This is a genomic window from Pedobacter suwonensis (assembly GCF_900111825.1).
Taxonomy (GTDB): Bacteria; Bacteroidota; Bacteroidia; order Sphingobacteriales; family Sphingobacteriaceae; genus Pedobacter; species Pedobacter suwonensis.
In genome coordinates, this window is sequence record NZ_FOJM01000006.1 from 115,343 (window position 1) to 158,495 (window position 43,153).

At 38.4% G+C, this 43,153-nt stretch carries 42 protein-coding genes (1 of these 42 only partly in view); 17 read left to right on the forward strand and 25 right to left on the reverse strand.

Annotated elements, in window-relative coordinates; all coding sequences use genetic code 11:
* The 3 genes in view from gap to pfkA are tightly spaced (at most 6 nt apart) and all read right to left on the reverse strand, a layout consistent with a single transcriptional unit that may run on beyond the window.
* Nucleotides 1-781, reverse strand: the 5' portion of a protein-coding gene (gene gap / locus BM107_RS09280) for a type I glyceraldehyde-3-phosphate dehydrogenase (protein WP_090982552.1). 218 nt of this gene lie to the left of the window's left edge; the window shows 781 of its 999 coding nt (coding positions 1-781); its start codon is at nt 779-781; the stop codon falls past the left edge of the window.
* Between the two features lie 6 nt (nt 782-787).
* Entirely contained in the window at nt 788-1,630 is an 843-nt protein-coding gene (locus BM107_RS09285; protein ID WP_090982554.1) for a hypothetical protein, read from the reverse strand.
* Nucleotide 1,631: 1 nt separating this feature from the next.
* On the reverse strand, nt 1,632-2,618 hold the full coding sequence (pfkA, locus tag BM107_RS09290; RefSeq protein ID WP_090982556.1) for a 6-phosphofructokinase: 987 nt from the start codon (nt 2,616-2,618) through the stop codon (nt 1,632-1,634).
* A 111-nt stretch (nt 2,619-2,729) separates the two neighbouring features.
* Here pfkA and BM107_RS09295 point away from each other — a divergent pair, with 111 nt between their 5' ends.
* Complete coding sequence (locus tag BM107_RS09295) at nt 2,730-3,419, forward strand: NUDIX hydrolase (protein ID WP_090982558.1); 690 nt, start codon at nt 2,730-2,732, stop codon at nt 3,417-3,419.
* A 207-nt stretch (nt 3,420-3,626) separates the two neighbouring features.
* Here the strand turns inward: BM107_RS09295 and BM107_RS09300 are convergent, their stop codons facing one another.
* A complete protein-coding gene (locus BM107_RS09300) occupies nt 3,627-4,487 on the reverse strand; it encodes an N-acetylglucosamine kinase (protein ID WP_090982560.1) in 861 nt (286 codons plus the stop codon).
* A gap of 220 nt (nt 4,488-4,707) precedes the next feature.
* Here BM107_RS09300 and BM107_RS09305 point away from each other — a divergent pair, with 220 nt between their 5' ends.
* The 5 genes from BM107_RS09305 (at nt 4,708) to BM107_RS09325 (ending at nt 11,568) form a co-directional block, all read left to right on the forward strand.
* Nucleotides 4,708-5,733: a threonine aldolase family protein gene (locus BM107_RS09305; protein WP_090982562.1), complete on the forward strand. Its 1,026-nt coding sequence runs from the start codon at nt 4,708-4,710 to the stop codon at nt 5,731-5,733.
* A 63-nt stretch (nt 5,734-5,796) separates the two neighbouring features.
* Complete coding sequence (gene accC / locus BM107_RS09310) at nt 5,797-7,308, forward strand: acetyl-CoA carboxylase biotin carboxylase subunit (protein ID WP_090982874.1); 1,512 nt, start codon at nt 5,797-5,799, stop codon at nt 7,306-7,308.
* Nucleotides 7,309-7,563: 255 nt separating this feature from the next.
* A complete protein-coding gene (locus BM107_RS09315; RefSeq protein WP_090982564.1) occupies nt 7,564-8,148 on the forward strand; it encodes a riboflavin synthase in 585 nt (194 codons plus the stop codon).
* 144 nt (nt 8,149-8,292) lie between these two features.
* Nucleotides 8,293-10,935 carry a glycoside hydrolase family 78 protein gene (locus tag BM107_RS09320; RefSeq protein WP_090982566.1) on the forward strand — a complete coding sequence of 881 codons (2,643 nt, stop codon included), beginning with the start codon at nt 8,293-8,295 and terminating at the stop codon, nt 10,933-10,935.
* 171 nt (nt 10,936-11,106) lie between these two features.
* On the forward strand, nt 11,107-11,568 hold the full coding sequence (locus tag BM107_RS09325) for a DUF4268 domain-containing protein (RefSeq protein WP_090982568.1): 462 nt from the start codon (nt 11,107-11,109) through the stop codon (nt 11,566-11,568).
* Here BM107_RS09325 and BM107_RS09330 read toward each other — a convergent pair.
* A complete protein-coding gene (locus BM107_RS09330; RefSeq protein WP_090982570.1) occupies nt 11,565-12,719 on the reverse strand; it encodes a tetratricopeptide repeat protein in 1,155 nt (384 codons plus the stop codon). The genes BM107_RS09325 and BM107_RS09330 overlap by 4 nt on opposite strands.
* 129 nt (nt 12,720-12,848) lie before the next feature.
* Here BM107_RS09330 and BM107_RS09335 point away from each other — a divergent pair, with 129 nt between their 5' ends.
* The 4 genes from BM107_RS09335 to BM107_RS09350 all read left to right on the forward strand — a co-directional run bounded on the left by BM107_RS09335 (nt 12,849) and on the right by BM107_RS09350 (nt 15,113).
* Nucleotides 12,849-13,145, forward strand: a complete 297-nt coding sequence (locus BM107_RS09335) for a hypothetical protein (protein WP_090982571.1) — start codon at nt 12,849-12,851, stop codon at nt 13,143-13,145.
* A 12-nt stretch (nt 13,146-13,157) separates the two neighbouring features.
* Nucleotides 13,158-13,748 (forward strand): porin family protein, encoded by a 591-nt coding sequence (locus tag BM107_RS09340; RefSeq protein WP_090982573.1) that lies wholly within the window; start codon nt 13,158-13,160, stop codon nt 13,746-13,748.
* 187 nt (nt 13,749-13,935) lie between these two features.
* Entirely contained in the window at nt 13,936-14,355 is a 420-nt protein-coding gene (locus BM107_RS09345; RefSeq protein ID WP_090982575.1) for an organic hydroperoxide resistance protein, read from the forward strand.
* Nucleotides 14,356-14,678: 323 nt separating this feature from the next.
* The gene (locus tag BM107_RS09350) at nt 14,679-15,113 is read left to right on the forward strand and encodes a MarR family winged helix-turn-helix transcriptional regulator (RefSeq protein WP_090982577.1); all 435 of its coding nucleotides are present in this window, start codon (nt 14,679-14,681) and stop codon (nt 15,111-15,113) included.
* A gap of 6 nt (nt 15,114-15,119) precedes the next feature.
* Here the strand turns inward: BM107_RS09350 and BM107_RS09355 are convergent, their stop codons facing one another.
* The 5 genes from BM107_RS09355 to BM107_RS09375 all read right to left on the reverse strand — a co-directional run bounded on the left by BM107_RS09355 (nt 15,120) and on the right by BM107_RS09375 (nt 18,424).
* Nucleotides 15,120-16,043 carry a YihY/virulence factor BrkB family protein gene (locus BM107_RS09355; RefSeq protein ID WP_090982579.1) on the reverse strand — a complete coding sequence of 308 codons (924 nt, stop codon included), beginning with the start codon at nt 16,041-16,043 and terminating at the stop codon, nt 15,120-15,122.
* Between the two features lie 74 nt (nt 16,044-16,117).
* A complete protein-coding gene (locus tag BM107_RS09360) occupies nt 16,118-16,516 on the reverse strand; it encodes an META domain-containing protein (protein ID WP_090982581.1) in 399 nt (132 codons plus the stop codon).
* Nucleotides 16,517-16,576: 60 nt separating this feature from the next.
* Nucleotides 16,577-17,116, reverse strand: coding sequence for a GNAT family N-acetyltransferase (locus BM107_RS09365; protein ID WP_090982583.1), 540 nt, complete (start codon nt 17,114-17,116; stop codon nt 16,577-16,579).
* A gap of 176 nt (nt 17,117-17,292) precedes the next feature.
* Nucleotides 17,293-17,835 carry a DUF4199 domain-containing protein gene (locus BM107_RS09370; RefSeq protein ID WP_090982585.1) on the reverse strand — a complete coding sequence of 181 codons (543 nt, stop codon included), beginning with the start codon at nt 17,833-17,835 and terminating at the stop codon, nt 17,293-17,295.
* A 106-nt stretch (nt 17,836-17,941) separates the two neighbouring features.
* Nucleotides 17,942-18,424, reverse strand: a complete 483-nt coding sequence (locus BM107_RS09375; RefSeq protein WP_090982587.1) for a response regulator transcription factor — start codon at nt 18,422-18,424, stop codon at nt 17,942-17,944.
* Nucleotides 18,425-18,745: 321 nt separating this feature from the next.
* Here BM107_RS09375 and BM107_RS09380 point away from each other — a divergent pair, with 321 nt between their 5' ends.
* Together BM107_RS09380 and BM107_RS09385 are read left to right on the forward strand one after the other, a co-directional pair.
* A complete protein-coding gene (locus BM107_RS09380) occupies nt 18,746-19,537 on the forward strand; it encodes a hypothetical protein (protein WP_090982590.1) in 792 nt (263 codons plus the stop codon).
* Between the two features lie 29 nt (nt 19,538-19,566).
* Nucleotides 19,567-20,310 carry a hypothetical protein gene (locus BM107_RS09385; RefSeq protein ID WP_090982592.1) on the forward strand — a complete coding sequence of 248 codons (744 nt, stop codon included), beginning with the start codon at nt 19,567-19,569 and terminating at the stop codon, nt 20,308-20,310.
* Between the two features lie 15 nt (nt 20,311-20,325).
* Here BM107_RS09385 and BM107_RS09390 read toward each other — a convergent pair whose 3' ends face one another.
* From BM107_RS09390 to BM107_RS09415, 6 genes are all read right to left on the reverse strand, one after another.
* Complete coding sequence (locus tag BM107_RS09390) at nt 20,326-20,934, reverse strand: alpha-ketoglutarate-dependent dioxygenase AlkB family protein (RefSeq protein WP_090982594.1); 609 nt, start codon at nt 20,932-20,934, stop codon at nt 20,326-20,328.
* Complete coding sequence (locus tag BM107_RS09395; RefSeq protein WP_090982596.1) at nt 20,871-21,158, reverse strand: Ada metal-binding domain-containing protein; 288 nt, start codon at nt 21,156-21,158, stop codon at nt 20,871-20,873. The genes BM107_RS09390 and BM107_RS09395 overlap by 64 nt, the downstream gene beginning before the upstream one ends.
* Complete coding sequence (locus BM107_RS09400) at nt 21,155-22,003, reverse strand: bifunctional helix-turn-helix domain-containing protein/methylated-DNA--[protein]-cysteine S-methyltransferase (protein WP_090982598.1); 849 nt, start codon at nt 22,001-22,003, stop codon at nt 21,155-21,157. The genes BM107_RS09395 and BM107_RS09400 overlap by 4 nt, the downstream gene beginning before the upstream one ends.
* A gap of 89 nt (nt 22,004-22,092) precedes the next feature.
* Entirely contained in the window at nt 22,093-22,626 is a 534-nt protein-coding gene (locus BM107_RS09405) for a MepB family protein (RefSeq protein WP_090982600.1), read from the reverse strand.
* Nucleotides 22,627-22,652: 26 nt separating this feature from the next.
* A complete protein-coding gene (locus BM107_RS09410) occupies nt 22,653-22,991 on the reverse strand; it encodes an avidin-fold protein (protein WP_090982602.1) in 339 nt (112 codons plus the stop codon).
* Between the two features lie 98 nt (nt 22,992-23,089).
* Nucleotides 23,090-23,449, reverse strand: coding sequence for a hypothetical protein (locus BM107_RS09415; protein WP_090982604.1), 360 nt, complete (start codon nt 23,447-23,449; stop codon nt 23,090-23,092).
* A gap of 233 nt (nt 23,450-23,682) precedes the next feature.
* On the opposite strand from BM107_RS09415, the gene BM107_RS09420 reads away from it, so the two are divergent.
* Entirely contained in the window at nt 23,683-24,030 is a 348-nt protein-coding gene (locus tag BM107_RS09420; RefSeq protein ID WP_090982605.1) for a single-stranded DNA-binding protein, read from the forward strand.
* Between the two features lie 55 nt (nt 24,031-24,085).
* Here the strand turns inward: BM107_RS09420 and BM107_RS09425 are convergent, their stop codons facing one another.
* The 5 genes from BM107_RS09425 to BM107_RS09445 all read right to left on the reverse strand — a co-directional run bounded on the left by BM107_RS09425 (nt 24,086) and on the right by BM107_RS09445 (nt 31,295).
* Nucleotides 24,086-26,137 carry a TonB-dependent receptor gene (locus tag BM107_RS09425; RefSeq protein WP_090982607.1) on the reverse strand — a complete coding sequence of 684 codons (2,052 nt, stop codon included), beginning with the start codon at nt 26,135-26,137 and terminating at the stop codon, nt 24,086-24,088.
* Between the two features lie 79 nt (nt 26,138-26,216).
* Nucleotides 26,217-27,536 (reverse strand): PQQ-dependent sugar dehydrogenase, encoded by a 1,320-nt coding sequence (locus tag BM107_RS09430; RefSeq protein ID WP_090982609.1) that lies wholly within the window; start codon nt 27,534-27,536, stop codon nt 26,217-26,219.
* A 371-nt stretch (nt 27,537-27,907) separates the two neighbouring features.
* A complete protein-coding gene (locus BM107_RS09435; RefSeq protein ID WP_090982611.1) occupies nt 27,908-28,480 on the reverse strand; it encodes a hypothetical protein in 573 nt (190 codons plus the stop codon).
* A gap of 258 nt (nt 28,481-28,738) precedes the next feature.
* Nucleotides 28,739-30,091: an ankyrin repeat domain-containing protein gene (locus BM107_RS09440; RefSeq protein ID WP_090982613.1), complete on the reverse strand. Its 1,353-nt coding sequence runs from the start codon at nt 30,089-30,091 to the stop codon at nt 28,739-28,741.
* A gap of 1 nt (nt 30,092) precedes the next feature.
* Nucleotides 30,093-31,295 carry an ankyrin repeat domain-containing protein gene (locus BM107_RS09445; protein ID WP_090982615.1) on the reverse strand — a complete coding sequence of 401 codons (1,203 nt, stop codon included), beginning with the start codon at nt 31,293-31,295 and terminating at the stop codon, nt 30,093-30,095.
* Between the two features lie 564 nt (nt 31,296-31,859).
* Between BM107_RS09445 and BM107_RS09450 the strand changes: the two genes are divergently transcribed.
* Nucleotides 31,860-34,079 (forward strand): NADP-dependent isocitrate dehydrogenase, encoded by a 2,220-nt coding sequence (locus tag BM107_RS09450; protein WP_090982617.1) that lies wholly within the window; start codon nt 31,860-31,862, stop codon nt 34,077-34,079.
* A 437-nt stretch (nt 34,080-34,516) separates the two neighbouring features.
* Here the strand turns inward: BM107_RS09450 and BM107_RS09455 are convergent, their stop codons facing one another.
* Nucleotides 34,517-35,050, reverse strand: a complete 534-nt coding sequence (locus BM107_RS09455) for a hypothetical protein (RefSeq protein ID WP_090982619.1) — start codon at nt 35,048-35,050, stop codon at nt 34,517-34,519.
* A gap of 266 nt (nt 35,051-35,316) precedes the next feature.
* Between BM107_RS09455 and BM107_RS09460 the strand changes: the two genes are divergently transcribed.
* Nucleotides 35,317-35,721, forward strand: a complete 405-nt coding sequence (locus BM107_RS09460) for a hypothetical protein (protein WP_090982622.1) — start codon at nt 35,317-35,319, stop codon at nt 35,719-35,721.
* Nucleotides 35,722-35,812: 91 nt separating this feature from the next.
* Here BM107_RS09460 and BM107_RS09465 read toward each other — a convergent pair whose 3' ends face one another.
* A complete protein-coding gene (locus tag BM107_RS09465) occupies nt 35,813-37,639 on the reverse strand; it encodes a DNA polymerase III subunit gamma/tau (protein WP_090982624.1) in 1,827 nt (608 codons plus the stop codon).
* Nucleotides 37,640-37,775: 136 nt separating this feature from the next.
* Here BM107_RS09465 and BM107_RS09470 point away from each other — a divergent pair, with 136 nt between their 5' ends.
* The gene (locus BM107_RS09470; RefSeq protein WP_090982626.1) at nt 37,776-38,522 is read left to right on the forward strand and encodes a DUF3108 domain-containing protein; all 747 of its coding nucleotides are present in this window, start codon (nt 37,776-37,778) and stop codon (nt 38,520-38,522) included.
* A 459-nt stretch (nt 38,523-38,981) separates the two neighbouring features.
* On the opposite strand, the gene BM107_RS09475 is transcribed toward BM107_RS09470, so the two are convergent.
* Together BM107_RS09475 and BM107_RS09480 are read right to left on the reverse strand one after the other, a co-directional pair.
* Nucleotides 38,982-41,282 carry a TlpA family protein disulfide reductase gene (locus BM107_RS09475; RefSeq protein ID WP_090982629.1) on the reverse strand — a complete coding sequence of 767 codons (2,301 nt, stop codon included), beginning with the start codon at nt 41,280-41,282 and terminating at the stop codon, nt 38,982-38,984.
* A 76-nt stretch (nt 41,283-41,358) separates the two neighbouring features.
* Nucleotides 41,359-42,222 (reverse strand): AraC family transcriptional regulator, encoded by an 864-nt coding sequence (locus BM107_RS09480; RefSeq protein WP_090982631.1) that lies wholly within the window; start codon nt 42,220-42,222, stop codon nt 41,359-41,361.
* A 182-nt stretch (nt 42,223-42,404) separates the two neighbouring features.
* On the opposite strand from BM107_RS09480, the gene BM107_RS09485 reads away from it, so the two are divergent.
* Nucleotides 42,405-42,998 carry a hypothetical protein gene (locus BM107_RS09485; RefSeq protein ID WP_134203989.1) on the forward strand — a complete coding sequence of 198 codons (594 nt, stop codon included), beginning with the start codon at nt 42,405-42,407 and terminating at the stop codon, nt 42,996-42,998.
* The last annotated feature ends 155 nt before the right edge of the window (nt 42,999-43,153 follow it).

Genomic DNA, 43,153 nt, shown 5'->3' on the forward strand with positions numbered 1-43,153 from the left:
TCATAGCGGCTTTAATTTGCTCGTAAGTCGCTGGTTTTTCTAAACGCGCAGTTAAATCTACTACTGAAACATCAGCAACAGGAACGCGGAAAGACATACCTGTTAATTTACCTTTTAGCTCAGGTAATACCATGCCTACTGCTTTAGCAGCACCGGTAGAAGAAGGGATGATGTTAGAGAAACCACCACGTCCACCTCTCCAGTCTTTAGCAGAAGGACCATCAACTGTTTTTTGAGTTGCTGTTACCGCGTGGATCGTACTCATTAAACCTTCAACAATACCAAAGTTATCGTTTAAAACTTTAGCAATTGGCGCTAAACAGTTTGTAGTACAAGACGCGTTAGAAACAATCGTTTGATCTGCAGTTAATTTATCGTGGTTAACACCCATTACATAAGTAGGGATGTCGCTATCTTTAGCTGGAGCTGAGAAAACTACTTTTTTAGCACCTGCAGCAATGTGTTTTTCAGCGTCAACGCGGGTTAAGAATAAACCTGTTGATTCGATTACAACTTCAACACCTACAGCATCCCATTTTAAATCAGCAGGATTTCTTTCTGCAGTTACGCGGATGGTTTTACCGTTAACAACTAAGTTGCCGTCAACAACATCAATAGTACCATCAAATTTGCCATGTGTAGTATCATATTTTAACATGTATGCCATGTAATCAGGCTCGATCAAATCGTTAATCGCTACAATATCCAATCCTCTTTTTAATGCGGCTCTGAAAACCAGTCTGCCAATACGGCCAAAGCCGTTTATTCCAATTTTGCTCATTGTTTGTTAATTAATGTAATGTTTTAATAAATTTTGTATTGGTTCTTTAATGATGCTTTTAATGTTTAGGTCATACTTGCTGGCCGCCAACCTTAACCGGTCTTCGAGTTCGGCAGCTACCTTGCCTACAATATGCAGTTCACTATCTTTATGTTTCAGCCATGTAGGTAAAATATATATTTCGAAATATTTTTCAAATCCCTCATCAATCAATTTACAGATATACTCATGTTTACTGTTATGGGTAATAAAATCGAAAAACGAAGTCAGAAATATATTGGCCTGCGGCTTATTATAAATACGTTCTAATATCTGAGGACGATCCAGATTGTAGGTCAGTGTAAATTTTGCTTCAATATCCTTTGGCATTTTCTTGCTTAAAAATTCTTTCAGGAGTATTTTTCCGAAATAATTTGATGAGCCTTCATCTCCCAAGATATAGCCTAAGCCAAAATTGTTGTTCAGTGGCTTTTTTCCATCGAAATAGGCGCAATGTGCACCGCTGCCCAGCATACCAACAATACCCGGCTGATTATAACAGGCGGCTTTGGCTGCACCGAATAAATCATTTTCGACTACAATTTTGCTGTATCTGAAAAATGACGCCAGGGTTTTGGCCAGTACTTCTTTTCTATCTGATGATGATGCCCCGGCTGCAAAAAAATAGATCTTTTTGATATTTTCTGCATGGTTAACGAGGACAACCTTTTTATTTAGTATCTGTAAAATTGTTTTCGGATCAACAAAGCAGGGGTTTAAGCCTGTAGTATTGCAATGGGCTACTACCTGTCCATTTCGGGTTATTTTCCAAAATGCTGTTTTCGATCCGCTATAAACAACTGCTACCATATTATATTGAAAGTACCTCTGTCATTTCCATTAAATCGGGTTCGAGTTTAAAAGAATGAGCCGTTAACGCCTCTCTTATGCTGGTTAATTTTATCTCGTTTCCTTTTAAACCTACCATTTGCTCCGTTTCGCCTGCAATTAACGCATTTACTGCCGCAAAACCTAAACGACTGCCCAAAATTCTGTCGAAACTGCTAGGGCTTCCGCCTCTTTGAAGGTGGCCCAGAATGGTTACTTTGGTATCATAATGATCAAAGGTTTCTTTTACCTTTTTGGCAATATCGTAAGCGCCGCCCTGTTTATGGCCTTCAGCTACGATGACAATGCTCGATGATTTTTTTGTTGCCGCACCTACGGCCAGTTTATCAATTAATTCATGAACACTGGTTTCTCTTTCCGGCAATAATACCGCTTCGGCACCACTTGCAATTGAACTTCTTAGGGCAATACAGCCAGAATCACGGCCCATTACTTCTATAAAAAATAAACGGTCGTGTGCATCGGCAGTATCCCTGATTTTATCAATTGCTTCAATTACGGTATTAATAGCAGTATCATACCCCAACGTAAAGTCAGATCCTACTAAATCGTTATCAATTGTTCCAGGTATACCAATTACCTTAACCCCAAAAGTTTCTGAAAAACGTTTAGCTCCGGTAAATGTCCCGTCTCCACCAATAACCACCAGGCCATCAATGTCATTTTTCTTTAAGTTGTTGTAGGCAATTTGCTGGCCTTCGTCCGTTTTAAATTCTAAACAGCGCGCAGTTTTTAAAATCGTACCACCCAGGTGTAAAATATTACTTACAGAACGGGCATCCATTGGTTTTATGTTGTCGGTTATTAAACCCTGGTAACCTTGCATTACCCCAAACATGTTAATGCCGTGGTAAATTCCGGTACGAACAACAGCTCTGATTGCTGCATTCATCCCAGGGGCATCGCCTCCAGAAGTTAGTACAGCTATATTTTTTATATTTGGCTTCATCTTTATAATACGAATATAGTGTGTATTTTTTACACTAAGTAATTTATTTTATTTTTTTTACTTAATATTGAAAGTTATACCTTTATCTGCTTAAAATAACTAATTTTTACTTTGGAACAAATTTTACCTCATTTAGATTCCGTATTCTCGATAGATTGCGTTTTGTTCGGATTTGATGGTAAGGAATTAAAAATCCTGCTAATCGAAAGGAATGAAGAACCGTTTAAAGATTGGTGGGCATTGCCCGGTAATATTGTTGGTCCTGATGAAAGTTTAGATCAATCAGCCTCCAGGATTTTGTATGAACTTACCGGTTTGCGTGGTATTTATATGGAGCAGTATTATGCTTTTGGTGATCCGAACAGGCACCCGCAAGGGCGGGTAATCACTTTGGCCTACTATGCCTTGATCCGTTTGGGCGGAGACAAGGAATTACGCCCGATCAGCACTTATGCCAAGCGGGCCAATTGGCTGCCGATTACCGATCTGCCTAAATTGGCTTTTGATCACCAGAAAATTTACGATAAAGGATTAGAAAAAATAAAACGGCGGATCAAACACCAACCTATTGCGTTTGAACTCTTGCCAGAGAAATTCACCTTAACACAATTGCAGCACGTTTACGAACTGGTGCTGGGTAAAAAACTTGATAAAAGGAATTTTAGAAAGAAAATTGTAAGCTTTGGTGTGCTCAAAGAACTTGATGAAAAACAAAAAGGAGTTTCCTATCGTGCAGCTACCCTATATCGTTTTGATAAGCGTAAATATGCAAAACTTTTTGGCAAGGAGATTTCGTTCTAGCGGGTTAAGATTTGAGGGGTTAGATTTGAGAGGTTAGATTTGAGATGTGAGATTTGAGGTGGAAGGGTGCCAAAAGATAAAAACGAAAGCAGCATCGTCTGTTATAAATAGAAAAATCCCGGTTTGAATTTCAAACCGGGATTTTTTTGCTTGTATAATATGTTTTATACGGATCTGGACTAAGGACTCCAGACTTAGGACTAAAGACTAAGCCTTAGGTGCCAACTCTAAGTGATAATGTACCAGGTCGTCTATAGGCGAACGGATAATTTTGCCTACACCCATTTCGTAACGGTCGGCTACAATACTTAAAATATCGCGGAAACTATAACCTACAGAACCCACACAGTTTAATTTGTGGTCTTTATAGTTTGGATAGTGGATAACCAAAGCTTCAAAAAATGCGGTAAATGCATAATCGATCGTGCTGAAAGCATAATCTTCATAGTTATCTTTAAAATCGTATAAAAATTTACTAAAGCTTGCGCAGAAACGGTTCGGCAACGGCTTATTGTAAATATTATCGAAAATATCTTCGTTGGTCAAGGCATAATTATCATAAAAAGCTTCACGTAATCCTTTTGGCATATAACCTTTCATGTAATCGCTTAAAATGCGTTTACCAATATAAGAACCACTACCCTCATCGCCAAGGAAATAACCCAGAGAATCGATGTTCATGGTAATTTCAGTTCCATCGTAAAGGCATGAATTTGTACCTGTGCCTAAAATAGCGGCAAATCCTGGTTCATTTCCAAGCAATGCTCTGCAGGAAGCAAGTAAATCATGGCCCACAAAGATATTTGCATTGGTGAAAATCTGTTGCATGGCATCGGATACTATCTTAACATTTGCAGGTGTAGAACAACCGGCACCGTAGTAATAAACCGCTGTCAATTTTTCTCTTTCCAAGTGGTCTGGAAGAGTCTCATTCAAAGACTTTACAATGTACTCTCCTTTTGAAAAATATGGATTGTAACCTTCGGTGTTAAAGTAAATTTTTCTGCCGGCCTCGTTAATCAAACACCAATTTGTTTTGGTAGATCCGCCGTCTGCAATTACTATCATTTTTATTTATTTTTGGTTTTAGCACGATAAAAGTATAAAAAGTCTTATATTTTGTATCCTTTTTTTTAATAAATTTTTAACAATTTGTTGTTACTGAAAATTAAGTGTGTAAAAAATACACTATATAAGGCGTTTAATCGCCGAAAAACCTTAAAATTATACCAGAAAGGGCAGTGGTCTTTTTTTTAACGTCAACAATATTTTACAAGAAAATAGCCAGATGAACAAGCGATTTTTAGATTTTAGGAGTGATACGGTGACCAGGCCAACTGCCGGAATGTTGGATGCCATGATGAATGCAAAAGTAGGCGATGACGTTTTTGGTGAAGATGAAACGGTGCATGCTTTGGAGACGAAATTGGCTTCGATTTTTAATATGGAAGCCGGGCTTTTCTGCCCATCCGGAACGATGACCAACCAGATTGCCATCAAGTGTTTTACACAGCCTATGGACGAGGTCATTTGTGATCAGACTGCACATGTTTACCGCTATGAAATCGGAGGCATTGCTTTTCACTCTGGCGCATCGGTCAGGCTACTTCACGGTGAACGTGGAATCCTGACACCGGAGCTGATCGAGCCTGAAATTAATGAAGACAATATCCATTATCCTACATCCAGTTTGGTTGTTTTAGAAAATACAGTAAATAAAGGTGGAGGAAGTTGTTATACCTTATCGCAAATTGCACCCATTCATCACCTCTGTAACATAAAAGGATTAAAGCTACATTTGGATGGTGCCCGTGTTTTTAATGCACTCATGGCTACCGGCGATCAGGCCAGCGAATACGGTAAATATTTTGACGGGATTTCAGTTTGTTTATCTAAAGGACTCGGTGCACCAGTGGGTTCGGTATTGTTAGGTACTAAACAAATGATCCATAAAGCGCGAAAAATCAGAAAGGCTTTTGGTGGGGGCATGCGCCAGGCAGGTTTTTTAGCGGCAGCAGGTATTTATGCACTCGATCATCATATAACACGGTTAAAAGAGGATCATGCACATGCGCAGGCCTTGGCCAATGCACTGGCCGGCGCAAAATATGTAAAATCAGTAATGCCTGTTGAAACCAATATCGTTATTTTTGAAGTCGGAAAGGGATCGGCAGAGAAGGTTGTTCACCAATTAAAGGAAAAAGGGTTGTATTGCAATACCACCAGCGCCAGTACCATCCGTTTGGTAACTCACCTTGATCTGACTCCGGAAATGATTGATCAGGCAATTGAAATAATATTACATTTGTCTTAGATAGAGTCCTAAGTTGCAAGTATTCAGTCCTGAGTCAATATGTCTAATGAAATGCTAACCAAAATGCCCGAAAACTCCAAACTTCAAGCCCCAATCTCCAAACTTCTAATCGCTAACCGTGGCGAAATCGCTTTGCGGATTATGCGTTCGGCAAAGGAAATGGGAGTTAAAACAGTAGCTGTTTATTCTGAAGCAGACCGGAATGCGCTGCATGTGCGTTATGCCGATGAGGCCGTATGTATTGGCCCTGCGCCCTCTAACCAGAGTTATTTGGTGGGGGAAAAGATTATAGACGCCTGTAAGCTAACAGGCGCTGAGGCCATCCACCCGGGTTATGGGTTTTTATCAGAAAATGCCAGTTTTGCACAAATGGTTGCTGATGCCGGCCTTATTCTGGTTGGTCCTTCGCCACAGGCTATGGAAACCATGGGCAATAAATTAGCTGCAAAAGCCGCAGCATTAAAATATAATATCCCGATGGTTCCCGGAACGGAAGAGGCCGTTCAGGATGTAGATGAGGCAAAGCAACGGGCCATTGAAGTTGGTTTTCCGATCTTAATCAAAGCAGCTGCAGGAGGAGGTGGTAAGGGAATGCGCATTGTGGAGCGGGCTGAAGATTTTGAAGAACAGATGCAACTTGCCGTAAGCGAAGCTACTTCGGCATTTGGCGATGGCGCAGTTTTTATCGAACGTTATGTTACCTCTCCGAGGCATATTGAAATACAGGTTTTAGGCGATAGCCATGGTAATATCGTTCATTTATTTGAGCGTGAGTGTTCTATACAGCGCCGACACCAGAAGGTAGTAGAAGAAGCCCCCTCATCTGTGTTAACTGAAGAAATCAGGCAAAAAATGGGGCAATGTGCGGTAGATGTTGCGCGTTCTGTAAATTATACCGGAGCGGGTACAGTCGAATTTATTCTTGATGAAAACCTCGACTTCTTTTTCCTCGAAATGAATACCCGCTTGCAGGTAGAACATCCGGTAACCGAGCTGATTACAGGCATAGATCTGATAAAAGAGCAGATCAAAATTGCTTCAGGAGAAAAATTGAGTTTTAGTCAGGATGACTTAAAAATCAGCGGACACGCCATCGAACTGAGGGTTTATGCTGAAGATCCGGCCAATAATTTCCTTCCTGATATCGGAACTTTGCAAACTTATAATACACCCAAAGGTAACGGGGTAAGGGTAGATGATGGCTTTGAGCGGGGAATGGAAATCCCTATTTATTATGATCCGATGATTGCCAAACTGGTTACTTACGGCAAAGATAGAGGAGAAGCAATGGAGCGGATGATTAGGGCTATTGAAGAATATGATATTACCGGGATAGAGACTACTTTGGGTTTTGGTAAATTTGTAATGCAACACGAGGCTTTCAGAACAGGTAATTTTGACACACACTTTGTAGGTAAATACTTTAAAGCAGAAAGTTTAAAAAAGCAGGATGAAACAGAAGCACTGATTGCCGCTGTAATTGCTGCAAAACTGTTTGCTGAAAAAGAAGTGGGGTTAGGAGGTACAGCAATTAAAAATAGCTCCGATTGGAGGAAAAATAGATTAAAATATTAAATAGACGAATCGTCATTGCGAGAAGGCTTTTTCAGCCGACGAAGCAATCTTACACCTCTAGCTAGTAGCGAACGCATTAAGATTGCTTCGTACCTCGCAATGACGACCCTTGTTATTGTAATATGTCAATGGCAGTGAAGTGTAATGCAGTGGAGAAATTTATCCAGGTAGATCTCTCTCCCGAACGTTCGGGACTGCTCTTCAGTTGAGGACGAACAGTTGCGCGGGAATGACGGACTTTAAATAAATTATAAAATGTTCACAGGAATTATAGAAACACTTGGCGAGATTACTGCCATTAAAAACGATCATACCAATATCCACTTTACCATATCATCGGCAATTAGCCATGAACTGAAAATTGACCAGAGCGTAGCCCATAACGGGGTATGTTTAACCGTTGTGGCTTTACGTGATGGAACGCATACGGTTACCGCAATTGATGAAACCCTTAACAAAACCAATTTAGGTGGTTTGAAAGTGGGTAGTAAAGTGAACCTTGAGCGTTGTATGCAGATGAATGCCCGCTTAGATGGTCATATTGTGCAGGGCCACGTAGACCAGACTGCGGTTTGTATAAAACGCGAAGAACTTGATGGCAGCTGGGAGTACCGTTTTAAATATGATGCCGGCGCCGGAAATGTAACTGTAGAAAAAGGTTCAGCCTGTGTAAACGGGATCAGCTTAACTGTTGTAAATTCAGCTGATGACGAATTTTCAGTATTTATCATCCCTTATACTTTCGAACATACAAACTTACAGGAAGTTTATGTAGGCGATACGGTAAATTTGGAGTTTGATATTATCGGCAAGTATGTGGCCAGGTTGATGAATCGGTAAGTTATTTATTTTAATTTTTTAAAATTTGTTCAGTCAATTTATTGACGTTGTGCCGGCGTTTATTTTCATAACAGTGCAGGATGGTTAGTTTAAAAATATTGCTGATTATCGCATTGTTAAGATCGAAAATTAACGCTAACCAATATGAACAAAAACTTACTTGTACCCTTTACCAGTCTTATCTTATTGTTTTTATTTACAACGGATACCTTCAGTCAGAAAGTTTCGGTAAAAGATTTAACGGTAGAGCATTTAGTTAATCCTTTAAGTGTTGATCATCCGAAACCCAGATTCAGCTGGAAAATAATTTCGGACATCAAAAATACCAAACAGCGTAACTACGAAATCAAGCTGGGTACAACGGCCACTATTGGTAAAGTTTTATGGAAAGCAGGGGTAAGCAGTGACCAGTCTGTGCTGGTTGCCTATGACGGCCCAAAACTGTCATCGAAAACCAAATATTACTGGCAGGTTAGGGTAAAAGATAATCACGGAAACACATCCGCGTGGTCGCCGGTACAATATTTTCAAACCGGTTTAAAACCTGAAGATTGGCAGGCGAAATGGATTTCGGTAGCCGGAAAAGATACTTCGTTAGCGAGTCCATTGTTCAGAAAAGAAATTAACCTTAACAAACGGGTAAAATCTGCATTGGTTTATATTACCGCCAAAGGCTTATATGAGGCGAGTATTAACGGCAATCGGGTTGGTAATGCGTATTTTGCCCCAGGCTGGACCAGTTATAAAGATCATATTCAATATCAGGTTTATGATGTCAAACAATCGCTGAAGACAGGTGGCAATGTAATTGGTGTTTCGCTGGGCGATGGCTGGTACAAAGGGCGTATCGGATTTAATCATCAGAAGCAATTTTATGGCGACACCAGGGCTTTGTTAATGCAGCTGGAAGTAGAATTTGCTGATGGGAGCAAAGAAACCATCGTAACAGATAATACCTGGAAAACAAGTTACGGACCCATATTAGCCGCTAATATTTATGATGGTGAAACTTATGACGCCCGTTTGGAACGCCAAGGCTGGAATAATACAGGTTTTAAAGAAGACCTGAACTGGAAGCCGGTACAGGAATTAGCCTTTGGCCCTGAAAAACTGGTTGGAATGAGCGGACCACAGGTAACCAAACATGAAGAATTTAAAGCCTTAAAAATATTTAAAACACCCAAAGGTGAAACTGTTGTTGATTTTGGTCAGAATTTAGTAGGCTGGGTAACGCTGAAAGCGAAAGGCCCGGCGGGGACAAAAATCTCCATCAGCCATGCTGAAGTATTAACCAAAGAAGGTAATTTTTATACAACTAACCTGAGAACAGCAAGGCAACAGCATACTTATATCTTAAAGGGCGGAACTGAGCAGACATTCGAACCGCATTTTTCCTTTCAGGGCTTTAGGTATGTTAAAGTAGATGGATACCCCGGCGAACTGAGATTAGAAGACCTTACTGCAGTAGCCGTGTATTCAGACATGAAAACCACTGGAAAATTCAGCACATCTAATCCTTTGCTAAACCAGTTGCAGCACAATATTACCTGGGGGCAGAAAGGGAATTTTGTTGATGTGCCAACAGATTGTCCGCAGAGAGACGAACGTTTAGGCTGGACCGGCGATGCCCAGGCGTTTGCTTTAACTGCCGCATATAATATGGATGTATCGGGCTTTTTTACCAAATGGCTAAAAGATGTTGCTGCAGATCAGCTCCCCAATGGTAGTGTTCCTTTTGTGATACCAAATGTATTGACACAGAATGATGCAGGTTCTGCCGGATGGGCCGATGTAGCCACCATTGTTTCATGGGATATGTATGTATCATATGGCGACAAAGGAATACTGGAAACACAGTACAACAGCATGAAAAAATGGGTAGATTATATTTCTTCAGTAGCAAAAAATAACCTCTGGAATACGGGCTTCCACTTTGGCGATTGGTTATTTTACCGGCCTAATGATGATAACGACGGTCGTGCAGCTGTGACTGATAAGTATATGATTGCCCAAACATTTTATGCACATTCAACCCAGTTGCTGATTAATGCGGCAAAGGTATTAGGTAAAACGGAAGATGTAGTGAAGTACCAGGCACTTTTAGATCAGATTAAAGCGGCTTACCTCAAAGAAAATATGACACCAAGCGGCAAATTGGTTTCTGCTACGCAAACAGCATATGTTTTAGCGTTGCAATTCGATATGCTGCCCGAAAATTTACGCGCACAGGCTGCGCAAAGATTGGTGGATAATGTAAAAGATTACGGCAACCACCTCACCACGGGTTTTTTAGGCACCCCATACCTGTGCCATGTACTGAGCCGTTTTGGGCATGAAGACGTAGCTTATGACTTATTATTGCAGGAAAGTTATCCTTCCTGGTTATATCCGGTTAAAATGGGAGCTACCACCATCTGGGAACGTTGGGATGGTATTAAACCGGATGGCTCATTTCAAACCGCAGATATGAACTCTTTTAACCATTATGCTTATGGCGCCATTGGCGATTGGATGTATAAAAACATAGCAGGCATCAACCCGGTTGTTACAAGGCCTGGCTATAAAGACATTTTGATCGCGCCCAGACCTGGAGGTAAGTTAACCAGTGCTTCAGCAGCGCTGGAAACGGTGTATGGAACGATAAAATCTTCCTGGACTTTAACTGATGGAACCTTTAAACTGGACGTAACAGTTCCCGCCAATGCCTCCGCAACCGTTGTACTGCCTGGTGCCCTAAAAAAAGAAGAGATCGGCTCCGGGAGTTACCATTTTGAAAGTAAATATTAATCGCTAATATTGCAGCTTTGTAAGGAGACATCGTGAATATTTTTTTACAGGAAGTCGTCATTCCCAACTTGATTGGGAATCCTAATGCATTTGCTTTAAGATTCCCGTCTGCGCGGGAATGACGATTTAGATTAACGATGATAAGGCCTTTATCAGATGCTAAAAAAATAAATGTACAGTAAAGAAGAGTCGGCCCGTTTACGTCAACAGTTTTGGATCAGTTTTGGGCAATACATGAAGCCTGTGCCATCAGCGAGCGGTTCGACAGTAAACTGGACCAACTATAAAACCGGTGTGAAGAACATCTTCTTTAAGATGGATGTTGATGGCAAAAAAGCCTTCATCAGCATTCAGCTTTCTCATCCTGATCCCGATATCAGGCATCTTATTTTCGAACAGTTTGAAGAATTTAAACGTTTATTTACCAACACATTGAACGAAGAATGGGAATGGATTAAAGACGCAACCGATGATTTCGGTAAAACGGTATCTAAGATTTCCATCGGCATCGCTGGGGTGAGCATCTTTAATCAACAACATTGGCCAACCTTAATTTCCTTTTTTAAACCACGAATAATCGCCCTGGACGAATTTTGGGATAACGTAAAACCTGTTTTCGAAGATCTGGTTTAATTGGTCAGTTTGAGTTGTTCAATCCTGCTTTTTGAGAATTTAATCTCTTCTTTATCATCCGTTGGACTGGGCTTGCTTTTTATATAAAGATTATAGTATTTGAGTGCATTTTTGCCTTGTTTTAAACTGGTGTCATAGAATACGGCCAGGCGATAATACAATGTGGGAGTAGCTTTAAATTGCAACCCTTTTTTATAAGCCGTGCCTGCCAGCGCAAATTGTTTATTTTCTTCATAGACCAATCCCAATAAGGCATAATAACTGGAGGTATTGGGCGAGATGCCTGCATCGATGGTTTTCTGAGAATAAAGTGCTGACTGGTGATAATCTTTTAAAGCGCGGTAACTTAATGATGTGTAGTATAAGGTAGCTTCGTTCTCCATCTTCATCTCTTCCAGCTGTTTAAAAAGCGTTATCGCTTTTTGATACTTTTTGGTATAGTAGTAGGCTTTTGCGGTGTCCTTTATTACTCCTGCATCTGCATTATCTTTCAATAATTTCTCACCTGATGCGATCACCTCACCATATTTTTTCAGCTGGTTGGCAATAGGCAGTTTAGCTCTTTGAAGTACCAGGTTATCACTATCACCATTAATGGCAATATTGAGTACCTGATAAGCTTTTTCGTATTGCTGATAGCTGGTATGCATTTCAGCAAGGTCCGCGGCAACATCGCCTTCCAGTGGATTAATAAAGTTAGCTTTTAAAAGGTAGTTGAGTTTGAGCGAGTCATCTTGCGGAGAATTGTACAGATTGGCCAATAGTTTATATACATTGAAATTACTGCTGTCTATCTTTACAATTTCGCCATAATACAGTTTGGCTTTTTCGGTACTGCCTCTTTTAGTATTAATGTTACCAAGACTAAAAAGAATGGATAGGTTATGGGGCTGTAAGGTATTGGCCTTGCTATAAAATTTTTCTGCTTCTGCATTATTACCAGCCATTAAAAAACAATAACCCATTTGGCTTAGGATTTTAAAATCATTTACTTCATCTCCATAAGTATTTTTCAGGTACTGTGCTGCATCTGCATAGCGTTGGTTTTGATAAAGGTCGAAGAGCTTCTCCTTATCTACCGTTTTTGCATCCTGTGCATAACTTGTTAAAGCTAAAAGGAATAAGACCAATAGCGTAAATGGGTTTTTCATAACTGATGATTTTTAACTAAATTATTAGTTATTTTTATTAGTTCCAAATCGGCGGGTAAAAAACCGAGAAATAAAACAAAAACTATACAAAGGGGTTTATAAGGAATAGTTTAACTAAAATAAGAACCTATGAATACTTTAAAGAAGTTTGAATTAATGGAGAAGATTGTGCGTGAATTGGAAGATTTGCAAAATTCTAAGCAGGCACTTATTCAGAAAATTGCGAAGATTGAAGTAGATAATATTGAATTAGGCGATAGCCGTCTGGAAAAAGACTTGCCAGAAATTCATCAAAACTTAGCTGATAACTTAGAAACTATTTCGGGAATTTTAGATTATTTTGCAGGTAAAACCCAAAACTTTGGTGATAAAAATAATATTGATTCTTTAAAAGAACAGGAAGCCATTAACAATGCCACCGGCTAAATTTAATTGTATATGAAATTTTTATCATTAACTGTTGCCTTTTTACTGGTTGGCTTATTTGCCAGCGCACAGGTACTGCCATCGTTCCAGCTGGGTGTTAAAGCTGGTGCAAATTTTTCGAAATTTGATAGTGAAAACACTTTTAACAGCAACAACCGTACTGGTTTTTATGGCGGCCTTTGGGCCAGGGTAGGTGCTGCAGGCGTTTATTTTCAACCTGAGCTTTACCTGTCAGGAAAAAAAGCAGATTTGGTAAGTGATGCAACAGGAGAGGTAAACAAAGTGCGCTTTACCAGCTTAGATGTGCCTTTATTGGTAGGTACAAAGTTTGGTGCAGCTGGTGTAGGACTTCGTTTGAACACGGGACCAATGTTCTCGCTGATATTAGATGAAAACCAAAGCTTTGGTCAGGCGGCAGGAAATGTTTTCCGTGCCGACTTTAAAAATCAGGCCCTGGCCTGGCAATTTGGAGCAGGTTTAGATCTTAAAAAGCTGAGTTTTGATGCCCGTTATGAGTTGGGACTTTCTAAAATTAATAAGGCTGGTTATCCAGGTACTAAACTGAATTTATTTACAATCGGTTTTGGTTATAGAATTTTATAAAAAATCAATCTAAAAAATGGAAGGTGTTTATTTCTAATAAACACCTTTTTTATGCCTGATACTTTCGTCTTCGATCCCCAATAGAGCCCATATCAGTTTCATGGAATAATTTGCTTTTTTAAAATAGTTGTTTATATTTGTATCGTAAGCGATATAATCGTTTGCGATTAAAATCAAAAAAAATAATATGAAAACGTTATATGAAACAAGCGCTACGGTAACCGGCGGACGTAATGGAAAAATAACAAGTGAAAATGGAGTTCTGGAACTTGAAGTGAGAATGCCAAAAGAGCTGGGTGGTAATGGCGGGGAATATACCAATCCGGAACAGCTTTTTGCGGCGGGTTATGCCGCTTGCTTTGATAGTGCATTAAACTTAGTGATGCATCAGGATAAGGTTAAACCTGAAGAACCGTCTTCAGTAAAAGCAAGTGTATCGCTGCATCCTGATGAAAAAGGTGGCTTCAAATTAGGCGTTTTGTTACAAGTGCGGATTCCGGGAATAGAAACTACACAAGCGCAGCAATTGGTAGAAAAAGCACATGCGATATGCCCATACTCAAATGCAACGCGTGGTAATATTGATGTTAAACTGGAAGTGATTTAATTATTGACTCCAGCATGGAACAAGTGTTAGGTGGAGTGTCATTCCAACTACAGTGTTCCAAAGCAAATTTTTTAACCTGAGCTCGATTAATAATCTGTTCTGAAGATGTTTATGGGCGTTTTTATTTTCTGGTCGTCACCCTGAATTTATTTCAGGGTCTATCTCGTATAAAAGATGCTGAAATAAATTCAGCATGACGATATCGTCATTATAAACATTTAAAAATAGACTATTTATATTAAGCAAATAATCGAACTCAGGTTTTTAGGATGAGAGAAAATGATTTATTTAGCTGAAGATTTTATTGTTAAAGAAAATAAGTGATGGATATAGATGAGTCTTTAAAATTGGAAAACCAGTTGTGTTTTCCGCTTTATGCTGCCTCGAGGTTAGTAACAAAATGTTACCAGCCTGTGCTGGATACCCTAGGTATAACCTATCCCCAATACCTGGTTTTAATGGTATTGTGGGAAAATGATGCTGTTAACTTAAGCTTGCTTTCAGAAAAATTAATGCTGCAATCAAATACTTTAACCCCGTTGCTTAAGCGGATGCAGGAAACCGGTCTTGTAGCGCGTGTCAGATCTTTAAAGGATGAGAGAAGCATCGTTATATCGCTCACAGAAAAGGGAATAGCGTTGAAAGAAAAAGCACCAGCTTTACGCGCTCAACTTGGAGAGCAGCTGGGGATTAGCTCAGAAGAAAGTATTCAACTCAAAAGCCTGCTTGATAAACTGATTCAAAATCTGGTTGTATAATGGTACTTAATGTTCCTTTTTCAATCCGACCTCGGTTAGCTCATAGGCGAAAGACCCATTTTTTGGTACAATAGGGGTGGCGCGTCCAACACTTAATGCTTTTATAAATGAAGCCCCAAAATAGAATATCAGGGAAGAGTAGAATACAAAAAGCATAATAACAATAATCGATCCCGCCGACCCGTAAATATTACTGATGTTGCTTAGCGGCAATAAAATCCTTAAGATATACTTTCCGGCGGTGAACAGGCATCCGGTTAACAAGCCTCCTGAGATAGCCGCCCGCCAGGTAGGTCTACCATTGGTTAAATACCTGAAAAGGATAGTAAACCAGGTAGTTACGATAATTACAAAAACCAATTGATTAATAATTGAGGTTAAAATTAATCCAAAAGATGGCGCTCCATTTTTAAGAAAAGCACCTATGTAGGCCTGCACACTATCAGCCAACAGGCCTATAAAAAATAATATTCCGGCCAACAAAATAATGGTAACAGATATGGCTCTCGATTTAAGGGTATTAATAATTCCCTTTTTATCTTTCTGACCAATGTTCCAGATCTGTTCCAGGGAGTTTTTGATCACATTAAATAATGTAGTGGCTACAAAAAGAAAAAATATAAAACTAAACAAGGTAACATACCAGGCCTGATCAATCCCCCGGATATTTTTTAGGGTGTTTCGGATCTGTAATATGCTTTCATTGTCCAGAATATTCGCCAAACGTTCAAAAAGGTGTGTAGCCAGTAACCTCCTATCGGTAAACATGCCGAAAAGCCTGATCAGGATGATCAATATTGGGGGTAAAGCGAAATTGGTAAAAAATGCAGTCGCGCCGGCCAATCGCAAGGGATCATTCTGCTGAAATAAATTAAATGCTTTTCTTATGGTAGAGAAAAAAAACTTCAGATCTAGTATCATCAATGGCATTGCTCCTGCGTTAAACTCAAAAGGCCGAAAATAGTAAAAATACTTTATTCAGCCTTTTTATCATTGTAAAGATTCTAGTTGGTTTTGGTGAAAACCATTAGCGTTTTATCACCATTTAACAACTGTAGCTTATCATCAGTTATTTTGGCGTTATTCACCTGGTTAAGGGCATGTAAGTAAGCACGTTCAGCAGCGTCAGTTTCCTGGCAGAACATTTTTGTGCTAAAAACATTTTTAACATTTATTTTATGATCAGTAATTTCGCCTTGTCCGCCATAACTGTTGCAAAATGATTTTCCGCTAAATTTAAGGCTGTCTGCAAAGTTGAGTGTTGCCTTTGCGTTTGAAGGCAAAGTTAATCCTGGCAGCGAGATTAATTCCCATTTGGTATTGGTGAATTTTGCCGGATCTAATTTTTCTTTGCAAGAACTAAGTAATAAGATCAAAATGCCGCAGTAAATAAGGTTTTTCATAACAAAAAGTTTATATCATTTACTTTTTATCATCAAAAACTAAACCAATAAAAGGTAAAATCATCTTTTAATCAAGCCAAGCTGATTTTCAATTTTCATCCAGACGTGTTTTGTACCATCATAATCAAAAACAGATACGCGCTTTAAACCAACTTTTTCGAGCACATGGATAGATCCCAGGTTATTAATGTCTGCAATACCAATAATCTCATTCAATTTTAGTTCATTAAATCCATAGTCTATCACGGCCATTGCTGTTTCTGTGGCATAGCCCTTTCCCCAAAACCGTTTGCTGAACCGATATCCCAGATCGTAATAATTGATATGGTTGTTTGTAGTTTCTGTAATAAGTTTTAAGCCTGACCACCCTAGAAAATTACCCGATGTTTTTTCGATAACAGCCCATCTCCCAATGCCATTTTCTACATATTGTTTTCTGATAAACTCAATTTCGGCTATACTTTGCTCAATTAACGTTACGGGTTTATTACCGAGATACCGGTGAACGTCAGGGTCGCTGTTCAATTCAAACATACCTGCAGCATCGGCAGGCATGAGTACGCGTAAAATTAAACGTTCGGTTTCGGCAAAAATCTTCATACTGTAGATCTCAATTGATCAAAATTAACATAAAGTTATTTAAGTCTTAATATGATAAGATTTAATATGGAAGAGGGATGATGGAATAGATCTGCGTTAATTTGCTAAATCCGCGTGGTATATGTGTGTGATGGTCCCGCGGATGTAAAACGAAGAGGGCAGAAGGTAATGCTCGTCTAAACCGCCTGGGTTTTCACCGTGTTGATTGGCTTTTTTCTCAGTATTAATGCGGCCACCAGTGAAGTCAGCACCCCGACAGGCAATATTTCCATATAGGTAAAGAGTACAACCATAACCGGATTTTTATACATTTCCTGATTAAAAGCCAATTCTTTGCTCAATTTTGCTAATTCTAATGCCGATGCACCATTAGTTTTGGCTTCCCTTAATGCTTGAGCAACATATTTATCCATAAAATCAGGCATAAATAAATAATAATCAACCAGCCAAACAACAACGTATATAGTTGAAGCTATTAAACTGATCAGCGCACCTATTTTAAAGGCTTTGCCGAAAGTAATCAACCCGTCGTTGTACTTATCCCGGTAGTTTTTGATTCCAACAAAAATAAAAGAGAAGGCCAATAACATCGAAGCGTAACCGATGAGCATGCTGTGCTCCAGGTTAGGGTCATTATAACATCTCATCATCGAGAGTACCATTAACACCGATACAATTACGCCTGCAATTAATCCGAATACCGTTACATTTTTTTTCATGTTTCAATTATTATGGGTTTATGCCACAAAATTGGCCCAAATAGTTGTTTTCGCCTTCATACTTTAGGGTGATTTTCAAATCAACATAGTTTTTCATGCCAAAGTATTAATGGGATTGCGGGATAAGGCCGAGTTTTTTAGCTATTTCTATAGCCTGGGTTCGGCGTTTTACTTCTAATTTTGCGAAAAGCCGGGCATTATGTGTTTTAATGGTATTCAATGAAACAAACAGGCGCTCTGCTATTTCCTGATTGCTCAATCCCTCCGACATCAATTGTAAAACTTCCAGTTCTCTTTTACTGATATTTAGCCTGATTATTTCTTTTTCATTAATTAAAAATGTTTCCAATTTTTCAGACAAGACTTCTTTTTCGATCAGAATGGTTTTAGGTTTTGTTAATTTTAACGCCAGCCAAATGCCTAAGCCTGTAAAAATAACCGCAATAGCGCCTGCATAGATTTCAATGGCATGATTGATCACGATAAACCTAAGCTCCAACCATTTTAATAAACAGAGCATTATAGCCAAAAATAAACCATATAGTATGACGCTTTTATTTTTGGTTAGAAAATTTGTTGAGCCGCGCATTGGTTAATAATCGTTTATCTAAAGTAGGAAATTTAGTTTTAATTAGGCAGGTGAAAGTGTGTTAGATTAAAGAGGGGGATGGAAGAGGTGATCAGGACAATATATTAATCTGCAGTGTTTTACGAAATCGGTGGGATATTGCCAGCCATTTGCTCCTCAGATCATGTTGTTTTTTGATCCTAACGCCATTTCCTATTTAGCCGCTGGAAGGTCTGACAACAATTACAAGACTAAGCCAGTAGTTGACCAGGTAATTTTCTGGTGATTTTATAATAGAAAACAATAAAGGTTTTAAATTAGCAAAATATAAATAGCTAAACCATGAAAATTACGCTTTATGCACTCTTATTATCCGTTGTTTTGTTCAGTTGCGGAGGAAATTCTGAAAAAACCTTTAAAGCACGCGCATTTGCGGCAAGTGATGATTTTAATGTCTTCCCGAAATCAAAAACAGACATATTAACCATCGTAAAAACTGATTCCGGAAAACTAGCCACTGACGATCGTTTCAGCATCAAATCTAAAGATACAGCCATCATTATAGATGATGCGCCAAACGCTGAAGTAAAGAAATTTAAGGTTGCATCTTTTATCAATACGCAAAGAACAGCGGTATTGGTTCAGAGTGATAATGGAAAGGATAAAATGAATCCTTTTTATATCATTTATGTAAATGGCGGAAAAACAGAAGTGGTGAGCCTGGACAAGCCATCAAAAGGTGCTGAAGATAAAAAATATACAAAAGGCCTGGAAGAATTAACCAGAAGCAATTGGTTGGTGAACAACGATTTTTTTATCACCACCATTAATTCAAGGGTTTACCCGGTCAAGCGTCAAAAAGAGGATGAACGCATCCAGGGTAAATTCTTTATGTACTCGAGCGATAAAACAACGTTGGTGTTTTTAACTGCTAATTCTCTGTACCAGGTAAATACAGCAACTGGTGAAACTTTTAATCTGCCTTTGCCAGCAGCGTTGACAAACCAACCTGAAACCCTTGTTGGCAATATCCAGAGAGATTATACCTGGGTGAAAAATGCTAACGGAACATCTTTTTTAAAGAAAAATGCCGATGATGACCGTATTGTAGATATTAGTGAGTTTAAACGTTAAGATTTTTTCTTTTCCTCTAGGTATTCATAATGAATTTTTATGATAGATATAGAAAAGGTGAAACACATAGTGTTTATGCCGATATTGAAAAACTAGGAGAAGAAGCATTTTCTCCTGTTTTTTATACTGATGTGGAAAAGGTATTGATGGAGACGTTCCGAAGAGTTAAACTCAATCTTGATATTATTTACAAAGAACTTAGAAATATTAATTATGTTTTTTGGAAGGATGAGGAGGGAAATATACAGGCATTACTTCGTCCTTTGTCGGATGTGGATGAACAACTTGATATATTAGAGCGGAACATCGAATCGATAGGGAAATTACCAATGTCGGTAAAGATGTTTTATAAAACTGTTGGGTCATGCGATTTTAGCTGGAATTATCAGGATGATCCAAATATTTTATGGGAATTGGCAGATCCTATTCAGATTATATCCTTATCAGACTGTATTCTACAGGTAACTGATCAATACTGGTTTGAGGAAATGGAAGAATACATTCAGAATAAAGGTTTTGGCTTTGCTTTTTTGGAGCTTTCTGCTGATAATTTTCATAAAGATAATATGAGCGGTGGTGCTGCTTATGCTTTGCAGTTAAATTATGAGAGAAGTATTGATGGTAAATTTTTAAATGAACCTAATAATACAACTTTTATCAATTATCTAAGAATCTGTTTCGAGAGTTGTGGTTTTCCTAGCATATCTTATGAAGATAATAAGATATACCAGGAATTCTGTGATAAAGTAAAACCTCAATTGCTGAAAATATAAATCTGCTGAAATCACCTAAACCACCATTGTTCTAAAAGTGAGGTTTATTCTCGGCTTATATACCTTCTTGCTTGTCGGTAATCTGTGTAGCCATTTCGTCTGCGTTTCATCCTTCATCACCAGTAAACTTCCGTTTTCTAAAAACAGGGTTACCTTTTCTTTAGTGGTTTTGTGTTTAAATAGAAATCTTCGCTCTGCACCAAAACTTAGTGATGCAATGGCAGAATCTTTTGCCAGGGCCTTTTCGTCATCACTATGGTAAGCCATGCCTTCATCGCCGTTATGGTATAAATTAAGTAAGCAGGAGTTAAATGTTGTGCCGGCTTGTTCTTCTGAAATCTTTTTCAATTCCAGTAATTCCTTTGTCCATGGTAAGGCGGTTTTCGATTTATTTGAGTAGGTGTAAGAATACGCCTCATCTCCGTACCAGGCTACTTTCCGTTTGGTAACGATGTGTTTGCCCATAATAAAGGCTTCGTCGTTTTTCCACTCAATCGTTTTCATCAGCACATCAAAATAATGATCCGCTTCTGATTGCTGGAATAATTTGCCGTAATAATTTACTGTTCCGTCATGCGGGAGCAGGTTTTGGCTACGATCTGGTGTGCTGTTGAATAAATCCATTGTTTATAGGCTGTTTTTAGGCAATGTCCGCAGGGGCGATAGCCGTGCTGAAATGCTTCTTCTTTAGAACGAAAAAAAACACGGTTTTCTTTTTTCATCCGCTTTCCGGAACTGCATTTAAGTAGTCCGTAAATTTTCAATCGGGCATTTCCACCGAAGCAGATTTCTTTGTTTTTGAATTTTTTTTTAAATTCTTCAGTTGAAATATTGATGTGTTTAATCATACCGTTTGGTTATTGGTTTTAGCGGCTTCCCAACCAATCATGGCTGTTTTTCGGTTCACTCCCCAGTGATAGCCGCCCAATGCACCGCTTGATTGTATTACCCGGTGGCAGGGAATGAGAAAAGCCACCGGATTATCGCCAATGGCAGTGCCCACCGCTCTTGATGCCTTTGGGTTTTCCAGTTGTTTCGCAATCTTACCATAAGTTGCTAATTTGCCCATTGGGATTTTTAATAAAGCCTCCCAAACTTTTAACTGGAAGTCGGATCCTTTTAAATGCAATTTAATCTTTTGTAATTTGCTCCAGTCGTGACCAAAAATAGATAAAGCATTTTGCTGTTCCTTATCCATTATCTGTTGATATTGAGCAGCCGGAAATTGGCGTTGCAAATTCATCAAAGCCATGTTTTCATCATCATAAAAGGCAATATGGCAAATTCCTTTTGAAGTACTGGCTACAATAATGTTCCCAAATGGACTTTCTGCAAAGCTGTAATTGATAATAAGGTTTTCGCCGCCGTTCTTGTATTCGCCTGGTGTCATTCCTTCAATGTTTACAAAAAGATCGTGTAGCCTGCTGGTTCCCGACAAGCCGGTCGCTAATGCGGTATCGAATAAACTTTCGTTTTCTTTCAACATTTCTTTAGCGTAACCAATGCTGATATATTGCAGAAAACGTTTTGGGGTAGTGCCTGCCCACTCACTAAATAATCTTTGAAAATGAAAAGGGCTTAAGTTTACTTTTTCTGCAATTTCTTCTAAACCGGGCTGTGTTTTGAAATTCGTTTTGATATAACTGATGGCCTCAGCTATGCGGTTAAAATTGATTTTTTCCTGTACTTTCATGGTCTTGAATAATTCACATCCAAAGTAGTTGTTAAAGAAAAGGCAAACTACCCGAAACTTGCTAAGTTTAACCAGATCTGATAACGTGTTTATTTTATTTCGTCACCAATTAGTTTCCCTGCTGTTGCAAGGTCGGTACTTCCATTCATATCGATCTGAAGGAAATAAGTCACTTGCCACTTTTGGGTTTTCGCGGCCTGTTTATTTGCTGCTACATCCCAGGGTGCATAAACCCTGATCCCCCTTTTACCTGCTATCCCGTTTGCAGCGATTATTTTATGGTGTGCCAAAATTGCTTTTGGAAAAATAAATTGTCCGGATCGTTCAGCATCATTAACAGATATGATCAATAAATCAAATTCATCCTGATCAGTAAAGGGAGTCGTAATTCCAGCTTCATTCCTCTTCCATATGCTTACAAATCGACCCGTTTTGGTTGGGGTGACTTTAGCAGTCCGGTGTTTGATTTTCAGGGTGTTTAATTTAAAAGTACAGGCGTCGTATTCCCTACCTTCATCCTCGGTCTGCAAGTTATACATTTGATAACCCATCGGACTGTAAACTAAATCCAATGCAGTTTGTAATACAGATAAAATACGACCGGTGAGATTTTTTAACAGCATATTGGACTTATCAACTGGGAAAGAATTTATTGTTCGTCAATAATAGATTGCCCTTTCGATTGATCTCCTGATGTCCATTGCCAGGTTTCATGAAGTCTGATTTTGCCATTGGCCAATAGTTCAGGTTTTGAGCTACAGGTTCCAGTCATTAATTCGCCTTCCTGGTTTATTTGGTGATAGCGCATTTCGATGTTTCCTTCATGGTCTACCAAGCCAAGCAAATGGCCATAAACAATTTTTCCACCCTCGTATTCGGCGGTCAGGATATTTCCCCTTTGTTTATATTTGAAGATGGTTTCATTTGATGTTTCGCTATTTTCTGTAGTGTTTACAGGTTTAAAAAGCTTGTCATTATAATTGATCATAAGTCGATAAAACTAATCATCTCCGGTCGAATAAAAAAATACATAAGCTTTCACCCGTCGCGCTAATTCTTAGTGAAAATTAAATATTTCAAACGGGCTTAACCCAGGCTTTCTTCTCTTTTTACCAGGAGGTAGCTATCTTCATTTAGGGCTAAATAACCATATTCATAACAGAAGGTATAGGTATTGCCGTTTTGGGTTTCGTAACTGGAGGTATGGAATTCAAACTTAAAGCCAGCCGAAACAAGCTTTTTACCGGAAACCTTTGTTTTACCGTTTGGATTTAGCGTAGCGAGAATAGCACGATTCTTTTTGAGTATATTATTTACCCGTTTAATCACGAGGTTATCCTCAGTATTTAAGCGATTGTTGTAATTGCTGCGGCAAGAATCATCGCAATATTTTTTATCAGCCCTGCCTCTTATCGGGCTTCCGCAGTCTAAGCATAAACGTTCCATAATAATTGCTTTTTTTATTATGGGATGATGACCTAATTTATAAAATAAAATAGTGAATAAAAAATAAATAGCTTTAATGATGCTTAAAGGTATATTATCCGTTTATAAACGTTTATAAACGGCTATAAATGTTTACCATCCGACTAATTTTTGACGCTGTTTGCAATTTTGTCCTGTCGGTTGTCGAGGTGATGACTGTTCGTTAAACATTTAGAAACTTAAATTTAAAAATTATGGAAAGTGCAGTTAACAAAGTAGTATTAAGCGGATTTGCAGGAGCAGATGCAGAGGTTAAAAATTTTGGAAGTCAAAAATTAGCAAAGGTTAATCTGGCAATAAACGAAAACTACAGAAATTCATCCGGAGAGGAAGTAAAAAGAGTACAATGGTTTAATTTAATTTTTTGGAATGCGAAAGCCGAACTTGCTGAAGCGCAGGTTAAAAAGGGGACGGCTTTAACCATTGAAGGTAGATTGCAAACCAATAGTTATGATGGGGCAGACGGAAAGAAACGCTATGCAATCGAAATCGTTGTTGGCGATGTCGTGATTAAGGAAAAAGAAAAGAAAGAAATGTTTTAGTTTATAGCAAAATCGCATCATATAGACAGATGATTTATATGATGCGATTTAGCAATTACAATTTGACAGCAAGGCCTGTATAAAAATTAATGCCTGGGGCTGTGTTAAAATACCTTCCGTTTGCCGCGTTTAAATCGTTGCCTAAACTGTATTGTACATTCAGCAGGTTATTTACTCCTGCAAAAAGTCCTAAACGGATTTTGTTTATCTTTAAATTTCTGACACCAAATTTGCCTTCAACCAAATGATATCTGTTCGCAAAGACGGTATTGGCATCATTCAAAGGGATTGAAGAGGTATAATTATGTTGCACAAAAAGGTAAATTGCTTTTGGAAAGTCAAATTCTAAACTATTGATTAAAACGTTTTCTGGAACTCCTGTAAGTTTATTGCCATCAAAAATATTCAGACCACTTGTAAAATTTTCGAATCTAAAATGGTTATAAGTGTAATTAGCTCTCCATTGTAAGCCGGTTAAAAACGATGGGTTATTTCTGATTATCCAAATGGCAGTTTCCAGTTCAAATCCTTGTTGCCTGGTTCCGCCGGCATTGGTAAAGTATTCCGTGTCGTTTTGATTTAACCTTCTGACAATAGCATCTTTCAAATGATAATTGAATAGGTTAGCACTGGCGTAAAAGCGGTTTTTTTTGGCTTTATAACGTAAACCCAATTCATAGTTCCAGCCAAGCTCGGCCTGCAGGTCATTATTGATATTATTATCTGACGCCCTTACTTCCGCAATGGTTGGTGGCGAATAGCCCTTACTGACCGAAGCCCTGGCTGAAAAACCAGAAGTGATCAGATAAGATACTGCTGCCTTTGGCATAAACTGGGCATTGAATTTTCTTTGCTTAGCGGCCACAACATTCGGAAAATAACTCTCGTAATGGTATCTGTAAAAGTTTAAACTCGATGCAAGTTCGATCAGAAGTTTGTTATTAATATCGAAATTTAACCTCAGATAAGCAAAATCCTGTCCTGCCTTTAAACGATCAGAAGCTTGTAGAGCAGCAGCTTCTCCGCCATTATTATTAAAGTTTTTGATCTGGCTTTTAGTGCCTGAACTTTCTAACCCGATCTGCGCATTAAGCCTTATGTTTTCTTTAACCTGTGCATAATCCAGAAATGTCCTTAAACCGAGTGTACTTTCATAGCGTTTTTCGTAATTGGTAATAAAAGGATTTTTAAAGTCGGTATAAGAAGTAAATAAAGCAATCACATGTTTCAAGCGCTTGCTGATCTGATAGGCGTTGGATATTCCCCCAAAAATGGTTTTATTGTAGATAGCAGCTTGCTGAGAAAGGGCGCCAGGTAAAGTAGCGGTTGCCGGACGTGCCAGTCTAGGATTTTGATCTAACTGCGAAGCCGTTAATCCTCCTGGTGTCTGGTACGTTAAATCGCTATAAAAAGCAAAAGCCTTTAAACTCCCCGCATTGTTATAATCCCATTGCTGCAAGGTTTGAAAATATTTTCTGTCCATTGCACTGTTTTCCCGATAGCCATCACTTCGCTGATATCCTTCATTAACACTAAAGCTGTATTTTTTATACTGCTGCCTGATTGATGCATTTTGATGGAAGAGGCCATAAGAACCACCAGTGGCCGACACATTTATCTCATTGTTGTTGATGGTAAAAGGGTTAATTAAAATGGCGCCACCGGTATTTGCTCCAAATATATTGGCTTCCGGACCCTTATAAATTTCCATTGTACCTATTGCGGAAGCATCTAGTGCATTCAAGTAAGTATTTCCTCCTGCATCAGTTAATGGAAAATCATCAATATAAATTTTTACATTTCTTATGCCGAAAGGGGAGCGAAGTAAACTGCCCCGAAGTGACAGGCGATAGCTCCCTGGTGAGCGTTCCTCCATGCGTACTCCTGGTACGGTGTTTAACATACTCACTAATGAGCTGTTCGGTTGATTTTTTATCAAACTGCTATCTATCAGGTTTACAGCTGATACTGATCTGAGTAAAGGTTGGTGGTTATAATAACCTTTTACCGTAACTTCCTCGAGTTTTTTGATCGAATCGGGTTTGATGTGCTGCGCTAAGGCAGTAGAAAAGAATAGGGTAAACAGTAGGGTAAAGTTCGATTTCAAATTGGGAAAAGTTAGTGTTAAGCCACAGATTAGCGAATAAATTTACTGCATATTCTGATAATCTGTGGCTAATTTTAAATTATTTTACAGCTACTTTCCAAATTACCCCGCTCACATCGTCTGCCACCAATAAAGCACCGTCAGGCGTTAAGGTAATGCCAACCGGACGGCCATAAACTTCTGCCTTTTCCTCATCAGCAATAAAACCGGTTAAAAAATCTTCCGGTTTTCCAATTGGTTTTCCATTTTTAAAAGGTACGAAAGCTACTTTATATCCAGAAATAGCCGATCGGTTCCATGAACCGTGCTGGCCTATAAATGCACCTCCCTGATATTTCTGCGGGAATTTTTTGTCCTTGTAGAAAGCCAGCCCTAATGATGCCGTATGTGCACCAACCGCCACATCCGGAGCAATTGCTTTTTTAACCATTTCCGGGTTCTGTCCTTTTAAGCGGGGATCTTCATTCTGACCATAATAGGAGTATGGCCAACCGTAAAATGCACCTTGTTTAACACTTGTGATGTAATCTGGAACGAGATCGTCGCCTAATCCATCGCGTTCGTTGACCGCTGTCCATAGCATATTGGTTTCTGGTGCCAAATCTATCCCGACAGGATTCCGCAAACCGCTGGCATAAATCTTTTCACCGGTTCCATCAGGATTAATTTCTAAGATATTGGCCCTTCTTACCTCATTTTCCATTCCATTTTCACCGATATTGCTGCCCGATCCGACAGTTACATAAATCTTGCTTTTATCTGCATTGGCAATCAAATTCCTTGTCCAGTGGTTATTATAACCACCAGCAGGAAGGCTCAAAATCTTTTTACCTGTGGCAGTTATTTTGGTATCTCCTGGTTTATAAGGATATTGCCAGATGCCATCGGTATTAGCGACATAAAATGAATTGCCAATAATCAGCATGCCGAAAGGCTGGTTCAGGCCATTTAAAAAGGTAGTCACCAATTCGGGTTTACCATCCTTATTTTCATCACGATAGAGAAGGATGGTATTGGCGCTTTTTCCTGGTACTTCTGACTTTGCTTTGCCCGTTACCTTATTGGCCACCGCTTCGACAGTACTTCTCTCTGAGTTGGAAAGTGCTACCAATACATCGCCATTTGGTGTGATGTAGGTGTTGCGTGGGCTTTTAATGTTGGCTGCAAATTTCGTAACCACAAAGCCTTCAGGCGCAACAGGTGTTTTCCCGTCAGGCCAGCCAATTACTTTGCTGAATTTGTTTTTGGCCGCATTGGTATCTGGTGCAGGCAAATCTACCGCTCCGATTTTGGTAGTTACCGTAGTATCTTCTCCTTGTTTTTGCGAATTCGAATTGGATTGACATCCAAACAGGAAGGCAGTAGAAAGTACTGATGCGTAAAAAATCTTATTTTTCATGTTAACCGGTTTTTGATTAAGGTTTTTATCTTAAAAAGATAACATCGAAAAAGGAGAGAAGTTTTTAGCGCAAGCATAATTGCCCAAGGCTTAAATAATAAAAGGAAAGCACCCGAGAGCACCTTCCTGGAGAGCGCATATTATTTTCCCTGTTAATAACGGCAGGAAAGTACCTTTATGGCATACATTTAAATTGAAATCGTTGTTTGGTGTACAAGAACGGACAACAAAAAAGACGTTATTTTTAGCTTAAGGAATTAAACGTTAGGTTCCGGTTATTCATTTGAAAGCGATTATAAAAACCAAATTACGAACATTAACCTAATGTTTTAGTTAAATTTTGTTAAATTCAAGGTTGATTTTTTTTAGCCTTATCTAACCAAATTTTCCTGTAATTTTTGCTCAATATCTTTGGCATTTAAAATCAGCGCAGAAAATTGCGGATCTGATTTCACCAGTAGAAATTTTCCGTTAGGAAGAATAATAGCTGAAGTTCCGCAGGTAGTAACCTCTTTAAATAATAATTTTCTAAGGAAGCCCGAATCAGTTTCAATTTCTAAACCCTTCGATTTAATCGGGCTGAAACTTTCTCCCGGTTCCCGGTATTGGTAAATAGCAACTTTTGGCCTGGCCTCCGCTTTTTCCTGAATGTTTTTTTGAAAGGCCCACCTCACATTGTTCAGGAATTCTGCATTTTGGTAGCTAAGGTCATTCCAACAAACGTCTTTATTGAAATCGTATTTAATAATGATGGTATCTTTTAGACTGAGCCTTTCGTTTTGTTTTAAGAAAGTATGCAGCGAATCGATTTGTGTTTCAGATAATGTACCTGCCTGATAACGTTTACTTTCGTCAACATACAATTTCGGAGAACAGGCATATATAAAGATGGAGAGGAGAAGAAGGCTAAATAATGGTGATCTGATTTTAGTAAGATTTTTCATTTGTGTGAGCATTATATTGTCGAATAAATTTAGAACTAAAAATTTATCCGACAATACCTTTCAATAGAAATTTTAAACCTTGCTAGGCGCAGCGAAATGCCCGCCTGTGCAGACGGGGAAAAATTCAGCTTTATAGATTTCCCGACTATGTTGCTCTCCGCTCGAGGACGGCGTCTATGGGAGTAATCTTTACAAATTTAACTCGTTAATATTTTTTTTGAAATAAATTAAACCCAAATTGATGACTGTGGGATTAACTCAACCTTTCAAAATCTTCGCTTTCTCTGCATCAAATTCTTCCTGTGATAAAATTCCGGCATCCAATAATTCTTTTAAATCCAATAAGGCTTGCTTTTTAGTTGCCATATCGTTTTTCGGAACTTCAACAGCATTTTCTGTAGATTTTATATTTGAAGCCTGAATGTTTGGATTAGCGGCAGGACCGTATTTTAAAAGGAGCTCCGTAATTTCATTAAAGCCTTTAATATTCGAATAATCAATGGCTTTTTGCTCTTTCACATTTACAATAGACGGATCCGCAGATTTTTCGAGCAAAAACTTAACGGAATCTTTTTTACCATTTGCTGCGGCATAATGTAGTGCTGTGTTCCCGCTTTCATCCTGAATATTTACGTTTGCACCTTTCTCTATCAGTAGCTTTAACATGCTCAAATGTCCACTTTTCGCGGCTACATGTAACATGCTTTCGCCTCCGTAGTTGTAATTGTTATCAAAAGAGAAACTGGCCGAAATGGATATGTTGTTAGCTGTTTCTACCCACTCCAGATACGAATACATGGAATCATCGTCGCCAGAAAGAGGGTTGGCGTAATTTACATCCACACCATTAGCCAAAAATAAATCAACAATCTCTTTTTGATTATTGGCACAGGCATACCAGATGGGCGATAAGCCATTTTTTGAAGATACAAAAACATCTGCACCTTTTTCAACCAATGTTTTGGTTAACATCCGGTTAGCATCGTAACAGGCCAGCAACAGTGCTGATTCACCAGCATGGTTAACGTGGTTGATGTTGGCGCCCTTATCAATCAACAGCTCAACCATAGGAACATTTTTAGATTTAACCGCAAAAATCAGTGGCGAATCGCCATTTTTATTGGTGGTATTAATATTGGCACCAAAATCCAATAGTTTTTGAACAACTTCTTTGTTTCTCCAGGCCGATGCGATAAGAAGGGGCGTTTCTGCCTCGTTATTTTCATTGTCAACATCCAGGCCCTTATCAAGCAACTTTTCTAAAACTTCAATCTGTCCGTTTTGGGCAGTTAAATGCAATAAGCTATTTCCTTTGATGTCTTTAATGTCAACCCTTGCTCCTTTATCTAATAGGTATAGCGCGGTTTGTTTCTGTTTTTGCAGACAGGCAAAATAAAAAGGTGTTTCCCCATCGTGGTCTTCATAATCTAAATCTGCACCGCGTTCGATTAAAATTTTTACCAGATCTAAGTAGCCATGATGTGCAGCGTAATGCAATGCAGTTCGGCCTTTCTCATCCGTATAACCTACTTCTACTTCATTATTGGTCAATAAAAGTTCGGCGATTTTCCGTTTGCCGCTTTCGCAGGCAATAATAAATGACATCGACATATTAAGATTGTTTCATGAGTAGTTCAACAGTTTTTATTTTCAGGTTATCATCCGATGCCAGCATTAAAGCTGTTTGATCCTTATCATTGCTCAGGCTGGTATCAGCGCCATTTTCGATCAGGAGTTTCACTTTCTGGTAAGTTTCTTTTGCTTTTTCAGGCTCATAGTTTACATTATATGCGCAAACTTTGTGCAGCAAGGTATTGCCATGGTCATCGGTTCTGTTAATATCTACCTGTCCGCTTTCTAAAACGGCTTCCAAAATACCGGCTTGTTTTTCGGCGATTACATCCAGAGGGGTTTTATCTGCGCTGTACCAGGTACTGGGTTGATATAAATCGGCACCATCATTCAGCAGCTTTTTGAGGAAGTTAATGCTGCTTTCACTGTCAGACATCATACGCACGTATTCAAACAACAGGGTTTCCCCTTTTTTATTTACCTGATCAAATGCCGGGGAGTCAAAATTCCGAAGGATGTCGTACATGCTTTCGCTTTGGGCATGTGCCACTGCATAGAAAAAAGCTGAATTACCATCTCGGTCGGTATGGTTCGGATCTGCACCCTTTTCGAGCAAGTATCCGATTAAATTTTTCTTGTTAAACTTTATTGCAATAATTAAAGGGGTTTCCTGTACAATATTTCCTTCATTGATATCAACACCATCATTAATAAGGATGTCGATATATCCTTTTAATAAATCAGTAGTTTGTTCATCGTTCAGGTTATACCGGCGCAAATTGCTTTTTACTACCTGGTGGATATAGTTTTCTTCTGCATTGTTTTTAAAATTTACATTGCATCCGGCGTCGATACAGGCTTTGATTACACCTAAATCAACGCCATTCTCTAAAAGATAACCTAATAAGGTTTTTGCATTCACTTCATCGTTCAGGTTATCGAAATGGCCAATAAATTCGTTGAAGAAACTGATATCTTCCTCTTCATTGCCGAGATTGCGGACAATACTCTGGAAAATGCTTTTATCAAAATTGTCGAATTCATAAATGTCGGTTTCGATGGTTTTATCTTTCACCATCATATTCAGGATTTCGTACTGTTTCTCTTTAATAAGGTTATCGAAAATGGATGATTTCTGGTAGTCCTGCAGGTTTTTGGAGAGTTTTTTGCCGTTTTGCATGAAGCTTTTGGCTTCGTCAAATTTCCGGGCATTTAATAGTTGATCTAAGGTCGTTTCGCTCATTTCAATTAGAATATTTAAAATAGATAGTTACTGGCAGTTTCTGCTACAAAAGTTTAGCCAAAGAATTTGAGCAATTTAAAATAATTGAGAATGTTGCAGTAAATCAGAATGATAAATAATTGATGTTAGTTGCTTTTTTGGAAAGCAATTGCAGCATTCCATAGGTTAATATCTTCCTGCTCTACCTCCTGCCATGAAAAATGGCATCCGTTCGATCAGGTTTAGCCTGGTTGTTTTTCTGCTGCTATGCCAGATTTCCGTGCCAGAGACCTATGTTTATAGCCCTGATCGGAGCGGGCATCCCGGCTTTTCGCCGGGATAAAGCGGAGAGCAGGAATAACATTAAAAAATGCGAATGACCCTGCGCCCCAAAAAAAGATATCATCTTTTTACGCTATAGTAGATTATGGATTTTTAATAAATGAATTGCACATCCAAACCATAAATAACATTACTGTGTTCCTTAATTCATTCGATTATTTTATCTTTAGGCGATTTTAAAAAGATTGGTATACGCCATAAACCGATCGAATAATTAAACGTAATAAGCAAAATCAATATAACATGTCAAATACATCAAAAATTATCTACACCAAAACCGATGAGGCGCCAATGCTGGCAACCTACTCACTTTTACCTATCGTACAAGCTTTCACTGCGTCAGCGGGTATTGATGTAGAAACCAGAGATATTTCTTTAGCAGGAAGAATTTTGGCCAACTTTCCGGAGTATTTAAAAGACGATCAAAAAATTGGTGATGCACTGGCAGAGCTTGGTACTTTAGCAACCACGCCGGAAGCAAACATTATCAAATTACCAAATATTTCTGCTTCTATCCCACAATTGGTAGGTGCAATAACCGAACTTCAGTCGCAGGGCTTTGCTCTTCCAAATTATCCTGATAATGCACAAAGCGATGAAGAAAAAGCAATAAAAGCTAAATATGCCAAAGTTTTAGGATCGGCTGTAAACCCGGTTTTACGTGAAGGTAACTCCGATCGCAGAGCGCCTAAAGCGGTTAAAAATTACGCTAAACAAAACCCGCACTCCATGGGTAAATGGTCTGCAGATTCGAAAACCAAAGTAGCCAGCATGACTGAAGGCGATTTTTATGGTTCAGAAAAGTCGACTACTGTTGCTGAAGCGAGTCAGTTTAAAATAGAATTTGTAGCTGCTGATGGTACTGTAACCGAATTAAAAGGTTTATCGCCACTAAAAGCAGGAGAAGTGATTGATAGCTCGGCATTGAGCTTATCTGCTTTGAAAACTTTTGTAGCTAAAGAAATTGCTGAAGCCAAGGCCGCTGGTGTTTTATTATCTGCACACTTAAAGGCAACCATGATGAAGGTTTCTGATCCTATCATTTTCGGAGCCATTGTTGAGGTTTATTTTGCAGATGTTTTTGCTAAATATGCCGATCTTTTTAAAGAATTAAATATTGATACCCGCAACGGTTTAGGCGATGTTTATGCAAAAATTGCAGGCAACCCAAAACAGGCTGAAGTAGAAGCTGCATTAGCGCAGGCTATTGAAAACGGTCCGGCTTTGGCTATGGTTAATTCTGATAAAGGAATTACGAATTTACATGTGCCCAGTGATGTGATTGTTGATGCTTCTATGCCGGCAATGATCCGTACTTCAGGACAAATGTGGAATAAGGCAGGTAAACTTCAGGATACTATTGCTTTGATTCCAGATCGTTGTTATGCCGGTGTTTATACCGCAACCATCGATGACTGTAAAGCCCATGGCGCTTTCGATGTAACCACGATTGGTTCGGTACCAAATGTTGGTTTAATGGCACAGAAAGCTGAAGAATACGGTTCGCACGATAAAACTTTCCAGGCTACCGGCGCGGGAACTATCCGTGTTACTGATGCTGATGGTAAGGTGTTTTTTGATCAGAAAGTAGAAAAAGGCGATATCTTCCGCATGTGCCAAACTAAGGATGCGCCGATCCAGGATTGGGTAAAATTAGCCGTAAACAGGGCGCGTTTGTCAGAAACGCCGGCAGTTTTCTGGTTAGATGAGCAAAGAGCACACGACAGAGAGATTATCGCTAAAGTAAATACTTATTTAAAAGATCACGATACCACAGGTTTAGATATCCGCATTTTAGCTCCGATCGAAGCTACTAAATTTACTTTGGAGCGTATCCGCAAAGGTTTAGATACCATTTCGGTTACCGGTAACGTACTGCGTGATTATCTGACAGATTTATTTCCGATTTTAGAATTAGGAACGTCTGCTAAAATGTTATCTATCGTTCCTTTGATGAACGGTGGCGGTTTGTTCGAAACCGGTGCCGGTGGTTCTGCGCCAAAACATATTGAGCAGTTTATTGAGGAAGGTTATTTGCGTTGGGATTCGTTAGGCGAGTTCCTGGCGCTTCAGGCTTCTTTAGAGCATTTATCGCAAACCCAAAATAACGCAAAAGCGCAGGTTTTGGCCGATGCTTTAGATGAGGCTAATGCTAAATTTTTGGCAACTGATAAATCGCCAGGCAGAAAGTTAGGTACCATCGATAACCGTGGTTCTCATTTCTATTTGGCATTATATTGGGCCGAAGCTCTGGCTGCACAAAGTAAAGATGCTGATTTACAAGCTAGATTTGCCCCATTGGCAAAAGCTTTGTTAGAAAATGAAGCAAAAATTAATGAAGAACTGATCGGTGCACAGGGTAAACCTCAAAACATTGGCGGTTACTATAACCCTGATGATGAATTAGCCAGCAAAGCGATGCGTCCAAGTGAAACATTAAATACGGCTTTGGCAAGTTTGTAAACCCAATTGTCAGCTTAACAGGCTTCCAGCATGGAAGTTGGCAACTCTTGAAATATTTAGCGTCCTGATGTAAAAATCGGGGCGCTTTTTTGTGGTGCATAATTCCGAATTTTTATTCATTTCGCTGGAATTTGAGGATTCTTATTTATTTGGAAAGCAGGCGCAGAAGCATTTGGGTTACAGCAGTCCCGCTCCCGTTTCTCGCGACTTTTTGTCGGGATCCGCTTTGATCGGGTTTAGGTGGATTGGTCATTGATACTATTTACGTCAATGTTAATCACCAGTACCTCGGCCTGTGTCCTCACAGACAGAAAGAAATGTATTCAACCGAGTGTCCTGATTCATTCAACAAGGTTCGTTTTATCTGCGTGAGGGATAGCAACGGAAAGCCTGTCCCAAGGTCTGTATTCCCACAGACCTACAAATTAAGCGAAACACTATTTTCGTTCAATTTGCCTTTTGTTAAATCGCTGCCCATTATCAGGCCAAAAATAAAGGCCAAAAAAGAAAATGGAAGAGCCAATGGAGAGAAAGAAGATTAGAAATGAAATGTTACTGGCATTTTCAGTATTATCATAAATGATTAAACCATCTGCGTTGATCTGTTGGACTTTAAAATCATCAAATACAAGATTTTTCTTTAGCAAAATACTGAGATTTTTGGAAGTTTTTAAACCGTCATTCACCGCGTCCAATTCTTTTCTACTATCGTGGATTTGTTCTAGTCTTTGATTAATTTCAAATAATTGCTTATCGTTTTTTAGTTTAAACCTTAAAACGGCTACTTTGTTGGTATCAGCTGTGTAAGAACGGCTCCTTTGAACGATTACTGTTTCAATATCTACCATTGAATAATCGAGGACACCCTTAGTTTCTTTCAGTAATCTTTTGGAAAAAAGAATATCAGCCAAAAGATAGATGGCGAAAATTAAAGTAATGAAACCTAAGATTAAAGCTTTGAGATTTTTCAATGTTTTAGGGTATTCATTTTAATATTTTACCGTAAATCTAGTAGAATATTCTGCCTTTAAAAAATAGAATTTTAGACGCTTTGCCCGCATGAGGGATAGGAACGGAAAGCCCACAGCCATGAGGAACGAATGGCGAGGACTTGTGGTGTATAGCCCGACCCTTGCGCAGCTTGGGGCACGCCCAAATAATAACAGAATTTACGGTTAAAGAAAAACCATATCTATACCGCTTTGTTATACAGTATAAATTAAAGGAAACTTATATCATGGAAATTAACGAAAATAAAGGATCGCAGGATAAAATACATAGCACCACAGAAAATAGCGAAATTAATAAAGAGAATCTTGCTTATGATGAAACTAAGCAGAGTTATGAACTCGATGTAAAGGGAACAGATAAAGAATACGATCATCCGATGGGATATGAAACGGTTGCAGCAGGTGCCAGAGATGATGATTCTACCTATGATGAGGCTAACCCTTATGTTGGCGATGAGTATGCGAGAAATGAGGAAATTGCTGAAGATAATTTAGAGGAACTCGGCATGCACGTAGATAATGGCGAAAGTGTAAAACTTAGTCCTGAAGATGAAATTCTTGCCCGTACACCAGAAGATAACCGTGATGATTTAGATGAAGAAGGTTATCCGGTTAATGATGCTGAGCAATAATTAACAATATACAGTTTACAGTGGGCATCTTAAGGTTCCGGTTATCTAAAAGCTGCCCACTGTAAACTGAAAATTGCCCACTGTAAACTGACTAAGGGTTAATGTCTAAATTAAATCTCCGGCGTAATTCGTCCAGCTTAGGATTTTTGTTTACTAGATAATCATACTTCTCCCGATTACCATAAAGCCTGTTTTCTATTTTACGTTCTACCAGTTTATAGGTAACCTCTATACCAAAGTTCCGGAGTTCGTTCCGTAAAAAATTTAAAAGCTCAACAGATTCCTGTTGAACAAGATGCTCCTGCGTTTTACTCTCTACCGAGATCTCAATCAGTTCGGGGTTTAGCAGGGTAGGGGCAAAATTGTTTAAGATGGTAAAAAGGTTAATTTTATCAGCAGCTTTAAGTTTTTGTGTATATATGCTCCAGATTTCCAGTAGGCGGTCATAGCTAAAAACCTCGCGGGCTTCACCGGTTGCTTTTTTTGGTCCTTTATCTTCTTCCTCCTGCGCAATGCGGTCGAAATCGTTTAAAGACGGAATTAACATGCCCGTTGCTTTAGCCTTTGCGATATTGATGCTAATGGACGTTGCAGATGGAGGAGGAACACTCATCCGCGCGCTTTCTTTCGCTTTTTCTTCTAATGGGGCGGCGGGCTGAACCGGGATATTAACGGTTGGTGTTGGCGCTAGAACTATCTTTTCGCTTTCAGCTTTCAGTTTTTGGTTTTCGGCTGTTTCAGCTACGACATTAGTTTTTTTTTTATCCTGATCTGCGTCAGTTGCTGTGTTACTAGTGTTTAAAGGCTGTTGTGCTAGATTGACGACCGATCGGATATGGCACATTTTAATGAGTGCCAACTCTACCTGTAAACGCTGATTTTTAGAGTTCTTATAATTTAAATCGCAGGTATTGGCTAAATTCAATGCGGTTAACAGAAATGATAATTCGGTTTGCCTGCACTGCTCAAGATATTTTTGTTTAATATTTTCGCTAACTTCTAACAATTTAATGGTAGCGGCATCTTTACCTACTAATAAATTACGGAAGTGGCTGGCCAAACCATTGATGAAGTTGTTGCCATCAAAACCATTGTTCAGAATTTCATCGAACAAAAGCAGTGTCTGACTCACTTCTGCCGCGGTTAAATAGGAGGTAAGCTTGAAAAAATAGTCGTAATCTAAAATATTGAGGTTGTCAATTACCGCCTTATAGGTAATGTTCTTGTTTGCATAACTGGCAATCTGATCGAACATGGAAAGGGCATCACGTAATCCTCCATCGGCTTTTTGCGCAATAATGTGTAAACCATCGCTCTCGAAAGCAATATTTTCACGCTGGGCTATTTTTGCCAGGTGATTCGCGATATCTTCTACCTGGATACGGTTGAAATCAAAAATCTGACAACGTGATAAAATAGTTGGCAGGATTTTATGTTTTTCGGTTGTAGCCAGTATAAAAATAGCATAAGATGGTGGCTCTTCCAAAGTTTTCAGAAAGGCATTAAATGCGCTTTGCGATAACATGTGAACCTCATCAATGATATAGATTTTGTATTTTCCCGCTTGTGGCGGTATTCTAACCTGCTCAATTAAACTACGGATATCATCAACAGAGTTGTTTGAAGCCGCATCTAATTCATGTACATTAAAAGAATGTCCGTTCTGGAAAGATTGGCAATTGTCACATTGGCCACAGGCTTCCATATCGGCTGTAGGGTTGGTACAGTTAATGGTTTTCGCGAGGATCCGTGCGCAGGTAGTTTTACCGACTCCGCGTGGTCCGCAAAATAAAAATGCCTGGGCAAGCTGGTTGTTTTTAATGGCATTTTTTAACGTGCCGGTAATATGCTGCTGACCAACAACGGTTTCGAAGGTGGCTGGGCGGTATTTACGGGCAGAAACGATAAAATTTTCCATCGGCACGAAAATAGGAAAAATTTAGGTGTTGTAAGATTGAAAAGTTGGAATGTGGAAAAGTTGAAATATTGAAATAGTTTATCAAAGATTGCGTAACATTTAACAAGAGATTTTATCTAACCGTAAAGTTTTATATATGAGAATATTAATTTTTATTAGCGCGATAGTATTATCTTTTTCAGGCACTTCGAAGGCACAGGTTGATACTGTAAATGCACAAAACCATAAACTGGTCATGAGCAATCTGAAAGAGGGAAAAAACAGTTATTTGGTTTATATGACCGATTCTCTTGAAACAAAACGGACTGTCGGAGATATATGGGAAAGGACAACCACCTTTACAAAAAGGGATAAAAATGAAGTTGTGGAATTTGGTTGGAAATGGCTTCACAACGATTCACTTTTCGCTACAATAACAAATATATGCGACCGTAAAACAATGTCTCCGATTTATCATTATGCCAATTATAAACGCAGGGGTATTTTGGCATATGATTATAAAAATGGCTTGATGCAGCCATCTGACACCGTAAAAAACAATGAGGCAACAAAAAGAGGTTCTGTTAAACTGGATATCCCGGTTATTTCATGGGAGCTGGATTTGGAAACCTATGCCTTATTGCCAATTAAAAAAGTTGGTCAGCAGTTTGATATTTCCTTTTTCGATACCAACGAAAAGGCAGCCACCTACCATCGTTATGAAGTGGTCGGTAAAGATGATCTGAAATTGAATGCAGATCTAACAGCTAAATGCTGGCTGCTAAAAATTAATTATAGCCCGGATAGTTATGCCGTTTTCTGGCTAACCGATAAATCAAAAGAGGTGATTAAAATGAAGGAATATTATAAAGGTAGCTATCGTATAAAAGTGAAGCAGTATTAATTATGCAGGTTATAAAACTGTTTATGGCTTGCTTCAAATACATTTGAAGCTGCCATAAGTGGTGCTATCGATTTTTACGTATCATATTTTTCTGCAGTTATTTAATGATGTTTTTAACTGCGGTGAAAAATCGCTACTCTTCATGATAACAGCCTCATGTTTGGCAGGCATGTAGAATTAGGTTGATGATGATGGTGCATTATGCTGTTTTTATGGGGTATTTTTTAATGTTCCCATAATGGTTGATTTTAACAGGAACAGTAATGTTTGGCCGGTTTAAAAAATTTCGCCGCTGAACATACGCCGATAAGCAATTAATTTCTCTGTTTTCTTATGGGCATTGTCATTTATTTTTGAAATTAATAAGTTTGTTCTCTACATATTGAGCATAAAAGCGATGCGCAGATAGTAATTATTATAGCTGGTAGCAGGAATTTATTCATTTCGCTATCTGCTTTTTTACAAGTATTTTTCCAATAGTTTTTTGACTTCTCCGTTATCCATAAATTTCAAAGCTGGGTTTACCACTTTACCTTCTTTATTGATCAATACCTGGTGCGGAATACCTGTAACTTTAAACTTATCAGCTAAATAACGCCATTCATCGCTTTTTAACCGATAATGCTGCCCTTTTATGGTAGGTACTAGATTTTGGTAGGTAGTTAAAGGCGAGCTTTCGTTAGTGATGTAAACAAATATCACATTCCTGTCTTTCATTTCTTCTTTTAAAGGTCTTATTTGGGCAATTCCATTAAGACAAGGGCCGCACCAGGTTGCCCAAAAGTCAATTAAAATAACGTTGCCTTTATGTTTGCTAACAATAGTATCTAAAATTTTATCTGCTTCTACTTTTGGCGTTTCATTTACAAAATAGCCCCCATTTTGTTTATTGGCGATAATCTGTTTTTGGGTCTCATTGTTTTTGAGCTTAATATAATCTTTTATAAATTGATTCCTGATATCTGATAGGGCGTAATCCAGATTATCCTCCTGAATTGGAGAGAGTTCATCAACAATCGGCTCTGAAATATCCTGTGCCCTCATGATATCAAACAAAATCCCTTTGCTGATATTAAATGCTGAATCGATTTTTTTGAAGTAAAAGTCTGAAGCGTATTTATTGTTAAAGATTTTTATAAAATCACCACGTTTTTCGAGCCAGGCATCTTGTGTGGATTTATCCACACTGTCTATATTTAACGAAAGTCCATCTGCTGAAATGAATTTTTCGAAAGATTTATCCAGATCGGTAAGTGTAATATTATTTTCTCTTAGCACACGGAACATCGCAGCATAATTATATGTATAGCTATAGCTTTCAGGTTTAATTCCCGGTAAAAATTTAAATCGGTTAATAAAAGTGTTGTAATCTGCACTGATTACTGAAAGTTCATCATTAATGATTTTCTTGTTGAAAAAATTATAGTAATCAGTTGGGTATTTTTCAACCGCTTTTTTATTTTCTTTATCAGCTGATTCGTAATTCCAGTTATACTCAATGATATGGTTGGCATAGCTGCAGATAATACTTATTTTTTTGATCTGGTAAGCTTTCTCCGAAAGCATTCCCAATTGACGGATGGAATCTAACTTAGTAAGTTCAGTTTTCTGAAGGTTTAGTAAATAAGTTTTGTAATTGTTAGGTTTCATATTAACGATCTTCTTTTTCATATCATCGTAATTGAATAAATCAATTTTATTTAACAGGCTAAGATCTTCATTTAATTGCGCCAAAGGACCTTCATATATGAGTTCTTCATCGCCTAAAATGATAAACAAAGGTTTACCCGGTTCAAGGTAAATGTCGTTTACATTGAAGAGTCCTGACCTAAGAAAAACTGTTTCTGGATGATAGATTCCTACTTTAGTGGTGAAGTAACCGTTTGGTTGTATTTTTATGATCTGATTTTCCTGTCCTCCCGTAATAATATTATCTATAGATAACATCATGGTTTTGATGCCTAGTTTGGGGCTGTAGTTTTTAATGTAACCACTAAAAGTTGCACTATCATTTTTAAAGATTGGAAGCTTATAAGTTTCTTTGCTGATCGTTCGTTTGCAATCAACTTGTTTTTTGCTCAGTTGGATGGTTTTATGATCAGCATTCAGGTTAATCCTCTCGTTTTTTAACTCATTAACCAAAAGTTGTCTGGTTTCTTTTCCATTAGCAATCAATATCGCCGTATTTGCAGTGTTTGTTTTAACGATATTTTTATACGACCAAACCTTGTTTTTATAAACTACCTCTTTATTGAAAAATGCAATTTCGAGATCACCGGTGAGTTTATTAAACCAGCTTGAATACATAAACTTTGGAAGTAAAGTTTTGCTTTCCTGCAGGGCGATATCGTAAATTTTCCAAGCATTATCGCCCGCTTCTCCATAATCAATGCTTGTTGCCTTTGCACTTACTTTTGGGAAAATAAGCTGATAAGATACTATGCCTGTTTTTGGCATAAAATATTGTGCTGCTAACGGTATACCAACCGTTTTTTTAATATAATATTTAGTCGAACTGATATTGTCCTGTATGTAGGTGTCTTTTGGTATTCTAATCCACTGGCCAGCAGGGTAAGTGGTGGTAAACCATACTACGGTAGCGGTATCTGATATTACTATTTTTTTGATGTTCAGATTTTTTGCGGTGCTATTAAATCCAACATAGGGATTGTTGATTGTTTTTTGAGCATGGAGGCTAAATGTAACTATGGACAGAAAAAAGGCCAGTGCGATTTTTTGATGGAGAGAACTGTTTTTCATTGCTTTAGATCGAAAAACAAGTATAACTAAAAAAACGTCTATTGCCTGTTAAATTCTGTTAAATAAGCAGTATAAATTATTTAATTACAGATTTCAATTCATTTCTGTATTCCGAAGCGCTTTTGCCCGTAAACTCTTTAAATAATTTATTAAAATGGCTAAAGTTATTGAATCCGCTTTCATAAGAAATATTGGCAATGCTGGTCTGCTTTTCGGCCAAAAGTTTAGAGGCATGCACCACACGGTATTCGTTTACGAAATGGGTAAATGTTTTCTTCGTAATCTTTTTAAAATAACGGCAAAAGGATGGAACGGTCATGCTCGACATTTCGGCAACATGCTGTAAACTGATCTGCTCCTGAAAATGATCTTTTACAAAATTAAAAATCATATTAATACGGTCGTTATCCTGCACCTGCATTTCCATCGAAAAACCATCGGCGTTTAATATTTTATAATCTTTAGCCAGTTCAAGTTCTTTTAAGACACTCAATAAGGTTAAAAGTCGCTCGAAAGGTAACTGCTCGTCCATCATTTCTATCCGGTGGCCAACTGCCAGCATGGTTTCCCTGCCAAAAGCTATTCCGGCCTTTGCTTTATCAAACAGCTCCTGTATGCCTCTGATTTCCTGCAGCCCTAAAAAAATACTGCCCAAAAAATCGGGTTTCATCTGGATGACGGTTTCGTTTTTGTTTCCGGTATTGGTGTCGGTGAAGCCGCAATGGGGCAGGTTGCTGCCAATTAAAATCAGGTCGCCTTCGGTATAATAGGAAACGTGACTTCCGATCTGTCTTTTTCCCGCACCGCCATTAACAAACACCATTTCAATTTCTGGATGGTAATGCCAGAGATGCGCCATATTATTAGCATTCTCCACATATTTTGAATAATAAAACGAACTTCCGAAAGAAGGTTCAACAACCTCAAAGCTTGGCTTCATGTTTTGCTGGATTACGTTTCTAAAATAAATAAAAAATATGCTTTATTATAGATTTTGTTAAAATAACAGGTAATGGAGGGTAATATAGCATAGATATTGGAAAATATGCAATCACCTATCTTTCAACTGCCTCCGTACCTTAGTGGTGTCATATAATGATTAACTCTTTAAAAATATTGGTTATGAAAAAGTTCTTAAAAATCGGTTTAATAGCAGCGCTAATTTTTACTGCTACGGGTGTACACGCTAACGATGGTGATTTTACATTGAAGATAAAAGGTGAAAAGGAAAAATTCATCCGTTTCTCTGTAGATAAAGCAGAAAATATCAATTTATCATTAATTGATGCATACGATGAGGTTTTGTTTGAAGAAAGTATCCATGCTCCGGCGGCATCCAGCAAAATCTATGACCTGAATGAACTTCCTGATGGAAAGTATACGTTAAAGGCAGAATCGGATGTAAAGGTTGCTAAATACAATATTGTGATTAAAAATGGTGAAGCAATTGTTTCTGAGCCAAAGATATCTAACATATTTAAACCTGTTTATACAAAAAAAGATCAGGTCATCACGCTTAATCTTGAAAACCTGGAAAACAATCCGGTAGAAGTTAGCGTGTATAACGAATACAATGATGTGGTTTATAATGAAGTGTTCAAGGATAAATCGCAACTGGTAAAAAAATTCAATATCAGCAAAACTGATTCTAAAGAATTAACCTTTGTGGTTAAATACAATGATGACAGTTTTGTAAAAACGATAGAAACGTACTAAAATCTTTACAGCTAATTGATCCAGGGAGATTGTCGGATAGACGAACTCCCTTTTTTATGTAAGATGGGGTATGTAAGATGGATGATGTTGCAAGACCGCTTTCGATAGATAAAAATCTGATTACCTTTTATGTAAGATTGGGTTATGTAAGATGG

Excerpts from the sequence above, each read along its gene's own strand:
- BM107_RS09305 (WP_090982562.1), top strand. The coding sequence starts at position 4,708 with ATGAACAAGCGATTTTTAGATTTTAGGAGTGATACGGTGACCAGGCCA.
- BM107_RS09315 (WP_090982564.1), top strand. The coding sequence starts at position 7,564 with ATGTTCACAGGAATTATAGAAACACTTGGCGAGATTACTGCCATTAAA.
- BM107_RS09320 (WP_090982566.1), top strand. The coding sequence starts at position 8,293 with ATGAACAAAAACTTACTTGTACCCTTTACCAGTCTTATCTTATTGTTT.
- BM107_RS09355 (WP_090982579.1), bottom strand. The coding sequence starts at position 16,043 with ATGCCATTGATGATACTAGATCTGAAGTTTTTTTTCTCTACCATAAGA.
- BM107_RS09300 (WP_090982560.1), bottom strand. The coding sequence starts at position 4,487 with ATGATAGTAATTGCAGACGGCGGATCTACCAAAACAAATTGGTGTTTG.
- BM107_RS09360 (WP_090982581.1), bottom strand. The coding sequence starts at position 16,516 with ATGAAAAACCTTATTTACTGCGGCATTTTGATCTTATTACTTAGTTCT.
- BM107_RS09340 (WP_090982573.1), top strand. The coding sequence starts at position 13,158 with ATGAAATTTTTATCATTAACTGTTGCCTTTTTACTGGTTGGCTTATTT.
- BM107_RS09485 (WP_134203989.1), top strand. The coding sequence starts at position 42,405 with ATGAAAAAGTTCTTAAAAATCGGTTTAATAGCAGCGCTAATTTTTACT.
- BM107_RS09380 (WP_090982590.1), top strand. The coding sequence starts at position 18,746 with ATGAAAATTACGCTTTATGCACTCTTATTATCCGTTGTTTTGTTCAGT.
- BM107_RS09395 (WP_090982596.1), bottom strand. The coding sequence starts at position 21,158 with ATGATTAAACACATCAATATTTCAACTGAAGAATTTAAAAAAAAATTC.
- BM107_RS09375 (WP_090982587.1), bottom strand. The coding sequence starts at position 18,424 with ATGCGCGGCTCAACAAATTTTCTAACCAAAAATAAAAGCGTCATACTA.
- BM107_RS09345 (WP_090982575.1), top strand. The coding sequence starts at position 13,936 with ATGAAAACGTTATATGAAACAAGCGCTACGGTAACCGGCGGACGTAAT.
- BM107_RS09465 (WP_090982624.1), bottom strand. The coding sequence starts at position 37,639 with ATGGAAAATTTTATCGTTTCTGCCCGTAAATACCGCCCAGCCACCTTC.
- BM107_RS09350 (WP_090982577.1), top strand. The coding sequence starts at position 14,679 with ATGGATATAGATGAGTCTTTAAAATTGGAAAACCAGTTGTGTTTTCCG.
- BM107_RS09430 (WP_090982609.1), bottom strand. The coding sequence starts at position 27,536 with ATGAAAAATAAGATTTTTTACGCATCAGTACTTTCTACTGCCTTCCTG.
- BM107_RS09475 (WP_090982629.1), bottom strand. The coding sequence starts at position 41,282 with ATGAAAAACAGTTCTCTCCATCAAAAAATCGCACTGGCCTTTTTTCTG.
- BM107_RS09420 (WP_090982605.1), top strand. The coding sequence starts at position 23,683 with ATGGAAAGTGCAGTTAACAAAGTAGTATTAAGCGGATTTGCAGGAGCA.
- BM107_RS09285 (WP_090982554.1), bottom strand. The coding sequence starts at position 1,630 with ATGGTAGCAGTTGTTTATAGCGGATCGAAAACAGCATTTTGGAAAATA.
- pfkA (WP_090982556.1), bottom strand. The coding sequence starts at position 2,618 with ATGAAGCCAAATATAAAAAATATAGCTGTACTAACTTCTGGAGGCGAT.
- BM107_RS09325 (WP_090982568.1), top strand. The coding sequence starts at position 11,107 with ATGTACAGTAAAGAAGAGTCGGCCCGTTTACGTCAACAGTTTTGGATC.
- BM107_RS09410 (WP_090982602.1), bottom strand. The coding sequence starts at position 22,991 with ATGATCAATTATAATGACAAGCTTTTTAAACCTGTAAACACTACAGAA.
- BM107_RS09440 (WP_090982613.1), bottom strand. The coding sequence starts at position 30,091 with ATGTCGATGTCATTTATTATTGCCTGCGAAAGCGGCAAACGGAAAATC.
- BM107_RS09415 (WP_090982604.1), bottom strand. The coding sequence starts at position 23,449 with ATGGAACGTTTATGCTTAGACTGCGGAAGCCCGATAAGAGGCAGGGCT.
- BM107_RS09470 (WP_090982626.1), top strand. The coding sequence starts at position 37,776 with ATGAGAATATTAATTTTTATTAGCGCGATAGTATTATCTTTTTCAGGC.
- BM107_RS09335 (WP_090982571.1), top strand. The coding sequence starts at position 12,849 with ATGAATACTTTAAAGAAGTTTGAATTAATGGAGAAGATTGTGCGTGAA.
- BM107_RS09460 (WP_090982622.1), top strand. The coding sequence starts at position 35,317 with ATGGAAATTAACGAAAATAAAGGATCGCAGGATAAAATACATAGCACC.
- BM107_RS09435 (WP_090982611.1), bottom strand. The coding sequence starts at position 28,480 with ATGAAAAATCTTACTAAAATCAGATCACCATTATTTAGCCTTCTTCTC.
- BM107_RS09400 (WP_090982598.1), bottom strand. The coding sequence starts at position 22,003 with ATGAAAGTACAGGAAAAAATCAATTTTAACCGCATAGCTGAGGCCATC.
- BM107_RS09365 (WP_090982583.1), bottom strand. The coding sequence starts at position 17,116 with ATGAAGATTTTTGCCGAAACCGAACGTTTAATTTTACGCGTACTCATG.
- BM107_RS09445 (WP_090982615.1), bottom strand. The coding sequence starts at position 31,295 with ATGAGCGAAACGACCTTAGATCAACTATTAAATGCCCGGAAATTTGAC.
- accC (WP_090982874.1), top strand. The coding sequence starts at position 5,797 with ATGCCCGAAAACTCCAAACTTCAAGCCCCAATCTCCAAACTTCTAATC.
- BM107_RS09385 (WP_090982592.1), top strand. The coding sequence starts at position 19,567 with ATGAATTTTTATGATAGATATAGAAAAGGTGAAACACATAGTGTTTAT.
- BM107_RS09480 (WP_090982631.1), bottom strand. The coding sequence starts at position 42,222 with ATGAAGCCAAGCTTTGAGGTTGTTGAACCTTCTTTCGGAAGTTCGTTT.
- BM107_RS09405 (WP_090982600.1), bottom strand. The coding sequence starts at position 22,626 with ATGCTGTTAAAAAATCTCACCGGTCGTATTTTATCTGTATTACAAACT.
- BM107_RS09450 (WP_090982617.1), top strand. The coding sequence starts at position 31,860 with ATGTCAAATACATCAAAAATTATCTACACCAAAACCGATGAGGCGCCA.
- BM107_RS09370 (WP_090982585.1), bottom strand. The coding sequence starts at position 17,835 with ATGAAAAAAAATGTAACGGTATTCGGATTAATTGCAGGCGTAATTGTA.
- BM107_RS09330 (WP_090982570.1), bottom strand. The coding sequence starts at position 12,719 with ATGAAAAACCCATTTACGCTATTGGTCTTATTCCTTTTAGCTTTAACA.
- BM107_RS09390 (WP_090982594.1), bottom strand. The coding sequence starts at position 20,934 with ATGGATTTATTCAACAGCACACCAGATCGTAGCCAAAACCTGCTCCCG.